The sequence below is a fragment of the Denitrobacterium detoxificans genome, from assembly GCF_015062615.1.
GTDB classification, from domain to species: Bacteria; Actinomycetota; Coriobacteriia; order Coriobacteriales; family Eggerthellaceae; genus Denitrobacterium; species Denitrobacterium detoxificans_A.
Map to the genome: position 1 here is coordinate 1 of NZ_SUUH01000004.1, position 57,671 is coordinate 57,671.

Genomic DNA, 57,671 nt, shown 5'->3' on the forward strand with positions numbered 1-57,671 from the left:
CACATTGTCGGCCTAATCCGCGCGATATTCATGCAGGAGGGGCTTCCCTTGTCGTGTCCTGCTCATATCGTCTTATGCCCAGGACAGGGGGACGCGGGTGACAGGGGGACGTACCTGCTGTCACCCGAAAACAAAGGTGACAGCAGGTACGTCCCCTGTCACCCGCTCCCTGCCACACAGCATGGGAAGAGCCATGGAGCCAGGCACCTCGACCCGCGGCTTGGGGGCCACTATAATGCGGGGCAAGGCACCTGGCGCCATGGCTCTGGGTGCCCCCTTCCGAAAAGGAAGGGCGTGGCGTCCGTCACCGGGGCCGTTAAAGGAGACGGACGCCACTGTATGTATGGTCCTCGTTCGCTATGGGTGACACGAACGCGACCGATCGAGATAATCACCCATCCCTTTGGGTGATCTTGCGACGCGCGATGCACAGCAGCGCCAGCGCGGTCGCCATCAGGATAATCAGCCAAGCGAAATCAGCATCGCCCGTGCGCGGAAGCACGTCGCCGTAGCCGTAGCCGTAGCCCGCGTAGCCGGCCTCCGCCGCGTAATTGCCAAACACCGGCTCGAAGATGGTGTCGGCATCCATGGTGATGTTGAAGATCGCATCGGGATCCTCGTAGTAGGTGGTCACGCCGTTCTGCGTGACGTACCAGCCCTTCAGGTACCAGCCGTCGTGGACGTCGATCGTCACGTCATCGCGCGAGAGCGTGAAGCCGGGCTCGGTTTCGTGCGTATGCAGCGTGACGGTGCCGCCATCGTAGGTGCCCTGGTAAATCGGGTTGCCATCGTCGTCGTAGCCCGTGATGACAACGGTGCCGCCACCTAGCTCGGCGGTATGCGTTTCCACATCCCACACGCCATAGAGCGTGATGTCCGTACCGGTACCGGCCATCGCGGCAAGCAGGAACATCGCCGTGTTCGGGTCGTCGATGCTGGCGTCGGAGGGCAGTTTGCCAGACTTCTGGGCCTCAAGCAGAGCCTCCATGAGCTGCTCGGGCGTAAAGTCGGGCACCGTAGCACCTTCATGCAGCGCCCAGCCCAGGAACGTGCCGTTGCGGCGCGTGAAGCCCTCTTCGGGAAGCTTGAAGTCTTCCTCGCCATACGTGTACTCGATGTCGTCCATCTTGCCCTGGGCAACCGGATCGTTCGGGTCGAAGGTGATGTGGTACGTAATGGGCGTCCAGACCGCCGTGAGCGTGCCGCCGTTGGCGGGAATCGTGTACAGGTAGCCCGGATCCCAAATCCTGCCATCCGCGTCTTCCCAGCCGGTCAGCGTGTAGCCATTGCGCGAGATATCGTCGGCCGTGGGCAGCTCGATGACGCTGTCGGTGTCGGGGTTGGTCACGATGGGCTTGCGATAGTCGCTATCGATGGGTACCGTGCCGCCAGCCTTGGCGATGGCCGCAGCCTCTTCGCGAGCCGCCTTCTCCTCGATAGTCTCGTCGGCGGGAGGCTCTTCCTCCTCGGCGGGCTCGGCATCGGGATCGGTCCAGATGCCCTTGTTCGGGTCGAGGATGAATTCGTTGCTGATGGCCTTGTAGTACAGGCGCAGCACCATGGTGCCGTCGCCGGCGATGATCGCGCGTGCCACGGTCACGTACTCGTTGCCCTCGGCATCGGTGACCACCTGACCATGGGGCACGTATTCGTAACCCGGGATATCCACGTTGTCGGCATTGCGATACGTATAGCCTTCGACGTCTTCGTCGGCCCACGCCTCATCGTCGGTGGTGCCCTCATGCTCGATGCGCTGCGTTTCCGCCCACGCCTCGTCGTTGATGATGATTGCGCCGTTCTCGTCATGCGGAATGGTGCCGTCGGCCGCCACGGGAACCAGATTGCCGTCGCCGTCGATGACCCAGCGCTCCACGTAGTACTTGGTATCGCTATTGGCCACGTAGAAGAAGCGCAGGTGCGTGCTGCCGTCGCCATTCAGGTTCGCAGCCTCGAGGCCCATGCCCACGTTGTTGCCATCGGCGTCAACCACGAACGTGAAGATCGGGTTGCCGTACTCGTCAAGCTTCTGCTTGCCATCTTCGTCCAGGACCGGCGTAGCGTAGCCAGGCACGTAGGTGTAGCCAGGATAGTAGCCGTCGGGCTTCGCCGTGCTGGAAACCTCTTCATCGGTGGTCGCGTTGGCCGCCGGGTTCGGATGCTCCTGGTCGGCAATGACCTCATGGGCGATGCCGTTCACGTCTACCAGGTAGTGGCTCACCTCGTAATTCACGTCGTTGCGCGCCGCCCACACCGCATAGAGCACGGTGGAGGTAGTGGGCATCAGGAACATGCCATCGGGCGAGATGAAGTACAGCGTCGGGTTGGTGTAGGTGTAACCGCCCTCGGCGCTGCTGTCGGCGAAGACGATCAGCCAGGTGCCGTTCGTGGAAGAGCCGCCCATGCCGGTCTTCGTATCGATGCCCGCGCCATGGAAGTTGTCAGCCGCATCATCCAGGCCATCAGCCGTGGTCTGCGAGATGTTGCCAACCGTACGCGAGCCATCGGGTACGTTGGACCAGCCGATGAAGTAGTAGCCATCGCGATGGACATCGTTCACACCCGGCAGGCGGAAGGAAGACTCGCTGGAATGGTTGCTCTTCTTCGTGCCATCGGCCTGCTCGACGCCATCGGCATCGGCGTTGTGGTTGACCCACGTGCCGGCGCCCGGATCGAGAATGAGCTCGATGGTGGTCTTGGCCCTGTAGTACAGGTTCAGCACCAGGCTGCCGTCGTGGGCGATATTGCCACTCGTGACGCTCGTGTACACATTGCCCTCCGCGTCAACGGCGGTACCCACGAACTCGTATCCAATGAAGTTCTCGTTGTACGCGTAGCCAGAACGCGATTCGTTCTCATCGTCGGAAAGGACCGTCGCAGTATGCGTGGTGTCGGACGCGCCCACGGTTGCGTCAACGCCCTGGATGTCGGCGTCGGTAATGAGTTCCTTGATGGTGCCGTCGCCGGTGATACGCCAATGCTTCACTTCGTACGTGGTCAGGTTGCCGTACGCGTAGTACAGCTTCAGCACCAAGGTGCCATCGGGGGCGATATCGTCACGCGTAAACGATGCGTATACCTTGCCGCCGGGAGCGGTGAAGGCGGAACCGTTGGCGATGAAGCTATAGCCTGCAACGGCAATGTTGTCAGCGTGACGATACGTGGTCGCAGCATCGAGCTCGTCGGCCCATGCCTCTTCGTCGGTGATGCCCGCATAGGCAAGGCGATTCGCGACGACCCACGCGGAGCCTTCGTCATGTGCCACGGGATTACCGTCGGTGCCATAGGGAACCGTGCCGTCCTGGTTCAGGGCGATGGCCACGCCATCACCAGTGATGACCCAGCGCTCCACGTAGTACGGAGTATCATTGTTGGCCTTCCACACCGCGTACAGGGTAACGGGCGATGCGCTGGGCACCGTGTACGTGCCGCCTGCGGCGATGAATTCGGCGCCCGTGGTGGTGGCGATGTTGCCCGCCAGGGCCGCAGCGGCATCGGCAGCCGTACGCGACGGAATGCCCTGGCTCGTGCCCACATTCACGCCACCCTGCGTGGGAATGGTGGTCCAGCCCACCAGCGTGTAGCCGGTACGCGTCATATCGCTGTTGCTGGGCAGGTTGAAGGTCTGGTCGGTCTTGTAGGTGCCGGACCACGTGTCGGTGGAGGGGCTCCACGAACCGCTGCCCTCGACGAGCGTCACGGAAACGGAAACGGGCATGTAGTAGAGCACCAGGACCATGTTGCCATCGCCGTCCAGGTTATGGCGAGCCACCGTGGTGTAGCCCAGGTAGCTATTGCCGCGCGTCACGTAGGTGTAACCCTCAACGGCCAGGTTGTCGGCATGGCGATACGTGACCGAAGAATCGAGAGCGTCGGCCCAGGCTTCCTCATCGGTGGTACCGGTGTAGGCAAGGCGCTGCGTAACCGCCCAAGCGGCATCGTGGGAAACGACGTTCTTGGAAGCGTCGCGGTCGATGGTGCCGTCCTGCTTCAGGGGGATGGCCACGCCGTCGCCCGTGATGATCCAGCGCTCCACATAGTACGGCGTGTCGGTGTTGGCCTGCCATACGGCGTACAGGGTGACCTTGGCGTTGGTGGGCATCACGTACGTGCCGTTGGCTGCGGTGAACACGGCGCCCGTGTCGCTTGCGCGGCCGGTGAGCGCGGCGGCGATTGCTGCGGCGGAGCGGCTTGCCCAGCCCGTGGACTCGGTAACCGAAACTGCAGAACCGGAAACGTTCACCGTGGGCTGCGTGGTCCAGCCAACCAGCGTGTAGCCGTCACGCGTAATGGCGTCGGCGCCCGTGCCGTTGGGCAGCACATGCGAGGAGTCACTGGAGTAATGATAGGTCTTGCTGCCAGCCCAGCTGGAATCGCTACCGCCAACCAGCTCGAGCTCGTTGGTGAAGGTGCCGTCATCCTGCATAGCCGGCTTGTAGTAGAGAATCAGGCGCAGGCTGCCGTCGGCCAGGATCTCGCCCTGAGCCACGGTGGTGTAGCCCTTGTAGCTATCGTTGTGGACGATGTACTGGTAACCAGCAACCGTCTTGATGTCGTTGTTGGTGTAAGGCAGGGTATCCGTGCCAGTGAAGTCAGCCTTCGCCGTCTCGTGGGGCACGCCCTGCGTGTACGTTACGCGATTGTCGGTAGCGTACGTGCCGGAATGCGTGACGACGATCAGGCCATTGGCATCGCGGTCGACCACGGGGGTCTTGCCGTCCGGGCCGATCTTCATCTGGATAGCGGTGCCATCTTCCAGAACAACCCAGTACTCAACGGTATAGGTAACGTCATTGGCGCGCCAGACGGCGTAGAGCGTAACGTTATTGTTCGTAGGCGTCGAGAATGCCGCACCCGCAGCGGTGAAGGCCTTGCCACGAGCCCCGAAGTCCGGGATCAACGTGGCGTCGGAATTCAGGTTCTGAGCGAGCGTTGCCGCCGTGCGAGAATCCTCACCCGTACTGGTGTTCACGGAAATGGGGGTGCCGCCAGCAGGCGTCACGGTAGGTTCGGTCGTCCAGCCAACGAGCGTGTAGCCCTCGCGCGTGATATCGCTGCCCGTGGGCAGGTTGTACACGTCGTCGGTGGAATGCTGGACGCTGGTCTCAACGCCGCTGGCCCACGTACCAGAACCACCCTCATAGGTAATGGTGTTCACGATGGCCTTCCACACTGCGTACAGTGTGATGTTCTGGTTGGTGGTGGGCACCAGGTAGGCGCCGCCCTTCGCAGTGTAGGCCACGCCGAACTCGGCAGCCTTTGCGGCATCGTAGACCAGGCCGACTGCCAGGTCGGCGGCCGTGCGCGAGTCGTCGCCCGTGCTGGTATGCACGTAGATCGGGCTTCCGCCCGCAGGCGTTACCGTGGGCTCGGCGGACCAGCCGATGAATTCATAGCCCTCGCGGCTGATGGCATCAGCGCCAGGCGTGAGGAATTCCTCGTCGGTGCCGTAGGTGCCGCTCTTGTCGCCGCCCGCAGCCCAGGTGCCGTTGCCCTTGTCGAACGTGATCGTCTTGGTGACGGGCACGTAGTACAGGTCGAGCACCGTGAGGATGCTGCCATCGGCGGCCAGCTTGATCTTCAGACGCGACGTGGTGGTTACCGTAGTGTCGACAGCCGTGGTTACGGAATCGTCGGTATGAGACACCGTGCGCGACATGCCATTGGTCAGGTACTCGTAGCCGGTGATGCTGTCGTTATCCTGCGTGTACCACGGCTTAGTCGGGTCGAGCGTGGCAACGTCGGCGATGGCCACCTCGCCCGTCACGCCGGTATGCGTCAGCGTCTCAATGGGATGCACCACGCCGTTGCCGTCGACGTAATAGCGATTCACGGTGTAGGGCGAATCATCATTCGCACGCCAGACCGCATAGAGCACGCGCTCGGAAAGCGTGGGCATCAGGTACTTGACGTCGTTGACACCCACGTAGACGTACTGCTTGCTCACGGGGTCCCACGTGGCAACGAGCGTCCAGTTCGCTCCGCCATGAGCGAAGTCATTGCCCGTGGCAGAGGCGAGGCGGTTGGCGGTTTCCTGGGAAGCCAGGCCCTCGGCCGTGGATCCAGCCGCATCGGTTGCCCAGCCAACCAGCGTGTAGCCGGGACGCAGGACGTCGGCATTGGTAGGAAGCACCGTGGTGCTCTGCGTGGTATGCGTAGTGACGGCCTTGCCCTCGCTGCCAGACTTCCAGCTGGCGGGAGCGTCGGTCGTGCCACCCAGGACCAGCCTGAGCGTATTCTCGTTCGCCTCGTAGTACAGGTACATCTTCAGCGGATTGGCGGGGTCGCCGGAAATGCTGCCGGAGGAGCTGGTGGTGTGGGGCACGTTGTCGGCGTCGGTAACACTGTTGCCATGCGACAGATAGCTGTAACCAGCCACAGCCGTGTTGTCATTGGTCACATGCGCGTTGGGCACGTAGCTGTTGCCCTCGGCGTCGGCATGCTCGTCAGTAACACCCACGTGCGTGATCTTGTTCTGGCCCTCAGCCACTTCATTGCCATTCACGTCGATGGGGATGAGCTCGCCATCGCCCGTTACCTTGTAGCGATATACGTAGTACTCAGTATCGCTGTTAGCGCGCCAGACCGCGTAGAGCGTGACGCTGCGGTTGGTGGGCATCTGATACAGGGCCGTTCCATTGGCCAGGGTGAAGTACGCGCCGCCAGCAGCAGTGCCGCCCGTTACGTCATCGATGGCGTCGGCCATATTCTGCGATGCAACGCCCGTGCTCTCGTTTACCGACTCACCGTTGTAGGTGGGATACGTCGTCCAACCAACGAGCGTGTAGCCACCGCGCGTGAACGCGTCGCCCGTGGGCAGCGTGAACTGCGAATCGGTGGAGTGCAGCGACGAAGTGCCCTGGCCCTCCGCGGGCGTGGCGTAGGTGCCAGCCACGAAGTTCAGGCTGTTGTTATTGGCGCGCCATACTGCGTAGAGCTTCTGGCTCGTGGTGGGCATGGTGTAGCCCGGCGTATAGAACGTGTAGGTGATGCCATCGGGCGTGGTGGCAACGCGCGTGTAGTTCGCGCCGCCGTTCTGCGGCGTGTTACCCGTAATCAGCGCCAGGGCATCGGCGATGCTCTGGGAAGCATCGGCGATGGCGGCCTTGCCCGAAGGATCGGTGCTCCAGCCAACCAGCGTGTAGCCGGCGCGGGTCACGTCGTTGTTGGTGGGCAGGTTGAAGCCCGCCTCTGCCTGATGCGTGGTCGAGCTGTAGTCGGTAGTGCCCCATGCGCCCGCACCCGGATCAAGCTCGAGCGTCAGGTCGTCAGCACGATAGTACAGCGTGTAGCGCATCAAGCCATCGCCCGTGATCGTAGCAGTAGGCGTAAGCGTGCTCGTGTGCAGGACGTTCAGGGCATCCCTGAAGCTCGGATTGAAGGTGTAGCCCACGAACGCGGAGTAGTTCGCCGAATTCACGCCCGAGGTGCTTGTGTACTGCGTGAGCGGGTAGACCTCGTCGGTGATGCCGGTGAGGGCATCGGTGATGGTCTCCTTCTCGGTACCGTTACCGTCGAAGCGGATATGGTCAACGTAGTAGGTCGTGTCGTCGTTGGCACGCCAGACCGCGTAGAGCGTCTGATTGGCGGAAGGCACCAGATAGGCGATGTCGGTGGCATATACGTATGCGCTGCCGTTCCACGTGGCTACCAGCGTCCAGTGCGCGCCGCCCGCGTAGAATTCGTCGCCCGTGATAGCGGCCAGCGTGGCGGCCGTGGTCTGCGAAGCGCGACCCGTCGCGGAAGCGCCGTCGCTGCTGCGCGCCCAGCCAACCAGCGTGTAGCCGGCGCGGGTCACAGTATTGTAAGCGGGCAGCTGAATTTCCTGCTCGACGCGGTAGGTCTTCGGGTTCGTCCCGTTCCAGCTAGCACCCGTGGCGGTGGTGGTATCCCAGGAGCCAGCGCCGGTGTTCAGGGTAATCTTCACCTCGTTGGCCAGGTAATACAGCGTGTAGGTGATGCCGCCGCTTACGTAACCCACGTAATCCCATGCGTAGGTGGTAACGTCGCCGCCGTTGATGGTGACGTTCCAGCCCTCCACGCCGTAGGCATTCAGGCCGTGAGCCAGGTACGTGTAGCCCGTAATAGCGTTCGCGATGGAAGGCGAAGCGTCGGCTGCGCCATCGCGGCTGGTTACGCCCGTGCTGTTCAGGTAGCCATAGGCATCGGCGCCGCTCACGGGAGCGCTATCGGCGTGGACGATGGTGTCGGCCCACGTCTGATACACGTTCGAAGAAACCTGCACCACTTCGCCCTCGCCCGTTACCTTCTTCACGACCACCGTGTAATCGATCAGGATCGGGCTCCACACTGCGTACAGCGTGCGGTTCGTGGTAGGCATCAGGTACGTTGCGCCATCCAGGAAGTAGACCTTGCCATACGTGGCCGTGATGAGCGCATTCTGGCTATTCAGGTACGTGATGATGTCGAAGGCGTTCTTGCCGGTAGCTTCGTTCACGTCAATCGTCTGGCCGTTCACGGTCACGCTCTGCAGCGTCGTCCAGCCAACCAGCTCGTAGCCCGTGCGCTTCACGGTGGCGTCCGTGGGAAGCGCGAAGGTGTCGTCGGCGTCATGGTTCTGCGTGAACGTGCCATTGGGCGAAAGCGAGCCGGATTCGTAGGTGAGCACGAGGGAGTCGGCGTAGTAGAACAGGCGCAGGACCAGCGTGCCGTCGCCGTTCAGGTTGTCGCGCGAGGTCGTGGTAACCGTCTTGCCCTCGATGGTGTGGCTCTGGTTATGACCCAGGTAGATGTAGCCCTCGATGTCGATAACGTCGTTCACCAGGTTGTAGCCCAGCGTCTCGGTGGAGGGCACCGCGCCCTGGCTAGCATCGGAAGGCACCACACCGTCAGCGTAGACCATGGCGTCGGTGCGGCCAGTATGCTGCTTGCGGTACGTCTCCCACAGCGTAGGATCAGCAGCCACAGCCTCGGGCGTGGTCACGATGAGCAGGCCCGTAGCCGGGTCGCGCATGACGTTGCCGTTGGCATCGAGCGGCGAAAGCGTGCCGTCGCCGTTCAGCAGCCAACGCTCCACGAAGTACGTGGTATCGCTACGCGGCGTGTAGTACAGGTTCAGCACCAGGCTGCCGTCGGCGGTGATTTCCGCGTTCTGCGTCGTGGTCACCGTATGCAGCACGCCATTTTCGTCCTTGTAGCTGAACGAAGCGGTGTCGGCCAGGAAGTCGTAGCCGTTCCAGTTGAAGACCTTGGTGCCGATCTCCTGGTCCTTGGCGTTGGCCGTGGTGTCGTTGGCGGGCTTCGCAGCCTCCTGGGCCGTCGTGCCCGTATCGCCGGTAGTGCGATAGCTCCACACGACTTCCGTGGTGCCGTCGCCATGGATCTTCACGTGATTGACCTTGTAGTAGCTGGGAAGCGCTGCCCAGTGAGCATACAGGGTGATGGCTCCAATGGGCGTGGAGTACGTGCCACCAGCCACGACGACCACGTCACCACCGATTTCGGTGGTGAAGCCATCGAGCATGTAGCCCGCGCGCGTGAGCTGCGTGGCGGTGGGCACCACGAGCGACGTGCCGGAAGCCAGGCGGCCCTGCCACACATCGTCGGCGAAGGAGAGCTTGCCATCGCCGTCGTAGGCGCCCGAACCCGTAGCCCAGGTGCCGTTGTTCGGCATGACCTTCACGGTGAAGGTGCTGGGTACGTAGAACAGCGAGAAGACGGACGTGGCGTCACGCTCGATGGAGCCCGTTGCGGTCGTTCCCTCGTACGTGGGGCTGTACGTGGCGTTGGGCGTGCCGCCCTGGACGTCGACGTTGTCCTGGTTGTCGTTGCTCTTGTACGTGTACGGCTTCGTGGAGGTGTCGTACACCCAAGCCACACCAGCCGTCACGTTCACGGCAGCATCGGCGTAGCCGGTGTAGGCGATCAAGTAGACCTTGTAGGTATCCAGGTCGGCCGTAACGTCTTCCACGGTAACGGTGTTGCCGTTATGGATGACGTCGCTGCCGGAAGCATCCACCAGGTAGGTCTTGCCGTCGCCGTCAACGCGGTAACGCGCCACGTAGTAGCTCACCTGCGTGGCGGTGAAGATGAAGTTCAGGACGGTGGAGCCATCGGCGGCCACGATCTTGGTGCCATCGGTTTCGGTGGGCATGCCCGTGCCGTAGTCGCCCACGTTGGTGCCGGGGGCAACCCAAGTGTAGCCGATGATCTTGTAGGTATCGGCATCCATGTTCGCGCCGGTAAGTGAGCCATCGTAGGTGCCCACGGGGCTCTGCGCCGGGGAAACGGTCTCATCGGCCACGCCGTCGTGATAGACCTGCGTGCCCGTGTATTCCATGGTGCCGTCGCCCTTGATGCGGTACACGGCCACGGAGTAGTCGGTGTCGTTGGTGGTCACCCAGACCGCATACAGCGTGTCGGCCTCCACGCCCATGGGGAACGTGGTGGTGTACAGCAGGCCCGCCGCAGAGAGCGCGTCCTTCAGCGCGTTGGCGCGATAGCCCTTGGCGTCGGCCACAGTAAGGGTCTCGCCAGCATACGTGCCGCTGGTGAACGTGTAGGTTGCCTCGGTGGTCCAGCCCGCCAGCCTATAGCCATCGCGCGTAACGTCGGCAGCCACGGGCAGCGTCACGGTGCTCTCGGCCTTCACGGTGGAGGGCATCGCGTACGTGGAGGTCGTGGCCTTGTTGCCATAGGTGCCAAGGTCGAAGTTGAGCTGCAGGCTGTCGGCCTCGTACACCAGGACCAGCGTCAGGCTGCCGTCCGCGGCGATGACGCCCGTGAAGACCGTAGCCTTGCTCACGCCATTCGCGCCCGTCTTGTTGAAGGAGGCGCTGAACGTGTAACCGGTGAATGCGCTGTAGTCGATGGTGTAGCTACCAGAGGGAGCGTAGCTCTCGCCCGCCGCGTAATTCAGGTGGCGGTACACCGAGCCCGTGCCCTCGCCGGCGACTTCGCTCTGACCGCGGTTCACGATGGCCGTGTAGCTGGTGAGGATGTCCTCGCCAGAAACGACGATTGTGTTGGTGGTAGAGCCGTTCACGGTAAAGGCATTCAGGGGAACGATGTTGCCGTCGCCCGTGTACTTCCAGTACTCCACGTTGAAGGTGGCCACGTCAGGCGTGTACAGAAGCACGAACTTAGCCAGGCCGTTGCCCGTGATGGTGACGGTGGTGGTAGCTGCTGTGGCGTAGGCCGTGCTGTACGTGCCAACCGTCAGGTCGTTCTTCATCTTGTAGCCGGCGATGACCGCGTAGCCGCCCGTGATCGAGTAGCCCGCATGAGAACCGGTCACGATGTCGCCTTCGGCATTCAGGGTAATCGAAGTATCGGTGGTAGCCTGACCCACGACGTCGGTGCCGATCTTGGTGGTGTACTGGCCCGTGGGATCGAGGTACCAGCGCTCGATGGTGAACGCCGTGGTGTCGTTTGCCACGTAGAACAGCTTCAGCACCAGGGGCTCGGCCTTGCTGATGTTGCCAGACAGGTGCGTGGTGTACGCCGCCGCCGTGGGCGAAGCATCAACCGTGCCGTTCACCTTCACCGTGTAGCCAGCGAAGTCGGCATCCGCGAAGCCGTAGATGGAGGCATTGTCCCCCACCAGCGTGTAGCCAGCCCAAGCCGCTTCGGTGTTCACGTTGTGGGCGGTCGCGGTAGCGGTGGTGTCGGTGGTGCCGGTCAGGTTATCGGTGTTCACCTTCGTGATGATGATATTGCCATTGGCGTCCTTGACCACCTTGTAGTGCTCGACCACGTACGGCGTATCGGCGATGGGCTTGTACACCGCATACAGCGTGATGGCGTTGCCGTCGTTGGCGGGCAGCTTGTAGGTGGAACCCGGGGCAAGCAGCAGGTCGCCCAGACCGTCGGCGTAGGTAATCGCCGCCTGGCCCGCGCGCTCGGTTGCCGCTGCGGCATCCGTGGTCCAGCCCACCAGCGTGTAGCCAGGGCGATCGACCGCGGTAGCACCGGGAAGCGTTGCGTTGTATTCGGTGGCATGGTCGGTATCGACCTTGTTGCCCGTGGTGCCGTCGGTCCACGTTGCGGGAAGCGTCGGCCAGGCCGTGCCCGCATCCAGCGTGAACGTGTAGCCGTTGGGCGCGTAATACAGCGTGATGATCAGCTTCGGGTTGCCAGCCACGATCTTGCCGGTGCCCGGAGCCCACGTGCCAGACTGGTTATTGCCGCTGGTCTTGGTAACGCCCGCAACGGTGACCACGTCGCCGTACGTCCATCCCACGAAGGACGGATAGTTGGCGGCAGTAGTGCCCGAAGTACTCGTGTAGACTTCCGCAACGGCGGTGTCGTCGGTGATGCCCGTGAAGGTATCGACGATGACCGTCTTCTCATTGCCGTTACCATCGATGCGCACGTGGCGCACGGTGTAAGGCGTGGTGTCGAGCGCGTACCAGACCGCATAGAGCGTCGTGTTCTCGGTACCCAGGTTGAAGGTGCCGGTGATGATGGCACCCGCGGCATTCAGGGCCTCGTAGATAGCGCGGGAAACGCTGCCCTCGGCCGTATTCACCGTGTAGGTCTGGCCAGCATAGCTCGTTGCATCGGCCGCGAACGTGTAGTCGGAAACGGCCGTCCAGCCCTTGAATTCGTAGCCAGCGCGCTCGAGCACGTCAGATCCGGGAAGCGGGTAGTTCGGGTAGTCAGCACGCACGTTCTGCGAAGCGTACGACGGGTTGTACCAGCTGCCCGCGCCAATCTCAAGCGTAAGCGTGATTTCCTGCGAGACGTAGTACAGGGCCAGCTCGGTGTAGTAATCGACATCCACGCCGTTCACCGTAACGGAGCCCAGAGGCGTGGTGCCCACGGTGGCCGAAAGGACGTTCTTCGACGTCACGCCATCTTCGTCGGTGTACGTGAAGGTAGAGCTCCACGCATACGACGTGAAGTCGTAGCCCTTCGTGGTGTCCTTCGTGAGCGTCTTGTCGCCAGGCAGCACGTCTACCTGGCTGTCCACCTTGCCGCTGCGCACTTCCTGGTACTCGCGAACCAGCGTTTCAGCGCCCGTCCACTTGTACCAGCGCACTACGTAGTGCACCAGGTCGGCTTCGTAGAAGAGCTTCAGGGCCAGCGTGGTGGTGGCCGAGATGTTACCCTCCAGGATCTGCTGGTACGGGTTGGTGCCATCGGTGATGCGCGCGTCCGTGGTGTCGAGCACGTAGCCATCGGCATCCAGCTTGTAGCCCTCTTCGTCGGGCGTGGTGGAGTACTGATGGTAGCCATCGTACTTGTTGGCGGCAGTGCTCGGGTCGAACGTTGCCGTGGTATCGGTGTAACCGTAGAACGTCTGCGTATCGGCCTTCACCATCGTGCCGTCGCCCCTGTGCTTGTAGTACTCAACCACGTATGCCGTGTTCTGGTTGGGCTCCCATGCGGCGTACATCGTAGTGGGAACCGTAGGCATGCTGATCACGGAAGCGGCCGTGTAGTACGGCAGGTTCACGGAAGCACCGCCATAGGTGAACACCAGGTACTGGCCGTTCGCATCGCTCTGAACGAGCTTCAGGAACTCGATAGCCCAGTTGCCCATGAGCGAGGTGATGTCGGATGCCTTGAAGGTGCGCGTCTCGGAACCGTAGGTCACCTGGATGGTGTAGTCATCGGGGTTGGCCGCCGTGGGCAGCTCCACCCAACCGCGCAGCGTATAGCCCGTGCGACGCGTCTGGTTGGCGGTGGGCAGCGTCACCGAGTCGCCAGCCATATGGTCGCCCGAGGGATCTTCGTTCGGATACCACGAGTACGCTTCGCCCGTGCCCTTGTCGAACGTCAGGCGCATGCTGATGGCGCGGTAGTACAGCTTCAGCACCAGCGGATCGCCCGTGGCGGAAATGGTGCCGATGGCCGTGGTGTAGTACTTGGTCTCAGCAGCGTCGCCCTTCGAAACGTAGGTGCCGTGAGGCGCGAACTCGTAGCCCGTAATAGCCACGTCGTCAGCCGTGTAATAGGTGTGCGTGGCGGCATCCCAGCCAACCGTGGCAGCGTCGTTGTTCGCCTGGGCGTTGGCGTTGGCATCGGTGTAGCTGGAATGGCTCATCCAGTAGGAGCTCACGTCGTCGGTGCCGTTCCAGTTGTAATCAACGGTGCCGTCGGCCTTCACGGGAAGCAGCTTGCCATCGCCCGTGACGACCCAGCGCTCCACCGTATACGCGGTACTGGAAGCCGTGTAGTACAGCTTCACGTGCAGCACGCCCGAGGTGGCGTTGGCAGAATGACCGGTGATGGTGCCATCATCGGTGTTGCCCGGCTCGCCGTAGGAGTACAGCGTGGAGCCGTTGTAGGAAATGCTCGCGGCGTATTCATAGCCGGCGATGACATGCGCGGTGTAGTCGACGGGCGACTTCACGTTCGCCGTGGTGCCCGTCGTGCCCGTGGCCGTGACATCCTCGGACGTCACATGCTCCAGCGTACCGTCGCCGCGCAGCTTCCAGTACTCCACGACGTAGGTGGAATCGGAAGGCGCCCACACCGCATAGAGCGTGGTGGTTTCGGCGGTGGGCATGGTGAAGGAAAGCGTGCCCGTGGCCAACAAGTCGCCATCGGCCGTGGTGGCGCCAGAGGTACGCGACCAACCCATGAACGTGTAGCCGTAGCGATACACGTCGTTGCTGCCGGCAAGCGTAATCACGGCTTCGGAGTTCGGACCGGGGGTAGGCGTCTTATCGCCATCGGTCCACTGGCCATCGGTACCCAGGTCATACACGAGCGAACGCGACATGGCCTCGTAGTACAGGTTCAGCACGAGCGTGCCGGCGGCGTTCACGATGCCCTCGTAGCGCGTGGCATACGTGCCGTCGTTGTAGCTCTTGCTGAACTTGTAGCCCAGCGTGCCGTACGTGGCGGAGTCGTCGGCAACTACCTGGTTGTCGTAGTAGTACGTAGCGGTATTGGTGCCGTCCTCGGAAACATTCACCGTGGTGTCGGCGTAGCCCGTGCGCACCAGCGCATTGCCCCACGTGCCCGTGGCGGAATCGTAGACGACGTTCAGCGCTTCACGCGTACCCTCGCCCGTGATCTTCCAATACATGATGGTGTAGGCCGTATCGGCATCCTGCGTGAAGAAGAGCTTCAGGGCATCCGTGCCCGTGCCGCCCGCGTTCACCTGAATCTGCGTAACGTTCAGGGTGAACGGATCGGTCAGGTTGTTCTCGTAGTAATGGTAGCCACTGTACGTAGTGTCAGCGCTCGTGGCGTTTACCCACGTGTCCACGCGTGCCTGGCGCGTTTCCTGCGTAAGCGTGCTGGCAATGCCCGTCTTCTCGGCATTGAGCGCGTAACGGTAAATCGTGTAGTTGACCAGGTTGGGCATCCAGACCGCATAGAGCGTGGTGTCGGCATGCGGCATGGTGAACTGACCGCCCACCGCATAGAAGCCGTACGTTGCGGCATCGCCGGAAAGCAGCGCGTAGATGGCCAGGGCCTCGTCGCCAACGGCGGTGTTCGTGGTAACCGCCTTGGTCACGCTCGAACCCGTCTTCGAGCTCGTGTAAGTCACGCTCGCGGATTCCGTGGTGGTCCAGCCCACCAACGTGTAGCCGGAACGCGTGGCGTCGTTGGCCACGGGGAGCGGCGTCACGGTGTAGCCATACTGGACTTCAGGCACGCGCGCACCCGCACCCGTCCACGTGCCGCTACCGGGATCGTACGTAAGATCGTAGACGATGGCGTGCAGGTAAATCTCCAGAACCAGGCTGCCATCGCCCGTAACCGTACCGCGCGCCACGGTAGTGAACGACCTGCCGCTCTGGCTCGTTACCGCCACCAGGTTGCCCAGGTACTCATAGCCATCGGGCAGGCTGGTAGTCAGGTTGTAGTACACATAGCCAGTAGGGGCAACGGCACCCGCCGCGGCGTCGGCCACGATATGCGTGCCCGTGGCGGCCGTGGTGTTGATGGTATTGATGTTGGTAAGCGTGCCGTCGCCAGCCAGCGTGTACACGTAGATCTTGTAGGCAACTTCCTTGGCGGTGAACACGTGCACCAGCTCGAGCGAGCCATCGCCCGCGATGGTGCCCGTCTCTACCGTCTTGTAAGTCGCGCCGTTGTACGTGATCTCCATGCTGCTGTTCAGCTCGAAGCCCGTGGGCGGAACCGGAGTCGGGGTGACGCTCGTGCCCGTAGTGCCCTTGTACTCGAGCGTATCGAGCTGCGTGATGGTGCCGTCGCCGTTCACCTGGAAGCGCACCACGTGATACGGCGTCTGGGTATTGGCCTGCCATACCGCGTACAGCTTCGTTTCCGCGGCCGTGCCTACCGTATACTCCACGCCCGGGTTGTACACCGCGGTGGTAGCAGCTTCGCTGGTATCCCAACCCAGGAAGGTGTAGCCGGGATAGCTCACGTTCACAGCGGTGGGCAGGTACGTCTTGGTGTCACTACGATAGCTCGTGGAAGCCAGGTGCGCGTAGCCACTCGCCCACTCGGCGCCAGGAGCATTGGTAGGATTAACCACCAGAACCAACTTGCGGCCCGTGTTGGCCTCGTAGTACAGGTTCAGCACCAGGCTGCCATCGCCCGCTACCGTACCCGTGATAACGCTGGGATAGGCTTCCTTGGTCTCGGGAGGCACGTAGGTGTAACCAGCGATGGTAATGGGCGAAGCCGTTACCCTGGCGCCCGTAAGGGCCGTGGGCGTGTCGGTCTGCACCAGCGTGGCATACGCAAACGGGTTCGCCACGTCGTGATACTGACCGGGAATCTTCCAGTAATTGATGGTGTAGGTGACCTCTTCGGCCGTGAAGAGCTGCACCAGCACCAGCTTCGAGCCATGGGCGATGGTCACGCCATCTTCGTTCAGCACGAAACCGGTAACCGTGCCCGTGAGGTCGGCCGTGTACGTGGTGGTCACGCCCGCAACCTTGCCCGTGATGGTGCCGCCGTTGGCAACGGCCGCATAACCGGTGGGAATGTCATCGGTCGGAGCGGTAACGATGCTATCGGTGGGCGCCGTGAGATTCAGCGGATCGAGGATGGTGATGGTGCCATCGCCATTCAGCTGGTAGCGCACCACGGTGTAGGCCATGTCGGTGGCGGTGTAGAACAGACGCAGCACCGTAGAGCCATCGCCCGCAACGGTGCCCTCGGCGATCTCGCCGATGCCGTCGCCCTTGTACTTGGGAGCGTATTCGTAACCTTCCCAACCAAGCGCGGTCGCGGTATCGATCGGGGTTGCGGTAACGGCGCGCCCCGTCGTGCCCGTCAGGTGCTCGGTCGCATACACGGTCACGTTGCCCTGGCCGTCCACCTTGTAGTGCTCGACGGCATAGGCCACATCGGAAAGGGCGCCGAAGACGGCCTGGTAGGTGATGTTTTCGAATACGCCGGTCGTCGGGTTCTTCTGCGGCGTGATGTGCTCGGGAGCACGGTTGCCATCGGCGTAGAGCACGATCTGCTTGGTAGCCGCATTAATCCAGTACAGGAATTCGTAGCCCTCATCGGCGGTGGCCAGCGAGCCGGTGGGCGTGCCCGATGCCGGGGCAACGGTCTCACTCGCCTTGCTCACGGAACCGCCCGTGCCAGCCGTGTAATTGATGGTCACGTCGCCCAGCTCGGCAAAGACGGCGGTGAATGCCTGTACCTGATTCCACTGCGTGATGGAAAGGCCACTGAACGTGGGAGCCCAGGTTTCCGTGGAACCCACCGTAACGCCCGAGGCGTCCTTCCAGCCCACGAAGTAGTAGCCCGGAAGCGGCGTGGCGGTAGCGCCCTGCGCATTGTCGTTGTTCACCGTAGTGAGCGTCTCGGAGCCCGGCGTGACGGTGCCGCCCACGCCTGCCTGGTACACGATGGTGACCAGGTTGGAATTGCTCACGTAATACAGCGTAAGCACCAGGCTGCCATCGGCGGCAATGACGCCCGTAGCGCTCGACGCGGAAAGCGTGGGCGAATACGTCCAGCCATCGCGCGTGTACAGCACGGTGGCGCTGCCGGAAGGCGTCCAGGTGGTGGAGTCTTCGGAGTTGGCAACCACGTAGTTGGAGCCGTTGGCAACCACGGTCACGGTCCAGCCAGTCGTGCCGGTAGCAGCCATGTCAGCGAAGCCATCGGCGGACGTGAACGTACCGTCGGCATTCTGGAACACATGCTTGATGGTGTAGCCCGTATCGGTGGCGGGCTTGGTCTTCAGCGTGTAGGTGTGCGGCTCGAACAGGCCGGTGCTCGCATTGCGCGAAGGCATGAACGAAAGCTCGGTGGAAACGAGCGTACCGTTCTCGTCATACCAACCCAGAATGGTGTAGCCAGCCGAGATGTGTCCCTCGCTGCCCGCGGGCGAACCGGAAAGCGGGTTGATGCTTTCCGTGGAACGATTGACCCAAGCCGTCTGAGAGTTCTCGACCGCGTAGGAGAAGGTCACCTTATCTTCCTCGGCGAACACCGCGTAGTAGGTGGCCGTATGGTAACGAGCATCCTCGCTGCTGGGCGACACGCGCCAGGAGGCGCTGCGAGAAACCACGTTGCCGTTCTCGTCCACCCAGTACAGGAACTTGTAACCCGTAAACGGAGTGGCCGTGATGGTATACGGGTAGCCAACGCCCGTCTGCACGTACACGCCATTGGCGGCATCCCAGACCAGCACCTCGCCGTAGATGGAGCTCACCCACTGGCTTGCGCCCTGGTGCACCGTGTAGGTGTCGTTGAAGGACGGCACGTAGTAGTTACGCGGGTCGGTAACGGTATTGTCCGTCCAGGTAAGGCCCGTGGCGCCTTCCGCACCTTCCAGCTTGCCGTACGACCAGCTGCCGATGGTGCGCACGCCGTAGTTAATCTGCACGGCGTCCTGCGCCCAGTGCGCAAACAGCGTCACGTTCGCGGTGGGCATCGGAATGGAAGCACCCGCAGCATAGGCCACCGCGCCATCCGCCGTGAGCGACCAGCCGTCGAGCACGTAGCCCGCACGCACCGCGTCGCCCGGCGCGGGCAGGACCACGGTGGAACCGGTGCGCTGCGTAACCGGATTCGTTACGCTGCCATTGATGGTGCCGTTGTTGCCGTCGAACGTGATGGTGTGGTACCACGCGGTCCACGTGGCCGTGAGCACCAGGCCGCCCGCCGGAATGGTCAGGGTGGAAAGATCGCTCACGCTATAGACGGTGCCGTCGCCTGCGCGCCAGCCAAGGAAGAGCCACTGCTCGGTGCCCGTGCCCTTGGGCAGGTCCACGCCATCAACGGTGATGATCGCACCCGTGAATGCGGGAACCGCAGCGCCCACGCGCTGGTCGGAAACCGTCTGGGTGGCGAAGTCGCCATGGTCGCCGGGGTTGTACACGACGCTCACGAGCTGTTCCCAAATGGCCGTCGCGGTGGACGCACCATAGGGAACGAGCTGCGCCAGGCCGTAGTCGGCATCGGTGCCGTTCCAGGTGATGGTGCCGGAAAGCGTGGTGCCGTCATCCTTCACGCTCGTCCACTTCCAGCCCTTCAGGCGCCAGCCGGCGTTCTCGGTCACGCCGATGATCTGCGTGACGCCCTGGCCGTACGTGACGGTGGCAACGTATATGTCCTGCGTCACCGAGCCGCTCGTACGCGTATCGTGCGTGAAGCCCGTACCCTCGCCGAGCGTGCCACCCGTTTCGTCGCCGCCATCCACGATCAGGTTGTAGGTCTTGGCAATCCACTTCGCATACAGCGTGAAGGAGGCAGTCGGGCTGGCCAGCGTGATGGCCTGCATGTCGCTGTAGTCGGTGCCCGTGCCATCGGCCTTGGTGTTCCAACCATCGAAGCGATAACCATTCACCGCGTAGGCGTTCGGGGCAAGCTGCATGCCGTAGCCATACTGGAAGCCCTGAACGGGCATCGTGCCGGTATGAGCATCGGCACCCGTAGGCTCATTGGCGTCGAAGGTGATGCTGAAGTCCAGGTTGACCCAACGCGCGATGAAGATAAGCGCGGAGTCGACCGTCAGGCCATCTACCTTGGAAAGGTCGACCTGCTTGTAGATAACGCCCGTGCCGTTGCCATTCTGATCGGCAAGCTCCCAACCGCCGAACGTCTTGGTGGCATCGGTGGAGGCAGGATAGCCGCCGAAGGTGGGGACCTTATCGCCGGGCTGCACGTGGCCAAAGTAGCTCTTGCCTTCCACGCCCTCTTCGAAGTCACCGTAATCGCCTGTGCGGTAGCTCACCGTGTAGCCGGCAGCCCACTTGGCCAGGAAGACCGTAGGACCGATGACCGTCCAGGCCTTCGCCTCTTCAATCGTGAGGTCGCGGCTCGTCGTGGTGCCCTGGCTCTCGTAGTAGACGGTCCAGCCAGCCAGGAAGTAGTCGTTGGCGGGCGTAATGACCACGCTGTCGTAATCGGCCGTGTCGCCATACCAGACGGTCTGGCTATCGCTGCCGCTGATGGTGCCCTTCGCCATATCGCTGCTGGCGAACGTAACCGTCACGCGCTCGGCTTCCCACACCGCGTAGAAGTGCACGGTCGCGCCGTCGTGGTAGTTCAGGTTCTCCATGTAGCCCTGGGAAGTGGTGCTGGTAAGCGTGCTGTCGGAAGCGCCCTCGATGATCCAGCCTACCCAGTGGTTGCCCTCGCGCTTGAAGCGGTTCGCGATGTTCACCTGCTCGCCGTAGGAAACGGTGATGCTCTGCGGCAGGCCGCTCGAGGTGTCGTAATAGGCATCCCACACGTTGCCGTGGAATTCCACGGTGTAGGTGTAAGGCGTCCAATGCGCATAGAGCGTCACGTCGTAGTTGGGCATCACGAAGGTATCGCCGAAGCCATACACCTTCGCGCCGTTGGGCGTGAGCGCCCAGCCATCGAACGCGTAGCCGTAGCGCCACAGGTTGGTAGTGTCGCTCGAGCTGGCGGTGGTCACCGTCTCGCCCGTCTTGTACAGCGCTCCGGAAGGAGGCGTGTTCACGCTACCGCGAATGGTATTGTTCGGATCGTAGGTAACCACGTGGCCAATCTCGGTCCACATGGCATACAGGGGAACCACGGTGCCGTCGACGTTGGCCAGGTTGATGACCGTCTCGGCATCGGCATAGGTGGTGCCCGTGCCGGAAGCCGACGTATTCCAACCAGAGAACGTGTAGCCTTCGCGCTCGAAGCCACCCGTCACCGGCGTAAGGGCAACGGACTCGTCGTACGTCGCATCGAGCGGCTGAATGCCCGCAGACACGCTATCGGCGCCATTGCCGTTGAAGGTGATGGTGTAGCTGATGGGCACGAAGTACGCGTACCAGGTGGTACCCGTGAACCATACGTCATCGGCATGCTTCGTGGGGGCAAACACCTCGTAGCGGCTCACCAGAGCACCGGAGGCATCGCGCCAACCAGCAAACTTGTAGCCCGCACGCGCGCTCGCCGTGGCGCCCAGAGGCTTGCCGTCGCCTGCGTTAACCGTTTCGGAATCGGGCTCGATGGTGCCGCTGCCTTCCTTCACGGCGTAATGGAGCACGGCCTCTTCGGGCGTGAACCATGCATACAGGATGAGGGTCGTGATCTCGTCGTAGCCATAGCCCATGGCGGTGGCCAGCGTAGAGAAGCTATCGCCCTCGTGTGCACGATACTTCGACAGATCGCTCTGGTCGAACTCGTTGGAGTAGTACCAACCAATGAAGTAGTAGCCCACATGCTCGGGATCGTCGATGGGAACGATGTCGTTGCTGTCCCACGTCACGTCGTAGCGGGTGGGAACGTAGGTGCCCTCGCCCGTATCGTAGATCACGGTGTAGTGCAGCTGCGTCCAGCGCGCGTAGAGCGTGACGTTCGCATCGAAGAGCTCGATTTCCTCGCCCGGCGCGTAGCTTACGGTACCCGCCTGGTCGAGTGCCCAGCCATCGAAGCGATAGCCCGCGCGCTCCACATCGGCCGTGCCGCGCAGCGTGTAGGGATTGTCGTTCTGCGTGTAGTTGGTGCGCGTTTCGGCGTCGGCCATGGAAGCATCGCTCCATCCGCCCTGCACCGTACCCGTGGCATCCTCGAAGGAGTACGTGATGACGATGTCGCGCATCCAATGGGCCGTGTATACCACGCTCGAGTCGCCGAACGTGTAATCCAGGCCCGTCATGGTATTGCCATTGCCGTCGACCCATGCCACGAAGGTCCAGCGCACGCCATCAGCATCCACCACGGAACGCGGCGCGCCGCCCTCGACGGGGCCCGCGAAGGTCACGTCGGTGCCTACCGTCTTGCTCTCGAAGTAGGTGCCCTCATCGCGGTACGCCCAGTCGCCATGCTCGCCTGGCAGGAACGTCACGGAAATTACCTTGGTCCACTGGGCGGTGAATACCGTGTCGCCCAGGATGGCGATCTGTGCGGGGTTGGACGTTTCGCCCGTGGCGATTTCCACGCCGTTGCGCGTGATCACGTAAGTCCAGACATCGAGCGCGTAATCGGGAGCCGCATTGACGGTAACCGCAGCCGTGGACACCTTGTCGCCATAGAGCACCGTCAGCGCGTCGGCGGAAACCGTGCCCTTGCCTGTGTCGCTCGTGCCGAACGACACCGAATAGCCAACCGGCGTCCACTGCGCATACAGCAGCACGTCGGCACCAGCCTGGGACGTCAGGTTGGCAATCGAGGCGCGGTCGCCATAGACCGTGGTGCCCGTAGCCGTCTTCCAACCGGCAAAGTCGTATCCCACGCGCGAGAAGCCATTGCCAGGAAGCGCCTGCTCCACGTCGTAGGTGAAGGTCACGCTGGTCATGGAGCCCGTCGCATCGTTGGAATTCGGGCTGAAGCTCACGGTGTACGTGATGGGCGTCCAGTGAGCGTACAGCGTCGCATTGCCCGTGGGCATGGTGTACGTTGCGCCGGGAATGTAGGTAACGGCGCCCTCGGCCAGCTCCGACCAGCCATCGAGCACGTAGCCCGTGCGCAAGAACGCATTGGCCGCCGGCAGGTGCATGGTGGCGAAGGCGTTCAACGGGAACTGCAGCGTGCCGTCAGACTTCAGGTTGGAGCCATAGGCGGAAGCGGTGTTGTAGGTGCCGCCGTTGCCGTTGATGGTCAGCGTGTATGCCGCAACCTCCCAGTACGCGTACAGGGTTACCTTACCGCCAGCCGCACCTGTGAGGTTCTTCACGGTCTGGCCGTCGGTGATGAGCGTACCCGAGCCATCGCTACCGGTGGTCCAACCACCGAACGTGTAGCCCGCGCGCGTGATGCCGCCAGCCGCCGCCGTAGGAATGGCCTGGGGCACATCGTAGGTGAACACGATATCGTCCAGCGCGCCCGTGCCGCCATTCACGTCGAAGCTCACGGTGAAGTCATGCGCCGTGAAGACCGCGTAGAATGCCGTCGGGTTGCCCCAGATCGAATACACGCCGTTGGCAGCATCGTAGGCGTCCTTGGTGGGCTTGAACGACGAAGTGGTTGCCACGATATTGCCCGCGGCATCCATCCAGTACAGGAAGCTATAGCCCGTGCGCGAGTACGCCGCGGAGCCCGTGGCCTCGTTGTCGGAAACGGCCGCGATCGTCTCGGACGTGCGGTTGACGTAACCGCCGGTGGTAACGGTCATCGCGCCCGTAGTCGCATTGCGCGTAACCGCCGTGTAGGTGATCTTGCCAACGTCCTCGCGCCACCATGCGTAGATGGTGCCGATGGAACCATTGGCGCTGCCGCTGGCCACAGCCGAGAACTGCGTGGTCGAGCTTACCAGCGAAGAATCCTCGGAAGTGCCAACGTACCAGCCCACGAACGAGAAGCCAGGCTTGGTGGGATCGGCAATGCCGTTGAGCAGGTCGGACTGCGTCCAGCCAACGCCCGTGCGGTTCGCGATGACGCTACCGCCCTGGGTGTCGTACACGAGCGTGTAGGTGTTGGCTTCCCAAATGGCGTACAACGTCATGTTGCCCGTGATCGACGTGGCGGTTGCGCCCGGAGCGTAAGCCGCTGCGCCCGTAGAGGACAAGCCCCAACCAGCGAGCGTGTAACCCGCGCGCGCAACGTCGGTGGCATCGGGGAGTACTACGCTATCGCTCGTGGTAACAGCGCGTGCCGACAGGTTCGAGGTAAGCGCGGTGCCGCCGTTGGCATCGAACGTGAGCACCTGCTGGCTCTGTTCCCACTGAGCCGAGAAGTTCAGGTCGGAGGTAACGGTGGTGGGCAGCTCGGAAACCGTCCAGCCATTGGAATTGGCGTAGGTGGCGTAGGTCACGCCATCCACGGTCCACTTCCAGCCCAGGAACTTCCAGCCGGGATCGGCCGCAGGGTTGCCAAAGTTACGCGGATTCGTGTCGATGGTGTCGATGTAGATGCTGGTGTCCGTATTGCCGGGGAACGGATAGTCGCTCATGCTGGCGCCACTTGCCACGCCCGTCCAATACGTCACGTTCTCCACTTCGCCAAACGCGCCATGATCGCCCGGCGAGTAGCGCACCAGGTAGGTGCTCGTGGAAAGCCAAACGGCCGTGAACACCGTGTTGCCCCAAACGTGCACGTGCGTGGGATCCTGCGTGATGTCAACCTTCACGGGAGTGCCATCCACGGTCATCACGTACGCCCAATGCGAGAACTTGTATCCGGCAGCCAGCGAGGTGGAGGGAACGAGCGATCCATCAAGTACATCGCCATAAGCCACGGAATACGGACCGGTGTATCCGCTCATGGAACCATGGTCACCGGCAGCGAACGTCACGGTGTACTGCGTGGGAACCCACGTCGCATAAAGCGTAACCGTGGTGCCGTCGCTGGAAAGGTTCATGACGGTAATCTTGCCATCCACGGTGCCATCCGCGGCATCGGTGTACACGGCCTCGCCACCAGGAGTGATTGCCCAGCCGGCGAAGGTATGGCCCGCATAGGCAAATGCGTTGTCGGAAAGCGCCTTGGCGCTGTCGTAGGTGTGCGACTGGTTCGCCATGGTGCCCGTGGCTTCCGCGGCACCCGAGCGGAAGGCAACCTGATACGTAGTGGGAATCCACTTGGCATACAGCGTAGCCACTGCATCCTGCTCGTACGCCAGGTTATCTCCCACCAGGTCGCCATCGGCATACAGCGTGCCCGTGCCGTTGGGGCCGGTGGTCCAGCCGCCGAACGTATAGCCCGTACGCGAAGCATTGGTAGCCATGGGCAGGCGGAACGCCGTGCCATACGTGGCGGTCAGGTCGTCTACGCTACCCGTGCCCTCGCCCATGTCGAAGCTCACCGTATAGGTGTTCGGGGCGAACGTGGCGATGAAGCTCATGGTCGCGGGCCAGAAGTTGCCCGTGCGCGTAGGCGTGAACTCGGCAGTCGAGCTCACCTGAGCACCCGAAGCGGCATCGAGCCAAGCCACGAAGTGATAGCCATTTGCAGCCACCGCGGTAACCGTGGGCGCTTCGCCCGTAACGCGCGCGATGGTGGTAGTCCAAGAAGTGGCGCCCGTGCCATCATGCGTGAACGAGCCGCCCGTCTGAACGCCGAAGCTTACCTTGGTTTCCAGCTCCTGCCAGTTGGCGAACAGGGTGATGGGAATACCGTTGCTCGCGGCAAAGTCGTTCACCAGGTCACCCGAGTAGAACCTACGACCAGAGCCGTCGGCGTTGAGCGTCCAATACAGGAAGCTATAGCCGGGACGGTAAATACCCGTGGTCGTGCCACCGCTTTCAATCTGGTAGTACACGCCGCGCGTGGCCTGGCCATTGGCGATGAAGCCCTGCGCCTGCACGATATCGGCCGCTGTGGTGTTACCCGCGTAGGCGATGGTGTTGGAATTGGGCTCGAAGATGGCCGTGAAGGTCACCGCATGATACGTACCATCCCAGAATGCGATGTTGTACAGGTCGTTCGCACCGATGTAATCCTGGTTGCTGATGATCGTGTCATTCACGTTGTTGATCCAGTACGCTACGTGATAGCCCGTATCGGGAATGGCCATGCCGCCAATGCCCTGGCCATCCTCGCTATGCGTGGGATTCAGCGCGTAGATGCTCTCGGACGCCGACGTGCCCGATTCCGCGCCCGTGTAGTTACACGCCACCAGGCCGTTGGTGCCCGCCACATAGGTAATGTCAACGTAGCCGGCGACCCACTTGGCAATGAGCTTCACGGCAACGGCGTTGTCGTCGTAGCCCTCGCCCTCATCGATATCCAGCAGGAAGGCACGCAAGGCCATGTACTGGGTATCTTCTTCCAGCTTCACATCGTAGTTGGTGCCATCGATGGTGTAGTACCAGCCCTGGAACACGTAGCCAGGTTTGCTGGGCTCCACCACAGTGCCATCAACCTTGGGGAACAGGTTATCCTGGTCCCACTTGATGCCCGTGCCGGCCGCGATGGCGGGCGTGCCGCCGTCGGTGTCGTAGTTGATGATGAAGTTGCCGCGCGGCGCCCAGTGGGCATATAGCGTCTGAACGGCGGTGGTGTAGATGTTGCCGCCCGACTCGTACGTCTCGCCCTCGGTGCAGGCGGGGCTGATGCCGTCGTTCAGCCAACGCAGACGGTAAATCGTACCAGCCTCGTAGTAGTCACCCGTGCCATCGGGCTTGGTATACCAGCCCACGATGTCGTAGCCGCGTGCGTAGTACCAGTCATTGAGCGCCGGAATCTCGATATCGTCACCCGCGTCGCCCAGGTAGCTGTTATAGCTATCGTGGCCGCTGCGCAGATGCGCGGAGGGATTGTTCGGGTCGTAGATGATCTTCGAATGCTGGATGGGGGCCCACTGAGCATACAGCGTAGTGTACTCGCCAAACATCTCGTCGGTGGGCGTATAGGTCTTGCCCGCCTCGTACTCGTCGCCCGTGCCGTTGGCTGCGGTGTTCCACCAACGCAAACGATAGCCCGTCCACTCGAACACCTTCACCACGGCATCCTGCGAATACACCGGCATGGTGTACTCGAAGCCGAAAGGCAGGAACACGTCGGCCATCTCGCCGCTCGCGGCGGAGCTGTTCTTCTTGAAGGTCACGACAGTGCCCGGATACCAGTGATAATGCACCGTGCGGTAATTGCTACGCGAGGCATCGGGGTACATGGCCTTCATTTCGCTGGTGGTGAAGTAGTCGCCCACCGCAAACGTCTTGTCCGACGTCTCGGTCGCCACAAAGTCTTCGACGCGCCAACGCGCGGCCTGGGCATCTTTAAAGACGGTGGCATCCAGACCAGCGTCTGCCAGCAACGTGCCCTCATCGATGGTCAGGTCGTTGAGGGCCGTAGCGCCCGCCAGCATATTGGCGCGCGTGGAATCGGCGCTCATGTACCAGCCCGTGAAGTTCAGGGTGGTCAGACTATCGCAGTTGCGGAACATGTTGTCGAAGCTCGTGGTGGTCGTGGTCACCTGCAGGTTGGTGCCATCGAAGGTCTCCAGATTGTCGTAGAAGCCATCGGTGTTGTAGAACCAGCTGGTGAAGTCAACGGGATTAACCTTGCCATTGGTGGCATCGGCGGTTACGTAACGCACGCTGCCCGGCTCGAGCACGTCGCGCCACGGCATATCCTCACCAGAATCGGTCACCACGCGCGTGGTCTGGCTGGCGAAGCCATCCATGCCGAACATCAGCGTGCCTGCCTTCACCGGCGTGCCGTTGAAGGTCGTGTCCTCGTCGAAGTAACGCCACCAGGCATTGTCGTTGCTGGGGAAGCGGCCGCCAACGACCCCGGTATCCCACACGTAGGTCTGGTTGGTGAAGGTGTTGCCCTTCGCATCCTGTTCCTGCGGATAACGGTCGATCAGGTTCTGGTTCGTACCGAACCAACCCTCATCAGCGCTACCCGAAGTCACGTTCACCCAGGATCCCAGCTCGTCCTTCTGCGGAAGCTGGCTCGTCTCCAAGATGGAGCCGCTATTCAAGGTGATGGTGGTGACGCCCTCGCATCCGTCGAGCATGTAGGAAACATCGGCCGTGGTGGAAAGCTCCCAATTGCCCATATCCACCGTCTCGAGCGCATGGTCGGCCCTAAACAAGCCAGCGGCAGTAGTTGTACCTGACACATCCAGGTTCGACCCATTGAAGCTCACCAGACTACCATACGACTTGCCCGACGCAGACACGATCAGATTGTCGAGCGTCAAGAGAGCGGTATGACCGTCGTTGACCTCATTGCAGTGCAACGAGAGGTAATAGGTACCCGCGGTAGTGATGGTGAACGAGAACGAAGCCGGGCCACTGCTTGCCGCAGGCAGGAATACATAGGCGATATCATAGCTAGAAAGACCGTTTGCGGTTTCCGCACGAGCCGTGGCCATGGTCAGCCACAGGCCACGATAGCCATACCAACTCGTGCAGTCGGACAACGTGTAATCAGTGGACAGGGTATAGGTTCCGGGAAGCAGGTACACCGGCGTGGTAACCAAGCCATTGCCACTGCCACCCGTAATGCTCATGGTGTTGCCATTCACCTTATAGTTATTGCCCTGAACGCCACCAGAGGGAGTCCACGTGCTGAAGTCCAGGTTCGTGGTAGTGAGCTCGTTGCTGGCAAACCAGCCACGAAGCGTGGTCGGGGCAAGCTGACCGCGCGTCTCAACGTGCAGCACCTCGTCGGTGTCGATAACCTGCGCCCACGGCACCGCGGCACCATCTACGCTCACGACCTTCTTCTGATTGCGCGCGGAGCCAATCCACAGTGTGTTGGTGGCTTCTTCATATGCCCACCAGGCATCTTCCGCATCGCCGCTCGTGCCAAACAGGCCACCCTTGCCAGGCACCCACGAATACGTAATCCCATCACCAATGTCATTGCCGCTAGCGGTATAGCGACCGGCCAGATGCTCCGTGGTATCGAACCACTCTTCGTCCTTGACGGTGGTGGTGCCATCCTTTTCGGGGTCGGTCATCCACATACCGTCGGCGGTGGTGCGGTCATTCATGCTGGCAGCGAAGCCCGTGCCATCGAGCACCGTTTTCTCACCCAGCGTGATCATGGTGAGGCCCGTGCCCGTGAACATATCGTCCAGCACGGCGGCCACTTCCGCGGCGCCCTCGGAATCGCGATTTGCGCTGGGAAGCATATCCCACGAGTGGATGTCCACAACCTCCAGCGCCGCGTCACCGTGGAACATGTCGGCAAAGCTCGTAGTAGCGCTTACGTCCGCGCCTTCATGAGCAGCACCCTGGTCGTCGGTATAGCCAGCGCCATTGAAGGATTGCAGGTGGTCATAGGAAAGGGTTTCCCCAAACGTATCGCTGTAGTAATCGCTAAACCACGCGGAAAGGTTCGTGGGGGCAATGCCATCCTGCAGCACCACGTGCTCCACGATGGAGGGATTGATGGAATCGCGCCAGGGCAGATTGCTCGCATGGCCGTCATAGTCACCATATTCGGTAACGACCTTGCCATATTCCGAGCTATTGTCGTACACGCCCACATACAGCGTCTTGGTATCGGCGTCGTAGCGCCACCAAGCGTAGGGATTGCTATCGAAGCGATTCTCGAGCGACCAGGTGTAGGTAACCACGCCGGAAACGCTGCCGCCGGAAGCGGGATACAGCGACACGAACGATGCGGTGTCACCAGCCTCATTGGACGAAGAGGCAGCGGGAACGATGGTGCCGTTGGCTTTCCAAACGCCTGCATGCAGAGCGAAGGAGGGAACGCCCTCAAGGCCCGCGCCCTGGAGCACGGCGTCGCTTTCGAGCGTGATGGTGTAGAGCGAAGCCGCGCCTGCGAACATGTTGGTCACGTTGCCGCCGCGCATATGCCAACCGGTGAGGTCGAGCTCCTCGAGCTTGCGGGCGCCGCTGAACATGTTGCTGAAATCGGTCACCTTCGCGGGATTCCAGTTCTCGGTACCCTCGATGGTGGTCAGGCTGGTGCAACCCTGGAACATGGATGCAAGGGAGGTGGCTTCGGAAACATCCAGGTACGTTGCTTCCACATCCTGGAGCGCCGTGTGACCCGCAAACCAGCTAGCCGGGTTGTCCACGCGCACCGTGTTCTGGAACACGACATGCTCCATGACGTTGGTGTAGCCTGCTTCTCCCTCATGGCCAGCGGGTGGGGCAAGCGCACGCCAGGGCAGATCGCCAGCCAGCTCGGTAACGTTGTAGTCGCCGCCGTTGGGGCCGTCATAGCCAATGGTGAGCGTCTTGGTCTGTACGTTATATTCCCACCAAACGTTGGCGTTGCTATTGAAGCGGCCACGGATGATCTCTTCCCAGTTGTAGGTGAAGGCGCCCGCATTGTTGGTGAGCGTGTAGAGCTCGGCCAGCTTCGAGGAGCTGTCGGCCCACGTTGCGCCACCGGCGGACGTATCGCGACTCCAGCTGCCATTGTCGGGCGTGCGGTTCGCCAGCGTATCATCCAGACCCGTGCCGGCAAGCACCGTGCCCGCGCCCGTGGTTACGTGCAGGAGCGCCGAATCGCCCGCGAGCATATTGGTAACGGTGCCATTCATCGTCCACTGGCTGAAGTCAACCGTTTCCAGGGCGCTGCATGCGGCGAACATCTCGCTCAGGTTGGCACCCGTCACATCCCAGTTGCGGATGCCGCTCTGGTCGGTCAGCGACGTGCAGCCGTAGAACATGCGCTCGAACGAGGTCACGTCGCTGGTGTCCCACTTGCGCAGCGAGGTGAGGGTGGTAATGCCCTCGCAGCCCTCGAACATGCTCGCCATGGTAACGCCTTCGCTGGTATCCCAGTTGAGCATGCACGCGAGGTCATCGTCTTCCATGGCCGCATCGCCCATGAACATGCAGCTGAAGTCCTGCACCTTCGAGGTGTTCCACGCGTCGGCACCCGAGAAGCTGGAAAGCTGCTCGTTGCCGGCGAACATATGGGACATGCTCGTGGCCTGCTGCACGTCCATGCCGCTGCCGTCGAAGGTGGTCAGGTTGTCGTAATTCTCGAACCAGTGGGCCGGATTGTGCACGATGATGCCACCCTGCGAGCTGATGGTGACGACACGGTCCTTGGCGGCCTTCAGACTGGCGGCCGTGGCCCCGTCGTCGCCGTCGACTGCCGCGTAACCCAAGGCGGGAATCCAGGGCAGGTCGTCGGCCAGCACGTCGACCGTGTTGTCGGTGGTGCTGCTGGCTCCGATGATGAGCTCTTGGTCGGCCTTCACGTACTTCCACCAGGTACCACTGTCGGGCGTGAAGCAGCCACCCAGGATGGTGTCATCCCACACGTAGGTGAGCACGCCCGGATGCGTATTATTGTTGGTCACGGGATAGCGCATCGCCAGGCGGCTCGAGCTATCGAACCACGTGCCGTTCTGCAGCACCCAGCAGCCATCCTGCGGCTTGCGGTCTACCAGGTCGTCATCCATGCCGCTGTTCAGCAACACCGAAGTGGGGCTTGCGATGATGGTGGTCAGCGAATTGGTCTCGCCCTCGTCCACGCCGATCATGTCGGTCAGGTCGGTAGCGGCCTGCATGTTCCACTTGCTCACGTCAAGCGTCTCGAGCGCAGTGTCGCCATAGAACATGTGGCTGAAGTTCCGCACGCTGCTGGTATCCCAACCGGCGATGCCAGCATTGTCAACGAGAGACGTGCAACCCGCGAACGCGTAGCTCATGTCGGTAACGCCCGAGGTATCCCAATTGCGCATAAGCGTAATGTTCGCGAGGCTCTCATCATCCTGGAACATGCCGCTCATGTTCTCGAAATTGCTCGTATTCCAGCCGATAACGCCCTTTACGGTGGCAAGCCTGCCATCTTCGGCGAACATCTTCGAGGCGTTTTCCACGCGCGACGTATCGATGCCGCTACCATCAAACGACGAGAGAATGATGTAGCCGGGACTCTTCACCAGCTGGACGTTGCGGAACAGCGCCGTCATGCTTGCGGAGTCGCTCAGGCCATCCAACTGGAAAATGAGATAGTACGTACCAGGAGTCGTAATGGAGAATCCAACTGCAGCCTTGGTGATGGAGCTCGCGCCAATTGCGAACTGGATGAATGCAAGACGGTAGCCGCCGCCACTGTTTCCGGAAGGAGCATGGTAGAGAGCGGTATCCAATTCCAGACCCATGTACGACTGATTGCCGTTATAGTAGGGCACCTGGTAATCCAGGCTCATGGCATAGTCGCCTTCATCCAGGTACACGGGCATGTACACGGTACCGTTGCCACCACCACCGTGGAAGGTGAGGTTACCCGTCTCTGAATCGTACACGCAGCTATTAAGCGCGTTCGTCGACCAGGTATTCAGGTCGTGATTGTCGGGGATCATATCCCTGTTTTCAAACGGACTACTGGCAAACCACTGATTGGAATCAGCGGGAAGCACCAACTGCCCATGGCTGGTGATCGTGGTCACTGCGTACAGCGGAACGATGTTAATCCACGGGAGGATATCGTAGGTTTCGGAAACCTCGATGCGATCGTCGTCCTGCGTGCCAAGGTCGAGCGTCGTCGTGGCAATCACGTACGTCCACCAAGCGCGCTCGTCGCTCTCGAAGCGGCCGCCGAGCGTCGTGCCATCCCACGTGTACAGCATCGCGTCGCCACGCGTGTTGCCACCCAGCTTGTACATGGCGGAAAGCTGCGGGCTACCGCCCCACCAGGTATTTGCCGTATCGTGCGCGGCATCGATGGCCGTACGGCCGTAATTCCACACGCCGTTGACCTTCTGGCCCAGCACCCAGCGGCCATCGCGCGAAGAGCGATCGACCAGCGTGTCGTCAAGGCCACTGCCCGCGAGCACGCTCTGCTTGTCGAGCAGCAGGCTCGTAAGCGCCTTGCATCCCGAAAGCATGCCATCCACGGTGGTGGCGTTCGTCATATCCCAACCCGTAAGGTCCAGGCTGGTGAGCTGCGTGGTGAAGGACGTGCTCGTAGCCATGCTGAACATGTTGCTGAAATCTTCCACATTACTGGTGTTCCAGCTGGTGAGCGCATTGTTGTTCTGCAGGCCGTAATCATTGGCAAACATGCCCGACATATTGGTGGCGCTGCTGGTATCCCAACCGGCCACGTTCGTGATGCTGGTAAGGCGCGGGTTATCCGCGAACATATCCGAAAGGTCCTCGGCGCCCGTCACGGAAAGGTACGTGCCATCGAAGCTCGTCAGATACGCATAGCCCTGGAACCAGCCAGCGGGGCTTTCCAGAATGGGAGCGCCATCGGTGTTGATGGACTGGATGAGCGCGCGTCCCACGTAGGAGCTGTTGTACACGCGTAGATCATCCCACGGCAGGTCGTCGGAGGTTTCAGTGATGACCTTATCGTCACCCGAATCGCTGCCGATGGTCAGCAGGTGGCTGGAAATGGTGTAGATCCACCAGGTGTTCTCGTTCTCGAAGCGGCCACCCAGGTGCAGGCCATCCCACGTATACGTCAGCGGGTCAGCCAGGCTGTTGCCCGCCTTCGGGTAACGAGCCAACAGCGCCGAGGTGTTGCCGAACCACGTATCGCCCGGCAGGCACCAACGACCATAGCTGTCAGGATGCAGGCTGATCAGGTAGCTGCCATCCAGGCACGACTGATTGCCCAGCGTGACGCGAACGACACCCGTGCCATAGAAGAAGTTCGTGAGATCCAGGCTCGTGCGCGTCACGCCATCGCCACTGGTGCGCATATCCCAATCCTGGAAGTCCACGTCGGTGAGCAGCGAATCGTAGCAGAACATATGCGACATGCTCGTAGCCGAAGAGGTATCCCAATCGCTGATCGCGGTAGCGTCGGTAAGAGCGCTCGCGTGATAGAACATGTAGCTGAAGTTGGTGACGTTACCCGTCTGCCAACCGGAAAGACCCGACAGGTCGGTCAGCGCATTGTCGTCGTAGAACATGTAGGACATGTTCTCGGCGCTGCTGACGTCCCAGCCAACCACGCCCGTTAGCGTGCCGAGCTTGTAGCAGTTATAGAACATCGAGTTGAAGTCCTTGGCATGGCTGGCATCCATGGCCGAGCCCGTGAAGCCCAGCAGCTCGCCATACCCGCTGAACCAGCTTGCGGGATTGAGCACGATGATGTTGTTGCGGGCCACCACGTACCTGGTGTTGGAAGGCGTTGCCACCGCCAGCCACGGAAGCACGTACGTGCTCGTGCCATTCAGCAGCGTATCGCCCTTCAGCACGGTACCCGTGGTGTCGTTGACCCACGTCTGCGCGGTACGCGTCTCGCTCACCTGCATGTTAGCCTCGCCCGTGGTGCCCTCGTCCAGGCCGAAGGTCAAGGTGTAGGTAGTGGGGTCGTACGTCCACCATGCATTCTGGTTACTGCTGAAGTGGCCACCCGGCTTCCCGCCCTGCCAATCGTACGTGGAAACCTCGGAAGGCTGCAGGCCCGCCGCATAGCGCTCGGCCAAGCGGTCGGTACCGTCGTACCACAGGCCGCCACGCAGCTGCCAACGACCCTGCGAAGCCTGGCGCGTGGAAATGCCCGTGGTGTTCGAGGTGGTTCCCGCGAAGCCCGCAGATGTCAGGACAACCTTTTCGCCCAGCGTGATCGTGCCCAGCTGGGTAAGGCCGGCGAACATGTAGGCGCGGTTGGTGCTCGACGTCATATCCCACGTATTGATATCCATCGTGGTCACGCCGCTGTCGCCGTAGAACATGTAGCTGAAGTCGGTGACGCTGCTTACGTCCCAACCGGTAAGGTCAACGCTGGTCAGGCTCGTATCGCCGCGGAACATGCCCGACATCGTGGTAGCGGAAGCGGTGTTCCAGCCGCGGATGTAATCCAGATTGCCCAGGCTTGTGGCGCCATTGAACATGTTGTCGAAGTGCTCGACTTTGCTCACGTCCCAGTTAAGCAGGAACGCCAGGCTGGAAATCTGGGATACGCCCTGGAACAGGCCCGACATGTCGGTGATGTTGCCTACCGTCCAGTAGCGAATGCCGTCGATGGTAGACAGGCTGCCGTCGTTGGCAAACAGGTTCTTGAGCGAGACGATGTTCGGCTTCAGCCAGTTGGCCACGCCAGAAACCGTCGTCAGGTTGGGGCAATCCTGCAGGAAGCCCTCCAGGGTACCCGTTGCGGTCTTCGTGGTGCCGTCAGCCGCCACGTACGTCGTCGAGGGATCGGCACCGCTGAAGTCGATGCCCGAGCCATCGAAGGTAACCACATACTGGTAACCCTTGAACCAGTCCTTCGGGTTGATGATCTTCACGCCGCCATTGAAGGAGATGGCAGTGATCTTCAGGCCATTGGTGACCAGCGGCAGCCAAGGCAGCTCGTCATAGGCATTGATGACGGTAAGGTCGGGGGTCGCACCTTCGTAATCGGTACCAATGGCCAGCGTGCCGCCGGTCGTGGGGTCTTCGTTGGGAAGGTAGCGCCACCACACGTAGTCGTTATCGACGTCGGTAACCACGGTGGAGCCATCCACGGTAGCAACCGTGCGCTCCTTGATGAGGCGACCACCAGGCAGGTCGGCCTGCCAGGTATACGCCCAAGTGCCGCTGTAGCGGGTCGAATCGCTCTGATACAGCTTGGCAAGCTTGGTGGTGCTGTCGAACCAAGCGCGATCCTCGCGCATCCACATGCCATCGGAGATGTCGCGATCATTCAGGCTGTTGGTAAGGCCCGTGCCATACAGGATGGTGTTATCGCCCGCACGCACGGTTACCAGCGAGCACGTCTTATCGGAATCGATGAGCAGCATGTTCGTATACACGGTGCCCGCCGCCTTCATGTTCCACTCGCTGAAGTCGACGTCTTCCAGACTCGTGCAGTTGTAGAACAGATAGCTCAGGTCGGCACCATCGATATCCCAGTTCGTGCCGCTGGCGCCAATGGCCATCGCATGGGCCAGGGCGGTGTTCGTGGCGAACATGTAGCTGAAGGAAGTGACCTTCGAGGTATCCCAGCCAGCAATGCGGTCAAGCGACGTGAAGCGCGTGCCGTAGAACATGTACTGCATATCCACGTCTTTGGCGGTATTGATGCTCCACAACTGCAGGTCATCCAAGCTGGTAAGGCCATCTACGTTGTAGAACATATGGGCGAACGAGGTGGAAGCCTCCACGTCCCAACCGGAAAGCGATGTGATGGTATCCAAGCCGGAATCGCCGTAGAAGCAGCGCTCGAAGGTTACCACGCTATCGGTATCCCAGTTGGAGATGCCCGTCACGCTGGTAAGGCCCGCATGCGTAACCGTAGTACCGCTCTTCACTTCCCCGTTGTTAGCGAACAGGTTCTTGAAGCGCGTCGCATAGCTGGTGTCGATACCGCTGCCGTCGAAGCTGGTAAGCAAGCCGTAGCCGTTAAACCAGCTCTCCATGTTCTCGGGGGCGATGTTGCCATCGGACACGATGGAATCGATGTACGTCTGCGTGCCGTAATTCCTGGTAGACCACAGGCGCAGGAACTCGAACGGGAAGACCTCGGTGTTGGCAACGCGATCGGACTCATCGATGAACGAGGTATTGGCCGTCTCGGTTACGCGGCTATCGGCAGCCACGCCCGTACCATGAAGACCAAGCTCGCCCGCGTCGTAGGTCCACCACGTCTTCAAGTTGCTCGCAAAGCGGCCACCGAACGACCCAGCGCTCCAGGTGTAGGTGCCCGCCATGCTCGAGCCACCGTACGCATCATAGCTCGACATCAATTCATCCCACGAGCCCAGCCAACCATCGGTTGCGCGCGTCCAATAGCCAGAGCTCTGCACGCCCGTGGAGCCCGTGCCCTCATCGCCGGACGAGGTAAGCAGCTCGTAGATGGGACCATCACTGTACAGCGTGCCGCGCATAACGCCAAGATTGTCCTGGTCACCATTGTAGTTAATGATAAGGCGAAGTACGCCATCGTGCGACGTCACGTAAGCGCCGTGGATATTGCCCCACGAGGTGAGCGCGGTGCCATCCGCGTTGTACAGCGTAAGCACGTTACCAGCGCCATCGTAGAAGGTCATGGTATCGTAATGTCCGCCATGGTACCACCAGCCCGCGCAGTAGCCCATGGAAGCGTCATTGCTGAAGACCAGCGTGAGATAGGTCGATCCGGGAGCGTAGAAGTCGAATTCCCTGTTGCCCAGAGCCGACTGACTGGGTACGTACGAACCCTTGTCGAACGTGAGCGTACGCGTAGGAGCGGCTTCGTCAGGAGCTTCCTTGCTATTGTCCAGCGTGGAGTTGCCCCACTTGGCACCCAGCACCACAGTCTGCAAACTGCCGCAGCCGAACATCATATCCTGCGCATAATCATCGGCGAGGACTCCACCGTAGGTGCGCTCATTAGCACGCATGTTCCAGTTGCTGAAGTCGAGCGACAGCAAGCTGCGCGCATCCTTGAACATGTTCTTGAAGGTGGTGCCAGCCGTAGTCGTCCAGCCAGAGATGCCCGTGGCATACGTCAGGCTCGACGCACCCTCGAACATGCTGCTGAAATCGGTGACCTTCGAAACGTCGAAGTTGGAGAAGCTCGGCAGCGTAACGAGGCTCGAGCATCCCTTGAACATGCTGGCCAAGCTGGTCACGTTGGAAGTATTCCAGCTGGTGGTACCCGTTACGCTGGAAAGAGACGAGCAACCCTCGAACATACGCGCCATACTGGTCACGTTGTCGGTATCGAAGCCCGCGCCAGCGAAGGTCTCCAGAGCAGTGTGGTTGATAAACCACTGGGAAAGGTCCACGGGGGAAATGTGGCCCATGGAGGTAACGTCGGTGATAGCCGTATTGTCGAAGGTCCCGTCCGTCTTCAGGATGACCGAACGCCAAGGCAGCGTGCCCCACGTCTCGCCATCATGCACATACCCGCCAGCGGCGGTCTCGTACACCCACTTGTCGCCCGAAGCACCACCATCGGCGCCCAGCTCGAGCAGGCCGAAGTTTTCGCTCTCGGGGTCCTTCGTATACTTCCACCAAGCATTCGGATTGCTGGGGAAGCGTCCACCCAGGCGGCTATCGTCCCAGGTCCATAGCTGATGGCCCGTGGGTCCAGCACGCGTGGGATTGGCCGGATCGTACAGCTTCGCAAGATTCGTGGTGGTGTCGAACCACACTTCGTCACCGCTGGCATTCACGTTCAGCCACATGCCATCGGTGTCCGTCAGGCTCGTAAGCGTGTTGTTGAAGCCCGTGCTCACCAGGATCACGCCGTCATCGAGCGTCATGGAACGCAGGCCCGTGCATCCAGTCAGCATGTTGGATACCTTCGAAAGGTCGCTCGAGACCTTCTGCATATCCCAGCTGGAAAGATCCAGGCTGGCCAACTTTGCATCGTTCTGGAACATGCCCGTGTAATCGCCCACGTTGGTGGTGTTCCACGTGGTCAGGTCGGTGAGCGTCTTCAGCAGCAGGTTGTTGTAGAACATGCCCGCCAGGCTGGTGTTCGTGGCGGAGGGAGCACCCGAAGTGCCAATGCCCGTCACCGATTCCAGCTTCTGGCAGTTGTAGAACACGTTCTCCAGCGTAACCGCTTCGCTGAAATTCAGGCCATCGCCCACGAACGTGGTGAGCTCGGTGTAGTCCTTAAACCATCCAAGCAGATTGGTGGGAATGAGCACGCCGTCATTCACGGAGGAGCTGAAGGTGTACACCGGCGTGGCGCCCTCGCCCGTTGCCGTATTCGGGTCGACGATAAGGTCGCGCCACGGAAGCGACGACTTGACACCGTTGTACGTACCCTCGAATTCGCTCACGTGAGCCTCGCCCGTCTTGTCGGTAAGGCCAACGGTAATCAGGCCGTTGTCGTAGCGCCACCACGCATTCGGGTTGCTGGCGAAGTTGCCCACGAACACGCCGGGGAACCAGGTGTAGGTCGTGCGCCAATACTGGCCGATGTCGTCGTCGGCATAGCGGTTGGCCAAGCTGAGCGTGTTACCCACCAGGTTGTCGGAGGAGCCAATGCCCCAGGAACCGGCGTTGGGCTTGTGGTAGTACATGTCGTTGTCGATGCCCGAGCCAATGAGCACCACGTTATCATGCAGCACCAGCGTGGTCAGGTAACGCAGGTTCTCGAACATGCCTGTCAGCGTGGGCGTGCCGCGCTTGGCGTTGGTGCGCATGTTCCAGGAATTGGTGGTGGAAGCCAGCGTGATGGAGGTCAGGTTGTTGGTGTCCTTGTATGCGTCGCTCATGCTGAACATGTGGCTGAAGTCGCTGGCCGCGGAAACATCCCACTTGGAAAGGTCCAGGCTAGAAAGCGACTTGCAGTTCGCGAACGCATACGCGAAGCTCTCGACGCTACTCGTGTCGAAGTCGATGTGCGTGATCGTGGTAAGGCTCGTGCAGTTGTAGAAGAGCTTTTCCATGGACGTCGCATTGGTGGGATTCAGGCCATTGCCATCGAAGCTCACCAGCGAAGTCATATCCTGGAACCAGCCATGCAGCGTGGTCGGGGCAAGGCGTCCCGTGGTAGTCACGGCCGTCACGCGATTCAGGTAGTCGCTGCCACCCAGGGGCGCAATCCACGGAAGCACGTAGGGGCTTGCCGTGGTGGCATCCTCGGTTACCTTGGCACCGGCCACGTCGGCGCCAATGGCCAGCGTGCCCTTCGTGGTAGGCGTGGCAACATTACCCGACGTGGGAGTAAACGTCCACCAGGCATCCTGGTTGCTATAGAAGCGTCCGCCCAGCTTCGAGCTATCCCATACATAGGTATAGGTATCGGCGGGGCGCGTCGTAATGGTGTTGCCTGTATAACGCGCGGTAACCGTGGCGATGGTGCCATAGCGATTCTCCAGCTCGGCGGAAGAGTCGAACCACAGCTCGTCCTCGCCGTCCATCAGCAGCCAACGGCCCTGCGTAATGCCGCGCGTGGACAGGCCGTCGATGCCGCTACCTTCCAGCACCACGCCCTGGCCCAGCGTCAGACTGCCAACCGTGGGGTCGCCCAAGTTGTCGCATCCCGCGAACATGCCCTCGCGGCTCGAAGCCTCGCGCATCTGCCACGTGGAGATATCCACGATGCGCAGGTAGTCATCGCCATTGAAGAGGTTTTCGAAGCTCGTCGTAGCCGAGACGTCCATGCCCGTACCGTCGAAGCGTCCGTAATTCGAAGCGGAATTGCCCGTGCCGTAGCCGAGCATCTTGTAATTCTGGAACCAGCCCTCGAGCGTCTGCGGGGCAACGCCATTCTGCGTGTAGATCGAGCGAATGTTGAAGTACGCACGCAGCGCGGCACCGCTGGAAACCCTGCCGCTGTTATACAGCGTGGGAATGGCCACGTGGGCATCGCCGGAAAGGCTGCTGCTCCACGGAAGCTCCGGTGCCGTCTCGTACACGATCTTGTTCACGCCATCGTCGGCGCCAATGGTGAGCGCGTAATTCGCATAGCTCCACCAAGTGTTGTCGTTAACGAAGCGCCCGGCCAGCTGCCCCTGCGCCCACGTGTAGGTAATGGCCTGCGTGGGAAGCGTGGCGTCGGAAATGCCATTCACCGTGCCAGCCTTGCTCGTGGGATAACGGCAGGCGATGTTGTTCGTACTGCCGAACCAACCCGTGTCGGCATTCCAAGAGCCATCGGCTGCCTCGCGCGTGTACGAATTGTCATGCTGCAGCGTATTGCCGAAGCCCGTGCCATCCAGCACCACCATCGGGCCGAAGGTCACAGTTGCCAACGCGTAATCGCCGGCGAGCATGTTGGTGTATACAGCACCATCGGCGGTCATGTCCCACTCTTCCAGACTCAACGTGGCCAGGCGATAGTCGTCGGCGAACGTCTCGCGGAAGTCGGTAACGTCGGCAGTGTCCCACGCGGAAACCGAGGTGAGCGTCTGCAGCTTGTAGCAATGATAGAAGGTGCGGTACAGGTTTTTCAGCGACTGGGTATCCCAGCTATTGGTGCCGCTTACCGTGACCAGGTTCTCGCAACCGCTGAACATCTCGGCCAAGGTGGTCACGCCCGTGACATCCCAGGCATCCACGCCCGTGAACGTCTGCAGGGCGGTGCAGTCCTGGAACATTTTTGCCAAGCTGGTCAGATTCGAGGTGTCCATGCCCACGCCATTGAAGCTCGTAAGGGCGGTATAGCCAGCGAACCACGCCGTCGGGTCCTGCGCCTGGAACATGTACGAGGCGTCGGTCTCGACCTTGGTCACCTTGGCCTGTCCACCAATGACGGGCAGCCACGGCATCGAGCGATCCGTGACGTCTTCGACTTCCGTGATCAGCTTATTGGTGCCACTGTCGGCGCCAATAGTAAGCGTGCCGGCCCTATTGCCATTCGTCCAAGTGAACGTCCACCAGGCGTTGTCGTTCAGGAAGCGGCCACGCAGCAGGCCCGCGGCCCACGTGTACTCGAGCTCGGTCTGGGGAAGCGTGGCACTGGCTACGCCATTGACGGTGCCCGACTTATCTTCGGGATAACGGGAGTTGATGTTGCCCGTGGTGCCGAACCACACGCCATCGCTGGCATCCCACGATCCGTCAGTAGGCTTACGCGTGAGCAGCGCATCGTCGAAATCGGTATCCGTCAGAATGGCATTGGGGCCAAGCTTCAGGCTCGTCAGCGCAACGGTGGTGAACGAAGAGCCATCGCACAACTTCAGCATGTGGTCGCGCGAATAGGTAACGCCCGCCGCCGGCGATGCCGGCTCGACGCTCGTGCGCATATCCCAGTTATGCAGGTCCAGCGTGGTCAGGCTGCTGTTGTTGTAGAAGGCATTCGAGAAGTCGGTTACGGCAGAGGTGTTCCAGTTACCCAGATCCACCAAGCGCAGCATGTTGTAGTCGTTGTAGCACAAGCCGGAAAGGTCGGTTACCGAGCTCGTATCCCATGCGCCCACGCCCGTGATCTCGGTGAGCTTGCGGTCCTCGGCGAACATGCGGGCAAGGCTCGTCGCGCCCGAAACGTCCAGGCTGGCAAGACCGCTGATGCTCGTCAGCTCGTAGCATCCCTCGAACAGGCTCTCCAGATTTTCGGTTCCCGCCAGCTTCAGGCCCGTCACGGTGATGGAGGTAACCGCCTCATAGTGGTGGAACCACTTATAAAGGTTAGTCGCGTAGAAGTTCGAGCCCGCTTTCACCACAATCGACTTCACGTTGAAGCGACCATTGCCGCCTTCGATGACGTCCAGCCACGGCTGCTCGGTGGTGCCTTCGGGCACTTCATCCAAGAAGCCAGTGTATGCGGTCTCGGTTACCGTGGTGCTATGGGATGCATCCTGGAACGTCGTGCCGATGAGCAGCTGCTTAGTAGTACTGTCGTAGGTCCACCACGCATTGTCGTTGCTGGGGAATCGACCACGCTGGCTACCGTCAGCCCACACATATGTGTGCACCGTGCCGGAAATAGCGTTACCCGCCGCGGGATAACGATCAACCACATTCTTCGTGGTGCCGAACCACGGGTCGGCCTCTCCCCCATCGGTACGATCCCAGCTGCCGGCAACGGCGGCACGGGAGCTCACATTTTCAAAATCGGCGTCTTCCAGAATCACGCCCGGGCCAATGATGAGCGTACGCAGCGAACCCATCTCGTGCATCATGTTCGTGCGCACCGCATTGGCAGGCATGCTCCATCCGCTCAAATCGAGGGTAACCACGTAGCGAGCATTGTCGAACATGCTCTCGAAGGTAGTGGCGCTCGTTACGTCCCACTGGGCCAGCGCCGAGATGTCGGTGAGGTCGGGAGTGTTGTAGAACATGAAGCTGAAATCTTCCACCTTGCCCGTATCCCAATTCTGCATCTCGGGAACGAGCAGCAGCAGCGGGCAGTTGTAGAAGAAGTAGGCCAGCGAGGTAATGTCCTTCACGTTCCAGTATTCCAGGCCCTTCACGGAACCAAGAATGGAGCAGCCCTTGAAGAAGTTGGCCAGCGACTGATTGGCGGTCGCCGCGCTCACGTCCAGACCAAGGCCATCGTTCAGCGTGCCGTCGGCGTTGATGGAGGCGGCGCTCTGGAAGGACGTCATCTTGGAGTAGCCCGCGAACCAGCCCTCGGGATTGGTGGGCTGCAGGCCACCCAGGACGATGACCTTCTGCACGCTCGTTACCGAGGAGAGCACGTTGAGCCAGGGAAGCAGCTTCGTGCGGTCACCGCTGGCTGGCAGCGTGGCCACCTCGGTCACTACCTTGCTGGAATTCTCAGCCGTAGTGGTAACGCCAATCGTCAGCGTGCCATCGTCGGCGTTAAATTTCCACCAGGCATTGTCGTTGGAAATGAAGCGGCCCGACTTCAATCCCGTGGACCAGACGTATACGAACGTACCGGTCGCATTGCCCGTGGTGGCCGAGCTGGCAGGGTAGCGCGCCGCAAGGTTTGCGGTGCTGCCGAACCACATACTATCGGAGGTCTGCCACGAGCCGTTGCTCGTCGTATGAGCAGCGAGCGTGTCGTCAAACCCCGTGCCAGCGAGAATAACGCCATCCGTGAGCGTGAGCGTTGCCAAGCCACTGCAGCCATAGAACATGTTGCCGCGCGTCACGTCGGGCATTTCCCAATCGGTCAGATTCATGGTGGTGAATTGGGTAAGGCTGCGGAACATGCCCGCGAAGGTCGTAACCTGCGAGACATTCATGCCCGAGCCATCGAAGCTAATCAGGTTGGTGTAACCATAGAACCAATCTTCCAGATTGGTGGGGGCGATGCCGTTGGTGGTAACCACGTAGCGAATCTTGCTCTTGGTTACGATGGTCGTGCCGCTTGCATCCTTCAGCCACGGCTGCTCGGCCGCGAGCTCGGTAACCGTCACGGTGCCCGTGGCGTCATCCACACCCAGAGTGAGCGTATTGTCCGCGAACTTCCACCACGCATTGTCATTGGCGAAACGGCCGCCAATTTGATTGGCGTGCCAGACGTAGGTGATGGGGTCGGTGCCCAATTCGGCATCGAAGGTGGTGTCGGCGGGATAGCGCGTAACCACGTTATCGGTGGTGCCGAACCACACGCCATTTTCCACATCCCACGAGCCAGCGCTTGCGGCGTGCTTGGTAAGCGTATTGCCCAACGAGGTATTCGCCAGGATTACCTTATTAGTAAGTACGAGGCGCGCCAGACCCGAGCAACCCGCGAACATATAGGTACGAGCAGAGCTGGCGGGCATCTCCCAGCCAGTCAGATTCACATTGGCCAGATAGGTGGCTCCCTCGAACAAGCTCGCGAAGCTCGTGGTGGAGGAAACGTCGAAGCCCGAGCCGTCGAATGCGGTCAGGTCGACGTAATCCTTAAACCAAGCTTCCAGGGTGGCGGGAGCAATCTTGGCAACGCTGCCATCCACGGTCACGGTGGTGATCGCCTTGTAGTCAACGGAGGCGAGCCACGGAAGAGCGTCGGCCGTTTCGGTAACCGTCGTGCTCTTGCTCGCGTCAAGCACGGAAAGCGTAAGCGCGCCCGTGCTGGAGTCGAAGCTCCAAATAACATTGTGGTCGGCGTTGCTCGCGAAGTAAGAAGTGTAGGCGAAGTTATACGTAGTAGTGTCCGTCGTGGCGGTGGTCGCCGTCGTGTAGAGGTCGACCAGATCCTGAGTGCTTCCGCTGAAGCTGCCGCCCGACCACGTACCGGCGGTGGTGCCGCGGCTGGGGGCAACCGTAAGGCCGGTGCCATCGAGCACCACGCTCTTGGGAACGATCAGCTGCACGATGGAAGAAAGGCCATTAAACATGCCGCCACGGGCCGTCGTCTCGTAGATGCTCCAGCCCGTCATGTCCAGCGCGCGCAAGCTCGAGCAATTGTAGAACATATTAGTATAGGTAGCGCTAGCGCTCGTTGCCCAACCATTCGTTCCCGTGATCGTGGTCAGATTGGTGCATCCGCTAAACATGCTCTCGAAGCTCGAGACGCCCGAGACGTTGAAAGAGACGTTGCCGTTGGTGACGATTTCCACCGACACCAACTGATCGTAGCCAAGGAACCATTCCTTAAAGTTAGTGGGGACGATGCGGGAGTCGATGACCACGCGCGTGATGGAGCTCTTGCCGTAGGAGCTCTTCCACGGAAGCGAGGTACCGAATTCCACGACCGTCCAATTGCCCGTGCCGGAAGCGGTGAGGGTCAGCGTGGTTCCAGAAACGCTCCAATAAACATCGCTGCCGGTTCCACTGAAGCTGCCACTCGTAGCCATCGGAACCAGACTGGTTACACCGTCGTCGGATGCAATTCCCATGCCCGCCGCGCGGTCGGACTGAGCGCCGCGAGTTTCATTCTGCTTCGCGGAGAAGTCGGTTCCGGTTGCAGTGGCGGTTCCGTTTTCGGCAACCGTCGAAGCGGTTTCGTTTTCCGTCGCGGAGCCATTGGCAGCCGGCGCGGTTCCGTTTTCGGCGGAGCCATTTTCGTCGGAGCCGTTGGTTTCGTTTTCGGTTCCGTTTTCACCATCGGAAGAATTCGAACCCTCGGTTCCATTTTCGCCGTCGGAAAGAGTAGCGCCCGCGGTTCCATTTTCAGAACCGGATGCGTCGGCGGCGATGGTTCCATTTTCGTTATCAATAGCATCCGCTCCGTCGGTTCCGTTTTCGGAAGCGGCGGCGGTTTCATTTTCATTCGTTCCATTTTCGGCAACGGCGGCGGTTGCATCGTCGGCGCCAAGGGTGGAGAGTTCGGTTTCGTTTTCGCTCGCATCGGAAAGCGTAGCGGAGGCATCGGCGGGGGCGGCTTCGTCGGTGGCGCCCTGAGCGCTCATGCCGAAGACGTTCGCGGCGGCGGTGGTGGTGACGCCACAGACGCTCTGCGCGTCGCTGCCCTCTACACTATTACTTATATAAGTAGTCGCTCCTTCGTTGCTTTCCGAAACGAACGAGCTCGCTGCGGCGGATGCCGAGCGAGCCTCAATGGTCTCTGCGGAGGTGTCGTCTTGACCGCTATCGGTCTGCTCGACCGAGGGCGCATCCTGTCCGATTCCCTCCCCTTGCGGAAGGTCTTCGTCGTATGACGCGGTATCGGAAACGCCGTCAGTTTCGGCGGGATCATCCGCTTCTTCGGAAGCTTCCTCCTCGGTAGGCTCCTCGCTTTCGAGGGCCTGCTCATCGGTGGGCTCCGTAGCGGACGCATTCACGTCATCCCCCTCCGCGGGGGTTTCGACGCCTTCAACTGCAACAGCCTCATCTGCGGTTTCCTGCACAGAAGAAACGGCGGCGGGCTCATCGGAGGAAAGGGGGTTGTTGATTTCCTCGACTACAGCCTCGTCGTCATTCACGACCTGGGCGGATACCGTAGCTGCGGCATCGTCTTGTGTATTGGATTCGATGTCTGCGGCGAATGCCAGATTGGGGGCGGCGAAAGCCAAGAAGGCGCACAGCGTCACAAGGACAAGAGCCACCGCTACCTTAGCGGAGGTTTTCCTCTCGACCCCAGCGAATCGCATTTTTGCAGTAGCGCACTCCACTGCAAACGCTCTCCTCGTGTAACAACCCCCGGGCAACATACCCTTGAATTGCCAGGTCAAGTGAGAATACGGTACTATCCGCGATACTTGGCCCGCTCAAGTTGATGCCCTCCAGGCGCGCAGCGCATAATTCACCCATTGCTACACTCCTGGTATCACTTGATACTATCAGCTATTTGCAACTTGCGCTATACCCTTTCTCCAAACAATCTGCATGCGTTACCTTGGAGTCATAATCCCAGTTCGTATGCGAAAAGATACGCGAATGAGTAATTATCTCTCACTGTGAATAATGCGGCGAAACCCTATATCTTGTGCGCCCCAAGCGCGCATGCGCAAGCTCTACGTCGCGTGAATCACCCACCGAAATGAGCGCAATCCAACCGTGCCCTCCATCGATGGCGCCCAAGGAATCATCGGTCGCGCGGCCATCACATCCGTCGCGCAGCCGACTCGCTTTCGAATGCACGCCAAAGCATCCGTCCAAGGATAGTCAGACGGAGCGATGTGGCGAAGATGAGCCCTCCGCGCCGCGGACGCTCCAGGCATCCTTCGCGCGGTGCGCGCCGCGCCCATCGACGGCCATCCGCCAAGCCATCCAAAGCAGCCTCACGCACGATTCGACAGCGACGCCAAAGCGAAAGGAGTCGCGCCCGCAGACGCGACTCCTTCGCACCTTCGCCGCAACGAAAAGCCATCCATTGCGGCGTTCATTTTTCAGCGTTGCGGTTCAACTTTCATGAAATCTACAGCGCCATGGGTTCAAATATCGGAGATTCCCGTGGTTCCCTTTTCGCGCAAGCGCAATCGCCGAAGTTTATTATTTAGCAGATGCGCGGAAGCTGCTCCCCCACCAACATATCAAGGATGCGCATGCTTCCGAACCCGGTTCTAATGCTCACGCGCGGCGCACGGTCGTCAGGGCACGGAAGAACCTCTCCGATAATCGCCGCATCGGTTCCGTACTCATTCGCACGCATGGCTTCCAACGCAAGTTCAGATTCTTCCGCGGGAACCACGCAAACCATCTTGCCCTCATTGGCAACCTGGAAGACATCGTAGCCCAACATTTCGCACGCACCACGCACGGCATCCTTCACCGGAACGTTCATTTCGTCGACAACCATATCGACGCCACTCTGCTCCGCAAGTTCATTGAGCGTGCTTGCCAAACCACCGCGTGTGGGGTCACGGAAGCAACGCGTATGAGGCGCCGCTTCGAGCACTTCCGCGATCAAATGGTTCAAGGGAGCGGCATCGCTTTTCAGGTCGGCACGAAAGCTCAGCTCCTCTCGACAGCTCATGATCGTGATGCCATGATCGCCCAACGTACCCGACACGAGCACCTTATCGCCTGGCTTGCAGTACTGACCGCCAAGCACTCGTCCGGCGGGAATGAAGCCCACACCGCTCGTATTGATGTACACGCCATCGCCATGGCCGCGATTTACGACCTTCGTGTCGCCCGTTACGATGCGCACGCCAGCTTCCTTGGCTACATCCGCCATGCTTTGGCAAATGCGCTTCAGATCTTCCATGGGGAAGCCTTCTTCCAGAATGAAGCCGCACGAAAGGTACTTCGGCACCGCACCACTGGTAGCCACATCGTTCACGGTACCGCACACGGCCAAATGCCCGATGTCACCACCCGGGAAGAAATGAGGGGTCACCACGAAGCTGTCGGTGGAATACGCCAATCGCTCGCCCTCTGCGGGAAGCGGCAAATCTGCCGCATCATTGCCGACAGCAAGCTCCTCGCCACCATAGGCATCGAAGAATACCTCGTCGATAATGCGGCGCATCATAGTACCGCCGCTACCATGACCCAGCAGGACCTTTTCGTCCATAGTGTTCCCTTTCGCAAATAAGGCGCCCAGCGGCGCCTTACATATATATATGTATAGTTGCCGGCACTGAAAGCTAGTAGATGCGCCCACCTGTTGACGTAAGAACCAAGCGCCCCGTCTGCACGCCCTTCAACCCCAGGATGAGGTCGGCTATGCCTTGCACCAAGCCCGTCTCTCCCCGAATGATGATTACTTCCAGGCAAGCATGGTGGTCGATATGCACATGGGTGCTCGAGATGACGTTTTCCAAGTATTCGTGCTGCACGCCGTCAATCTTGTCACGCAGGTCGTTTACATGGTGGTCGTACACGATGGTGAGCGTCCCCATGACTTCCATGCCCAACGTAGCGCACTGCTCGCTAATGAGCGCCTCGCGCACCAAGTCGCGGATTACCTCGCTGCGATTCTTCGCCAAGCCACGGCGAGCCACCAGCTGATCGAATTCAATCAGCAAGTCTTCCGGCATCGCCACCGAAAAGCGCATGAGATCGTTGGACATAACGCCTCTTTCTCATCAACTAGCGGATCTATACAAGCTTAACCGAAACGTTAGCCACAGCTTCGGCGTCTTCCTCCAACGCATCCTGGGCGTCGGTGATAAGCGCGCGAGCGTCATCAAGCAGATGCTGCACCTGGTGCATCAGCTCGCAGGTCTTCTCATAGCTCGCATCGCCGGCAACGTGGCCCAGCTTATGAGCCCACCTACGATTCAGAGCGATCTGGTCGTCGATCTGCTCGAGCATCATCTTATACTGACCCGTGTTGACACCATTCTGGCACATACCGTGCTCCTTTCGATTTGGCGTGTCCTTCCTCTTTGCTAACAGTGTAGCCCTGTTCTTCCACTCCGATGTGACGAATTAGGAAAAATGTGTGAGCATGTGTCAATTTAGGCAAGGAGAACCCCTTGGGATTTAAAAGACACCAGAACGGTTACATTTAGTTTCCAAACATCAACAATACCCAAATGACGTGCGACCATGCTGCGGGCCCGCAATAAAATACTTGCATAGCTGAACGACGGGTAGGGGTATCAGCATGGCACATGCAGTAATGGCTCAACAGGGCGAACAAGCAGCATTTACATCCACGTATTTCATCCCGTTTTCCATGGAACGCAATGCGCTACGCCAGGTTTTGGAAGCCGAAGGCGTACTGAGCGCAACGCAGTACCGCATGCTCATCGAGCTCTTCTTCGCGCATCCGGGAACCATTCCCCAATCGGAGCTCAGCACGCTGCTTCACGTGAAACCAAACGTGATAGCAAACGCGTTCCCCCACATCGACGCGCTCATGTTCACGCATCGCCGCGAAAGCGAGCAGGATGCACGCGCACGCATTGCTGCCATCACGCCGCAGGGCATCGCCTATGTCAACGAGAGCGAGAAGACGCTCGTCGCACAATTCAGGATCACCTGGCCACCACGCAACGAGAATTACCAGCGACTCTTTCGGGCCATTACCCACGTAGGCCACTCCATCGACAAGAACATCCCGCCCGTGATTTCGGAGACGCACCCAACCACGCATCTCATTGCTGCGCTGGAATCCATCGCACGCCCCATTGAAGAGGAGACGAAGACCCAGAGCGGCTACCCCATCCCCGAATGCCGAGTCATGCAGCGCCTCTACGAAACGCATATGCCCATGCGCATTGGCGTTGTGGCCAATCAGCTCATGCTCACGAACGCAACGGCCACGCGCACTACGAAGGCCCTGCATGAAAAGGGGCTCATCCAGAGGCTTGCGCATCCCCACGACAACAAGGCGGTATACATCGCCCTTACCGAACGGGGCGAGCGCGAAGCTCTGCGCGTGGTAAATATCATCAACTATGCCGGGTCGAAGTTCTTCTGGGATAGGCTGGGCGAAGGACACATGATTACATTCACCCAGCTCAATCGCGTTATCGTAACAATCATGAAGATGCAGCGACAGGCGCAGGAAGCAGCAGAGCTTTCCAACCTGACATCCATCGACTAGCAATCGACAATCACCAGATAGCATCCTCCCAATCGATGCCCCGCACGGTTTCTAACGTATAATCGTGCGGGCCTTCGATTGCTATAGGGGTGTTAAATGCGCATGTTCTCTCGTGAAAAGACCGCTTTTGCCACGGAGCATCTGCTCTGGGGCGCGTTCCTGGCGTCCTTTCTCACCATCGTTGATTACCTGCCCGAATTACAGGGAGCCTCGCTTTCGTTCTCCTTCGCCTTCATTTGCGCGCTCGTCCTCGTTTCGTGCGCCGCGATTGCGCTTTGGCACCTTGCGCCATCCATGATTGCGAAGGCATCCCCCATCGCGCCCGCGATACTGCTTCCCTGCTGCCTTGCCATCTCGCACTTTGCGCCCACCACCACGCCTATCACCATCATCACCGCCGTAGGCTGCGCCATTGCCTTCTTCCCAAGCATATGCAAGTGGGCCGCCAAATACGCTCGACACGACTTTCAAGACGCTGCGGTCGGGATATCCATTGGCGTTATCACCTCTTCCTGCCTGGAGCTCATCGCATTCGCCATTCCCGAAGCGCTGCTCTTCGCCTATACATCGCTCCTATTCGTCGTTGGCTGCCTTCCCATCCTCACGAGCAACGACGAGACGCCGAAGGAAAGCGCCATTGCGCCTGTAAACGCGAATGACACACTGCCCCGCATCATTACAGCCATTGCCGACATCGCTTTCCCCATTGCGGGCCTGTTTATCTTCTATCTCATCACCGGCTCGGCACGCGCGGCGCAATATGTCGAAGCGCCCATCGTCACCGCCAACCACAGCCTCCTGGAAATCACGTTTCGGGCAGTCTGCGCCATTCCGCCCATTTTGCTTGCCCTGCATCCACCCCGGAAATTCAGCCTGAACATCATCCTGCAAGCCGTCTTGCCCGCTGGAGCTGCGCTTTTGCTACTCCCTTGGATGCTCTTCCCCCAAAGTGGCAGTACCCCGGCAAACGCCTTCTTCGCGTTCGGCGGCGGAGCATGCTTCAGCAGTTGCATGATCACGTCGTGGCTTTACGTGACCACCGCCATTCGTGCGGAACGTGATTTGGCCATACCCCTTTGCGGCATGGCACCTGCCGCCATTTTCATCAGCGTGCCGCTGGGGTTTGCATCCTTCACGTACCTGGGCGACGACATCGCGCGCAACATCGCGCCCCTCTGCACCATGCTCTTCCTACTCGCCAACTACGCGATTCTCGTCTTGCGCCCCACCACAAGCCAGCCGGCGGCATTCAATGCCGGAATCGAAGAACACTGCCTTGCCATCGCACAGCAGTACAATCTCACGCCCCGAGAAGGCGAAGTGCTGTCGTACATTGCGCGCGGCAGATCGTCCACCTACATAGCCGACACGCTCTGCATCTCGCCCCATACCGTGAAGACCCACACACGGCACATCCACGAGAAGCTGGGAATTGGCTCACGACAGGAAATCATCGACCTCATCGAAAACGAGTAGCACCAACGCAAATGCCCCGCTTGCATGTATGACGCAAGCGGGGCATTCGAGCGTTGCTCGGCGGGGAGGGTGTCGCCGAGCCTAAGTGCTTCGAATTTACAGGTTAGCCACCGTCTTACCGCAGACGCGACCATGGGTCATCGCCATGCCGATGGAGACGCCAGCCGTAGGCGTGCTATACGCATTGCCGAAGCGCTGACCAAGGCAATTACCGACGGCATACAGTCCCTTGATACGCGTGTAGTCGGGGCGGATGACATTCAGGTTCTCGTCGGTCATCAGACCGGCAAGGGTCACCAAGCCGGCTACGCCCTTTGCTTCGTTGGAAGAGGGGGCCACGTAGAAAGGCGGCTCATCGATGGGAATCATTACTTCCGCATCCTTGCCGAAGTCGGCGTCGGACCCGGCATAGCACAGCTCGTTGTAACGCGCGACGGTTGCCAGCGCCTCCTTCAGCGCATCGCCCTCGTAGCCAGCGTACTTCAAAGCCGTTTCCAGGTCGTCTGCGCCGTACACCGTCGACTGCATGCGCTCTGCGATAGTGCACGTACGAACGGGAGCGCCCTGCGCGCCAGCCGCAACAACGGCAGACATGTCGGTTACCAGGTCGTCGTAGTACTGCGGGCGCGTATAGTTCGGGGCGCCATGGTCGATGCTCGCACGCTGCACGGTGGTAAGCCACTTCGAGTCGGTAACCGTGGCAACGGTGCCAATGGGCTGCCTGAGGGTGGCGGCAAACGCGCCAACCGTCACAGCCTCGTTCATGTAGCGCTTGCCCTCGGCGTTCACCCACAAAAACGGAGCGGTACCCCATGGGCCGCCACCGCCGCCACCCATGCTCATCGTAGGACGAGGACCCGGCTCGATATAGCCGCCAGCCCAGCAGCCCATCTTCAGGCCACTGCCGTCATTCATGGTCATGGCGGTTACGCTACCCGCTTCCACGCCCTGGCGTTCGCACCATTCGGGCACTTCCGTAATGAGATTCCAGATCATCTCGCCGTTCTGGCCCATATCGCCCGTGGCAAGGATAACGCCCTTGGCAGCCTCGAACTTGATGTAGGAGCCATCTTCACCCTTGGCGATAACGCCCGTCACGTCCCCGTCGCCATTCTGCGTGCACACGACCGCGGTTGTTCCGTAATACCACTTCGCACCCAAGCGCTGAGCTTCTGCGACCTGGAAGCTCTCGGCTTCACTGATGTTGGACATGGCGCCCACGCCATTCACCGGCTCGTCGCTGTACTTGCCCCAGAACATGGCATCGCCAACCCAGGTCTTGTAACCGCCCATTTCGATGGGATAGTCCTCGGGATTGCGGCCATAGGCGATATGCAAGCCCAATTCGCCCTTCGGCCCCATTTCGAGCATATGGTTATCGGAAGGAATGAGGCTGATGAAATGGTCGAATGCTTCGCCGCAATTGTCCACGAACGCGCGGATGATCGCAGGACTCACGCGGTTGCCACCACGGCGGCAAAACTCGCTTACGATCTCGCCTGTGTCATAGGGGCCGTATCCCTGGTTGATGAGCCACTGGCTATTGAAATGCCCAAATTCCTGGCCGTAGTAATGCAGGTAGCCCGTGTCGGAGTCAACGTTGCGCGCTTCAAGCACAACGACGCTCGCGCCTTCTTCCGCAGCGGCAAGGGCAGCCTGCGTTCCGGAGTGTCCGCTGCCACACACCACCACATCTGCCGAAATGACATCAGTGATCTTACTCTCGTCGATTGAAGGCGCTTCGCCCAGCCAATCCTCCGAGCACATATACCCCGAAGGATGCGTCGATGCCTGGGTGGCTTCGGCGCTCTGGGTCTGCGACTTAGGCGACGAGCACCCTGGCATGGCGGCAGCCGCGACGGCTGCGGCACCGGCAAGCGCCGCGCCCTTCAGGAAGCCCCTACGCCCCATCGTCGTTTCCGGAGACTTGTTTTCGATTCCCATAAGAATCCTCCCTTTCACTTTCGGACGCCCTCCTGACGTCCGCTGGATGAAACGTAGGGGTTTCGCGCGGGGCGCAGGAGACACGAAAGGGAGTATTGCAAGGAAAAACCCTCCTAATCACTTAGTGATTAGGAGGGTCCCATCTGGGAGCATGTTAATTTCGGCTACTTATTCTTGTTAGCCTTCTTGCGAGCCGTGGTATCCAGAATGCGCTTGCGCAGGCGGATGTTCTTGGGCGTAACCTCTACCAGCTCGTCGTCCTGAATGTACTCCAAAGCCTCTTCCAGCGTGAAGCGCACGGGAGGAGTGAGCTGAATAGCCTTGTCAGCGGAAGAGGAACGCTGGTTGCCCAGGTTCTTGGTCTTCGCGATGTTCACGACCATATCGCCTTCCTTGGCACTTTCGCCCACGATCATACCCTCGTAGCAATCGTCGCCCGGAGACACGAACAGCGTGCCACGCTGCTGCAGCGTATCAAGAGCGTAGGCAACGGCCTTTTCGGTGCTCATGGAAATCATGCCACCGTTCTTGCGGCCGGAATACTCGCCGCGATAGGCGCCGTACTCCATGAAACGATGGAACATGTTCGCCTCACCGCGCGTGGCGTTCAGCAGCTTGGTGCGCAGGCCCATGGTGCCACGGGTGGGAATGCGGAATACCAACTGCGTCTGCTCGCCCTTGCTGGCCATGTCGAGCATCTCGCCACCGGCATTACCAAAGACTTCGATGCACTTGCCCGCGTATTCGCTGGGCGTTTCCACCGTTGCTTCCTCGATAGGCTCAAGCTTGTGACCGTTCTCGTCGGTCTTGATGAGCACGCGGGGGCGGCCAACCTGCAGCTCGAAGCCTTCGCGACGCATGGTCTCGATAAGAACAGAAATCTGCAGAATGCCGCGACCGGCAACTTCGATACCACTCTTGTCTTCCAGTGGCTGAATGCGCATGGTCACGTTGCTCTCGGCTTCCGCTTCCAGACGCTCGTTCAGCTGACGCGCGCCAACGATGTCGCCATCAGCTCCCACCAGCGGGCTGTCGGAAGGCTGGAACACAACGGCCATGGTCGGCTCGTCGATCTTGATGGGGTCGAGCTCGATGGGATGATCAATGCTCGTGACCATATCGCCGATGTCGGCATCTTCCACGCCCACCACGGCGATGATGTCGCCCGCGTGAGCTTCGGGAACTTCCACCTTGCCCAGTTTGTCGAACGTGAATACCTGCTTGATATTGGCGTTGTAACGCACACCGTCACGCTTGATGACGAGCATCTGATCGTTCTTATGCAGCGTACCGCTGTACAGACGGCCAACGCCAATACGGCCAACGAAGCTGGAGTGATCGACGGTGCACACCTGCAGGGCCACGGGGCCTTCGGGCTCGCAGTCGGGAGCCGGAATCTCCTTCAGGATGGTGTCGAGCAGCGGAATCATGTTGTCGTTGTCATCAGTTGCCTCATAGCGGGCATAGCCATTCATGGCGCTTGCATACACCACGGGGAAATCGAGCTGCTCGTCGGAAGCCTCGAGCTCGACCATGAGGTCGAAAACCTCGTCGACGACCTCTTCGGGACGAGCGCCGGGGCGGTCGATCTTGTTCACGACCACGACGATGCGCAGGCCCAAGTCGAGCGCATGACGCAGAACGAAGCGTGTCTGGGGCATGGGACCTTCGAACGCATCTACGATGAGCAGCGCGCCATCGGCCATGTTGAGCACGCGCTCAACCTCGCCGCCGAAGTCGGCATGGCCCGGCGTGTCGATGACGTTGATCTTCGTATCGTTGTACGTGATGGAGATGTTCTTCGAGAGAATGGTGATACCGCGCTCGCGCTCCTGGTCGTTGCTGTCGAGCACGCGGTCTTCCACCTGCTGGTTCTCGCGAAAGACGTTGGTTGCCTTCATCAGCTGGTCGACCAGGGTCGTCTTGCCATGGTCAACGTGCGCGATGATGGCAACGTTGCGGATGTGTTCCTGTTTCATGCCTCTGCCAATCCTTGTTTACTCAAGCTCTTCGAGCTCTGCCAGTATCTGCTTCTTCTCGTTGTTGAGATTGTTGATTTGCTTGGTTAGGTCGCCTACGCTGCGATGCGCGGTGAAGGCGTCGAAGCCGCCCCAGAACGCAACGGCTCCACCCAGGCCAGCAAGCCAGGGAATACGCCAGCGCGCGAAGAGCGCGGCCACGGCTCCGCCAATGAGCAGCATGAGCCCCGTGCGCCTGCGGTCGATAAAGGCATCGCGTTGCTGCTGCAGCTGCACGCGCGCGGCGGCAATGCCGCGCAGCTTGGATTCCAGCTCCACCACGCGCGAATGGGAAGAGGAACGCGCCGAGCTGCGCGCTTTGGAACCCGAACCCCCACGGGAAAGCGCCTCGTAGGCTTCCTGCAGGTTTTTGAATTGCTCTTCCGCTCGCTTCTGCAGTTTCCTGTTACCCGCAAACTTATCGGGATGCAAAATCTGAGCCGTTTCCTTGTAGGCGGTCTTGATCTCGTCCAGCGTGGCATCGTCATCGAGCCCGAGCAAACGAAGCGCTTCAGCGCGATTCACAATGCGCACCCCTTTCGAAAAGCCTAGAAAATAACGCGCGTTATCGTACCACGCGTCCGTGTGTATCGTATGGTGTCCCACACGTTCCGCATGAGTGAGCGCACGCAAGGCACTCGAAAGCCAGCAGGAACGGGGAGACGCGCTGTCCTTTTCCGAAACAGACAGCCGAAAACAAGACCGCGAGCAGTGGTGGTGACCATTGCGAAAAGCGTATCGCTAGCTTCTGTTAATGACGGGGAGCTTCAGGCGCATGAAGGCGAAATCAGGCTATACGGCGCTACGCGGACTCGACGTTGTTGCTGCGCTTGATGACGATAAGCGCCGATGCGAGCGAAAGAACGAAGAAGCTCGCTAACACGAGCATGGCAGTTTGCACGCCCAGGGAATCGGCCATGAATCCCATCAGGGCCGTAAATGCCACGCCGCCAATGCCCGTAGCAGCCGTGATAATACCCGTTGCGGTGGCTGTCTGCTTCCCGGCGAAGGGCAGCATGATAGTCAGCACGCAAGGATAGATCGCGCCACTTGCGAACCCCAGGGGAACGCACATGAACATGACCATCGCCGGATTGGCACTCACCGAGAGCAAGATCATCGCGCATGGGATGGTAATGATGGCGGCAACGAGGATCTTCTTCGCTTGCTTGTCGAAGCGTCCCACCAAGAAACGAGACGGAATCATAACCGCCCAGAAAATCGAGAGGGCAATCTTTCCATTCGAAGACTGCAGGACATCGGTGAACAGCGTGTCGACGAAATAGGCGAATCCATTTTCGAAGCCCACGTAAATGCACATGATAACGCTTAGAAGCAGGATAGCCGATAACGCGAAACGCCCCGCAAAGCCCTTGCCTTCGGCCTGCGCAGGCCTAGCCTCGCGCGCTTCCCCACCGCAGCGAGTAATTCCCACCAACACGCACACGCTTCCCACGGCAAGGATGCCGAACAGCGTACGCCAATCGAGCCCCTGTTGGAGGTAGAAGTCAACCACCAAGGGAGCGAGTAAGGCACCCAAGGCATACATCATCGTGATATACGCCACCTTCTTTCCACCGGTAACGGGATACGCATCCGCAACGGCGGCAATGGAAATAAATTGCAAGGCGCTCGTGGTAAGCCCCAAGAAAAAGATGCTGAAGAGGAACACCGCATCGGAAGCCGCAAAAACGGCGATGAGCGCAGCGACAATCTGAATACCCAACATGATGGTTATGCTCGTGGACTTCCTCACGCTGTCCGCCCATTTGCCCAGAAGGATGGGGGCAAGCATGGTTGCGAAGAGCTCCATAGCGGCGAAGAGACCCATGGACGTGAGTGAAAGATCGAACTCTTCCCCGATGTGCCAGATGCTCGCCTGGTAGCCGCCTGCTTCGAAGCCATTAATGAGCACGACGAGGAACAGGACTATCCAAAGGAAATCCCTCTTTGGCGCCTTGATAGCATCCATAGCCCGCTCCTTCGCATGATTCGAAGTGGAACAAAGCGATTGCCTATCATTATTTCGGGTTCGTATATGACACACAATGACCGCGAGCAAGTCGTAACGATACTGCGACAAGCCCCATGAACGAGGGGCGAAGCCTTGTTCACGCATGGCGAATGCGTAGCATATATCCTCCGCTACGCGAGCTCTTTGATTACCTTTGCAGGAACTCCACCCACAACCGTGCGTGCGGGAACGTCTTTCGTCACAACCGCACCAGCAGCAACCACGGCGCCTTCTCCAATAGTTACGCCCGGAAGCACTGTGACATTCGCGCCCAGCCATGCATCTGCTTCGATATGCACAGGCGCGGGCAGCAAATTCGCGCGGAGAGCTGGGTCCATGTTGTGATTGAGCGTAGCAATTACGCAGTTATGTCCAATGAGCGCGCGATTTCCTATGTAAAT

The 57,671-nt window shown here is 60.4% G+C and carries 11 protein-coding genes (1 of these 11 running past the window's edge); 2 read left to right on the plus strand and 9 right to left on the minus strand.

Annotated features, from left to right (window positions below; translation table 11 throughout):
• Positions 1-391 precede the first annotated feature (391 nt).
• From E7002_RS06290 to E7002_RS06305, 4 genes are all read right to left on the minus strand, one after another.
• Positions 392-45,922 carry a BspA family leucine-rich repeat surface protein gene (locus tag E7002_RS06290; protein ID WP_303728010.1) on the minus strand — a complete coding sequence of 15,177 codons (45,531 nt, stop codon included), beginning with the start codon at positions 45,920-45,922 and terminating at the stop codon, positions 392-394.
• 890 nt (positions 45,923-46,812) lie between these two features.
• A complete protein-coding gene (gene hypE / locus E7002_RS06295) occupies positions 46,813-47,835 on the minus strand; it encodes a hydrogenase expression/formation protein HypE (protein ID WP_303728011.1) in 1,023 nt (340 codons plus the stop codon).
• Between the two features lie 73 nt (positions 47,836-47,908).
• Positions 47,909-48,334, minus strand: a complete 426-nt coding sequence (gene nikR, locus E7002_RS06300; RefSeq protein WP_303728013.1) for a nickel-responsive transcriptional regulator NikR — start codon at positions 48,332-48,334, stop codon at positions 47,909-47,911.
• A gap of 28 nt (positions 48,335-48,362) precedes the next feature.
• Entirely contained in the window at positions 48,363-48,617 is a 255-nt protein-coding gene (locus tag E7002_RS06305; RefSeq protein ID WP_303728014.1) for a dynein gamma chain protein, read from the minus strand.
• 256 nt (positions 48,618-48,873) lie between these two features.
• Between E7002_RS06305 and E7002_RS06310 the strand changes: the two genes are divergently transcribed.
• Positions 48,874-49,818 carry a MarR family winged helix-turn-helix transcriptional regulator gene (locus E7002_RS06310; RefSeq protein WP_303728016.1) on the plus strand — a complete coding sequence of 315 codons (945 nt, stop codon included), beginning with the start codon at positions 48,874-48,876 and terminating at the stop codon, positions 49,816-49,818.
• 96 nt (positions 49,819-49,914) lie between these two features.
• Positions 49,915-51,294 (plus strand): response regulator transcription factor, encoded by a 1,380-nt coding sequence (locus E7002_RS06315; RefSeq protein ID WP_303728017.1) that lies wholly within the window; start codon positions 49,915-49,917, stop codon positions 51,292-51,294.
• A 96-nt stretch (positions 51,295-51,390) separates the two neighbouring features.
• Here the strand turns inward: E7002_RS06315 and E7002_RS06320 are convergent, their stop codons facing one another.
• The 5 genes from E7002_RS06320 to E7002_RS06340 all read right to left on the minus strand — a co-directional run.
• Entirely contained in the window at positions 51,391-53,238 is a 1,848-nt protein-coding gene (locus tag E7002_RS06320; RefSeq protein ID WP_303728018.1) for an FAD-binding protein, read from the minus strand.
• A gap of 164 nt (positions 53,239-53,402) precedes the next feature.
• The gene (typA, locus tag E7002_RS06325) at positions 53,403-55,217 is read right to left on the minus strand and encodes a translational GTPase TypA (RefSeq protein ID WP_303728019.1); all 1,815 of its coding nucleotides are present in this window, start codon (positions 55,215-55,217) and stop codon (positions 53,403-53,405) included.
• Between the two features lie 18 nt (positions 55,218-55,235).
• Positions 55,236-55,781: a J domain-containing protein gene (locus tag E7002_RS06330; RefSeq protein ID WP_303728020.1), complete on the minus strand. Its 546-nt coding sequence runs from the start codon at positions 55,779-55,781 to the stop codon at positions 55,236-55,238.
• Positions 55,782-56,058: 277 nt separating this feature from the next.
• Positions 56,059-57,228, minus strand: a complete 1,170-nt coding sequence (locus tag E7002_RS06335; RefSeq protein ID WP_303728021.1) for a sugar MFS transporter — start codon at positions 57,226-57,228, stop codon at positions 56,059-56,061.
• Between the two features lie 173 nt (positions 57,229-57,401).
• A protein-coding gene (locus tag E7002_RS06340) for a DapH/DapD/GlmU-related protein (RefSeq protein WP_303728022.1) crosses the window boundary here: on the minus strand, positions 57,402-57,671 show its end. It continues 339 nt past the right edge of the window; only the last 270 of its 609 coding nucleotides appear in the window; the start codon falls outside the window, past its right edge; it ends in the stop codon at positions 57,402-57,404.

Bases quoted from the DNA above. Each gene is read 5' to 3' on its own strand.
- hypE (WP_303728011.1), bottom strand. From the start codon at position 47,835: ATGGACGAAAAGGTCCTGCTGGGTCATGGTAGCGGCGGTACTATGATG.
- nikR (WP_303728013.1), bottom strand. From the start codon at position 48,334: ATGTCCAACGATCTCATGCGCTTTTCGGTGGCGATGCCGGAAGACTTG.
- E7002_RS06305 (WP_303728014.1), bottom strand. From the start codon at position 48,617: ATGTGCCAGAATGGTGTCAACACGGGTCAGTATAAGATGATGCTCGAG.
- E7002_RS06310 (WP_303728016.1), top strand. From the start codon at position 48,874: ATGGCACATGCAGTAATGGCTCAACAGGGCGAACAAGCAGCATTTACA.
- E7002_RS06315 (WP_303728017.1), top strand. From the start codon at position 49,915: ATGCGCATGTTCTCTCGTGAAAAGACCGCTTTTGCCACGGAGCATCTG.
- E7002_RS06320 (WP_303728018.1), bottom strand. From the start codon at position 53,238: ATGGGAATCGAAAACAAGTCTCCGGAAACGACGATGGGGCGTAGGGGC.
- typA (WP_303728019.1), bottom strand. From the start codon at position 55,217: ATGAAACAGGAACACATCCGCAACGTTGCCATCATCGCGCACGTTGAC.
- E7002_RS06335 (WP_303728021.1), bottom strand. From the start codon at position 57,228: ATGGATGCTATCAAGGCGCCAAAGAGGGATTTCCTTTGGATAGTCCTG.